At 64.5% G+C, this 54,475-nt stretch carries 61 protein-coding genes and 1 riboswitch (3 of these 62 cut by a window edge); of the genes, 35 read left to right on the forward strand and 26 right to left on the reverse strand.

All coding sequences use genetic code 11. The features are described 5' to 3' along the window. Positions 1-5, forward strand: partial view of a glycerate kinase gene (locus ACFRJ9_RS02795; RefSeq protein ID WP_377664179.1) — the 3' end only. The gene continues 1,165 nt to the left of window position 1, outside the view; 5 of the gene's 1,170 nt are visible here — the last part of the coding sequence; its start codon lies beyond the left edge, outside the window; the stop codon is at positions 3-5. Next, positions 1-1,347 carry the 3' portion of an allantoinase AllB gene (allB, locus tag ACFRJ9_RS02800; protein WP_377664181.1) on the forward strand. Its footprint begins 3 nt before the window's first position, so the window shows 1,347 of its 1,350 coding nt (coding positions 4-1,350); the start codon falls outside the window, past its left edge; the stop codon is at positions 1,345-1,347. Before ACFRJ9_RS02795 ends, allB begins: the two co-directional genes overlap by 8 nt. A gap of 10 nt (positions 1,348-1,357) precedes the next feature. Further along, on the forward strand, positions 1,358-2,098 hold the full coding sequence (locus ACFRJ9_RS02805; RefSeq protein ID WP_377664183.1) for a winged helix-turn-helix domain-containing protein: 741 nt from the start codon (positions 1,358-1,360) through the stop codon (positions 2,096-2,098). 95 nt (positions 2,099-2,193) lie between these two features. Continuing rightward, positions 2,194-2,661: a thioredoxin-dependent thiol peroxidase gene (bcp, locus tag ACFRJ9_RS02810; RefSeq protein WP_377664185.1), complete on the forward strand. Its 468-nt coding sequence runs from the start codon at positions 2,194-2,196 to the stop codon at positions 2,659-2,661. A gap of 605 nt (positions 2,662-3,266) precedes the next feature. Here bcp and ACFRJ9_RS02815 read toward each other — a convergent pair. Beyond that, positions 3,267-4,361, reverse strand: coding sequence for a pyridoxal-phosphate-dependent aminotransferase family protein (locus tag ACFRJ9_RS02815; RefSeq protein WP_377664187.1), 1,095 nt, complete (start codon positions 4,359-4,361; stop codon positions 3,267-3,269). A 26-nt stretch (positions 4,362-4,387) separates the two neighbouring features. Then, a complete protein-coding gene (locus tag ACFRJ9_RS02820) occupies positions 4,388-4,639 on the reverse strand; it encodes a hypothetical protein (RefSeq protein WP_377664190.1) in 252 nt (83 codons plus the stop codon). 47 nt (positions 4,640-4,686) lie between these two features. Here ACFRJ9_RS02820 and ACFRJ9_RS02825 point away from each other — a divergent pair, with 47 nt between their 5' ends. The 7 genes from ACFRJ9_RS02825 (at position 4,687) to purM (ending at position 10,256) form a co-directional block, all read left to right on the forward strand. Further along, complete coding sequence (locus ACFRJ9_RS02825) at positions 4,687-4,986, forward strand: winged helix-turn-helix transcriptional regulator (RefSeq protein WP_377664193.1); 300 nt, start codon at positions 4,687-4,689, stop codon at positions 4,984-4,986. Positions 4,987-5,084: 98 nt separating this feature from the next. Then, positions 5,085-5,915 carry a phosphatase PAP2 family protein gene (locus tag ACFRJ9_RS02830; protein WP_377664195.1) on the forward strand — a complete coding sequence of 277 codons (831 nt, stop codon included), beginning with the start codon at positions 5,085-5,087 and terminating at the stop codon, positions 5,913-5,915. A gap of 156 nt (positions 5,916-6,071) precedes the next feature. Beyond that, positions 6,072-6,581, forward strand: a complete 510-nt coding sequence (uraD, locus tag ACFRJ9_RS02835) for a 2-oxo-4-hydroxy-4-carboxy-5-ureidoimidazoline decarboxylase (RefSeq protein WP_377664197.1) — start codon at positions 6,072-6,074, stop codon at positions 6,579-6,581. Then, positions 6,578-6,919, forward strand: a complete 342-nt coding sequence (uraH, locus tag ACFRJ9_RS02840) for a hydroxyisourate hydrolase (protein WP_377664200.1) — start codon at positions 6,578-6,580, stop codon at positions 6,917-6,919. Before uraD ends, uraH begins: the two co-directional genes overlap by 4 nt. 94 nt (positions 6,920-7,013) lie before the next feature. Further along, positions 7,014-7,346, forward strand: coding sequence for a hypothetical protein (locus ACFRJ9_RS02845; protein ID WP_377664202.1), 333 nt, complete (start codon positions 7,014-7,016; stop codon positions 7,344-7,346). 136 nt (positions 7,347-7,482) lie between these two features. Then, entirely contained in the window at positions 7,483-9,111 is a 1,629-nt protein-coding gene (gene purF / locus ACFRJ9_RS02850; RefSeq protein WP_377664204.1) for an amidophosphoribosyltransferase, read from the forward strand. Beyond that, positions 9,108-10,256 carry a phosphoribosylformylglycinamidine cyclo-ligase gene (gene purM, locus ACFRJ9_RS02855; protein ID WP_377664206.1) on the forward strand — a complete coding sequence of 383 codons (1,149 nt, stop codon included), beginning with the start codon at positions 9,108-9,110 and terminating at the stop codon, positions 10,254-10,256. The genes purF and purM overlap by 4 nt, the downstream gene beginning before the upstream one ends. An 84-nt stretch (positions 10,257-10,340) precedes the next feature. On the opposite strand, the gene ACFRJ9_RS02860 is transcribed toward purM, so the two are convergent. From ACFRJ9_RS02860 to ACFRJ9_RS02875, 4 genes are read right to left on the reverse strand one after another with little or no spacing between them, the layout of a single operon-like run. Continuing rightward, positions 10,341-11,126, reverse strand: a complete 786-nt coding sequence (locus tag ACFRJ9_RS02860; RefSeq protein ID WP_377664208.1) for an amino acid ABC transporter ATP-binding protein — start codon at positions 11,124-11,126, stop codon at positions 10,341-10,343. Beyond that, entirely contained in the window at positions 11,123-12,049 is a 927-nt protein-coding gene (locus ACFRJ9_RS02865; protein WP_377664210.1) for an amino acid ABC transporter permease, read from the reverse strand. Before ACFRJ9_RS02865 ends, ACFRJ9_RS02860 begins: the two co-directional genes overlap by 4 nt. Before the next feature lie 8 nt (positions 12,050-12,057). Beyond that, positions 12,058-13,002 carry an ABC transporter substrate-binding protein gene (locus ACFRJ9_RS02870; protein WP_377664212.1) on the reverse strand — a complete coding sequence of 315 codons (945 nt, stop codon included), beginning with the start codon at positions 13,000-13,002 and terminating at the stop codon, positions 12,058-12,060. Then, positions 12,989-14,020 carry a succinylglutamate desuccinylase/aspartoacylase family protein gene (locus ACFRJ9_RS02875; protein WP_377664214.1) on the reverse strand — a complete coding sequence of 344 codons (1,032 nt, stop codon included), beginning with the start codon at positions 14,018-14,020 and terminating at the stop codon, positions 12,989-12,991. Before ACFRJ9_RS02875 ends, ACFRJ9_RS02870 begins: the two co-directional genes overlap by 14 nt. A gap of 111 nt (positions 14,021-14,131) precedes the next feature. Here ACFRJ9_RS02875 and ACFRJ9_RS02880 point away from each other — a divergent pair, with 111 nt between their 5' ends. Then, the gene (locus ACFRJ9_RS02880; RefSeq protein ID WP_377664216.1) at positions 14,132-14,761 is read left to right on the forward strand and encodes a GntR family transcriptional regulator; all 630 of its coding nucleotides are present in this window, start codon (positions 14,132-14,134) and stop codon (positions 14,759-14,761) included. Here the strand turns inward: ACFRJ9_RS02880 and ACFRJ9_RS02885 are convergent, their stop codons facing one another. From ACFRJ9_RS02885 to ACFRJ9_RS02895, 3 genes are all read right to left on the reverse strand, one after another. Beyond that, the gene (locus tag ACFRJ9_RS02885) at positions 14,762-15,532 is read right to left on the reverse strand and encodes a VOC family protein (RefSeq protein WP_377664218.1); all 771 of its coding nucleotides are present in this window, start codon (positions 15,530-15,532) and stop codon (positions 14,762-14,764) included. Continuing rightward, positions 15,529-16,311, reverse strand: coding sequence for a VOC family protein (locus tag ACFRJ9_RS02890; protein WP_377664220.1), 783 nt, complete (start codon positions 16,309-16,311; stop codon positions 15,529-15,531). Before ACFRJ9_RS02890 ends, ACFRJ9_RS02885 begins: the two co-directional genes overlap by 4 nt. Positions 16,312-16,495: 184 nt before the next feature. Continuing rightward, positions 16,496-16,720 carry a DUF3073 domain-containing protein gene (locus tag ACFRJ9_RS02895; protein WP_377664222.1) on the reverse strand — a complete coding sequence of 75 codons (225 nt, stop codon included), beginning with the start codon at positions 16,718-16,720 and terminating at the stop codon, positions 16,496-16,498. Positions 16,721-16,963: 243 nt separating this feature from the next. Here ACFRJ9_RS02895 and ACFRJ9_RS02900 point away from each other — a divergent pair, with 243 nt between their 5' ends. Further along, a complete protein-coding gene (locus ACFRJ9_RS02900; protein ID WP_377664224.1) occupies positions 16,964-17,749 on the forward strand; it encodes a septum formation family protein in 786 nt (261 codons plus the stop codon). Between the two features lie 8 nt (positions 17,750-17,757). On the opposite strand, the gene clpB is transcribed toward ACFRJ9_RS02900, so the two are convergent. Further along, positions 17,758-20,415: an ATP-dependent chaperone ClpB gene (gene clpB, locus ACFRJ9_RS02905; protein ID WP_377664226.1), complete on the reverse strand. Its 2,658-nt coding sequence runs from the start codon at positions 20,413-20,415 to the stop codon at positions 17,758-17,760. Between the two features lie 888 nt (positions 20,416-21,303). Between clpB and ACFRJ9_RS02910 the strand changes: the two genes are divergently transcribed. Next, positions 21,304-21,921 carry a pyridoxamine 5'-phosphate oxidase family protein gene (locus ACFRJ9_RS02910; protein ID WP_377664228.1) on the forward strand — a complete coding sequence of 206 codons (618 nt, stop codon included), beginning with the start codon at positions 21,304-21,306 and terminating at the stop codon, positions 21,919-21,921. A gap of 16 nt (positions 21,922-21,937) precedes the next feature. On the opposite strand, the gene ACFRJ9_RS02915 is transcribed toward ACFRJ9_RS02910, so the two are convergent. The 4 genes from ACFRJ9_RS02915 to ACFRJ9_RS02930 are packed head-to-tail and all read right to left on the reverse strand — an operon-like array spanning position 21,938 to position 25,074. Continuing rightward, positions 21,938-23,017, reverse strand: coding sequence for a sulfate/molybdate ABC transporter ATP-binding protein (locus tag ACFRJ9_RS02915; protein WP_377664230.1), 1,080 nt, complete (start codon positions 23,015-23,017; stop codon positions 21,938-21,940). After that, positions 23,014-23,832, reverse strand: a complete 819-nt coding sequence (locus ACFRJ9_RS02920) for an ABC transporter permease (protein ID WP_377664232.1) — start codon at positions 23,830-23,832, stop codon at positions 23,014-23,016. Before ACFRJ9_RS02920 ends, ACFRJ9_RS02915 begins: the two co-directional genes overlap by 4 nt. A gap of 31 nt (positions 23,833-23,863) precedes the next feature. Next, positions 23,864-24,667, reverse strand: a complete 804-nt coding sequence (modA, locus tag ACFRJ9_RS02925; RefSeq protein WP_377664234.1) for a molybdate ABC transporter substrate-binding protein — start codon at positions 24,665-24,667, stop codon at positions 23,864-23,866. Continuing rightward, positions 24,664-25,074: a molybdopterin-binding protein gene (locus ACFRJ9_RS02930; protein WP_377664236.1), complete on the reverse strand. Its 411-nt coding sequence runs from the start codon at positions 25,072-25,074 to the stop codon at positions 24,664-24,666. Before ACFRJ9_RS02930 ends, modA begins: the two co-directional genes overlap by 4 nt. Before the next feature lie 358 nt (positions 25,075-25,432). Here ACFRJ9_RS02930 and ACFRJ9_RS02935 point away from each other — a divergent pair, with 358 nt between their 5' ends. The 6 genes from ACFRJ9_RS02935 to ACFRJ9_RS02960 all read left to right on the forward strand — a co-directional run bounded on the left by ACFRJ9_RS02935 (position 25,433) and on the right by ACFRJ9_RS02960 (position 31,525). Continuing rightward, the gene (locus ACFRJ9_RS02935) at positions 25,433-26,608 is read left to right on the forward strand and encodes a sensor histidine kinase (RefSeq protein WP_377664238.1); all 1,176 of its coding nucleotides are present in this window, start codon (positions 25,433-25,435) and stop codon (positions 26,606-26,608) included. Next, positions 26,605-27,255 carry a response regulator gene (locus tag ACFRJ9_RS02940; RefSeq protein WP_377664240.1) on the forward strand — a complete coding sequence of 217 codons (651 nt, stop codon included), beginning with the start codon at positions 26,605-26,607 and terminating at the stop codon, positions 27,253-27,255. The genes ACFRJ9_RS02935 and ACFRJ9_RS02940 overlap by 4 nt, the downstream gene beginning before the upstream one ends. Before the next feature lie 89 nt (positions 27,256-27,344). Continuing rightward, positions 27,345-28,226: a hypothetical protein gene (locus ACFRJ9_RS02945; protein WP_377664242.1), complete on the forward strand. Its 882-nt coding sequence runs from the start codon at positions 27,345-27,347 to the stop codon at positions 28,224-28,226. A gap of 187 nt (positions 28,227-28,413) precedes the next feature. Next, positions 28,414-29,748, forward strand: a complete 1,335-nt coding sequence (locus ACFRJ9_RS02950; protein WP_377664244.1) for an FAD-binding oxidoreductase — start codon at positions 28,414-28,416, stop codon at positions 29,746-29,748. Between the two features lie 128 nt (positions 29,749-29,876). Continuing rightward, complete coding sequence (locus tag ACFRJ9_RS02955) at positions 29,877-30,746, forward strand: DUF4031 domain-containing protein (RefSeq protein ID WP_377664685.1); 870 nt, start codon at positions 29,877-29,879, stop codon at positions 30,744-30,746. Beyond that, positions 30,743-31,525: a 2-phosphosulfolactate phosphatase gene (locus ACFRJ9_RS02960; protein WP_377664246.1), complete on the forward strand. Its 783-nt coding sequence runs from the start codon at positions 30,743-30,745 to the stop codon at positions 31,523-31,525. Before ACFRJ9_RS02955 ends, ACFRJ9_RS02960 begins: the two co-directional genes overlap by 4 nt. A gap of 10 nt (positions 31,526-31,535) precedes the next feature. On the opposite strand, the gene ACFRJ9_RS02965 is transcribed toward ACFRJ9_RS02960, so the two are convergent. Next, on the reverse strand, positions 31,536-32,042 hold the full coding sequence (locus ACFRJ9_RS02965; RefSeq protein ID WP_377664248.1) for a hypothetical protein: 507 nt from the start codon (positions 32,040-32,042) through the stop codon (positions 31,536-31,538). A gap of 46 nt (positions 32,043-32,088) precedes the next feature. Here ACFRJ9_RS02965 and ACFRJ9_RS02970 point away from each other — a divergent pair, with 46 nt between their 5' ends. Continuing rightward, entirely contained in the window at positions 32,089-33,822 is a 1,734-nt protein-coding gene (locus tag ACFRJ9_RS02970; protein WP_377664250.1) for an exo-alpha-sialidase, read from the forward strand. A 13-nt stretch (positions 33,823-33,835) separates the two neighbouring features. On the opposite strand, the gene ACFRJ9_RS02975 is transcribed toward ACFRJ9_RS02970, so the two are convergent. From ACFRJ9_RS02975 to ACFRJ9_RS02985, 3 genes are all read right to left on the reverse strand, one after another. Beyond that, positions 33,836-34,237 carry a YccF domain-containing protein gene (locus tag ACFRJ9_RS02975; RefSeq protein WP_377664252.1) on the reverse strand — a complete coding sequence of 134 codons (402 nt, stop codon included), beginning with the start codon at positions 34,235-34,237 and terminating at the stop codon, positions 33,836-33,838. Between the two features lie 85 nt (positions 34,238-34,322). After that, entirely contained in the window at positions 34,323-34,772 is a 450-nt protein-coding gene (locus ACFRJ9_RS02980) for an SRPBCC domain-containing protein (protein WP_377664254.1), read from the reverse strand. A 193-nt stretch (positions 34,773-34,965) separates the two neighbouring features. Then, positions 34,966-35,562 carry a phosphoribosylanthranilate isomerase gene (locus tag ACFRJ9_RS02985; RefSeq protein ID WP_377664687.1) on the reverse strand — a complete coding sequence of 199 codons (597 nt, stop codon included), beginning with the start codon at positions 35,560-35,562 and terminating at the stop codon, positions 34,966-34,968. Between the two features lie 97 nt (positions 35,563-35,659). On the opposite strand from ACFRJ9_RS02985, the gene ACFRJ9_RS02990 reads away from it, so the two are divergent. The 5 genes from ACFRJ9_RS02990 (at position 35,660) to ACFRJ9_RS03010 (ending at position 38,866) form a co-directional block, all read left to right on the forward strand. Continuing rightward, positions 35,660-36,286, forward strand: coding sequence for a HutD family protein (locus tag ACFRJ9_RS02990; protein ID WP_377664256.1), 627 nt, complete (start codon positions 35,660-35,662; stop codon positions 36,284-36,286). Between the two features lie 57 nt (positions 36,287-36,343). Further along, positions 36,344-36,409, forward strand: a riboswitch (guanidine-III (ykkC-III) riboswitch). A 9-nt stretch (positions 36,410-36,418) separates the two neighbouring features. Beyond that, complete coding sequence (locus ACFRJ9_RS02995) at positions 36,419-36,733, forward strand: DMT family transporter (RefSeq protein WP_377664258.1); 315 nt, start codon at positions 36,419-36,421, stop codon at positions 36,731-36,733. Positions 36,734-36,735: 2 nt separating this feature from the next. Beyond that, on the forward strand, positions 36,736-37,107 hold the full coding sequence (locus ACFRJ9_RS03000; protein WP_377664260.1) for a DMT family transporter: 372 nt from the start codon (positions 36,736-36,738) through the stop codon (positions 37,105-37,107). 99 nt (positions 37,108-37,206) lie between these two features. Continuing rightward, on the forward strand, positions 37,207-38,211 hold the full coding sequence (locus ACFRJ9_RS03005; RefSeq protein WP_377664262.1) for an aldo/keto reductase: 1,005 nt from the start codon (positions 37,207-37,209) through the stop codon (positions 38,209-38,211). A 4-nt stretch (positions 38,212-38,215) separates the two neighbouring features. After that, positions 38,216-38,866 (forward strand): MBL fold metallo-hydrolase, encoded by a 651-nt coding sequence (locus ACFRJ9_RS03010; RefSeq protein ID WP_377664264.1) that lies wholly within the window; start codon positions 38,216-38,218, stop codon positions 38,864-38,866. 150 nt (positions 38,867-39,016) lie between these two features. Here ACFRJ9_RS03010 and ACFRJ9_RS03015 read toward each other — a convergent pair whose 3' ends face one another. Together ACFRJ9_RS03015 and ACFRJ9_RS03020 are read right to left on the reverse strand one after the other, a co-directional pair. Continuing rightward, positions 39,017-40,750 carry a DEAD/DEAH box helicase gene (locus ACFRJ9_RS03015; protein ID WP_377664266.1) on the reverse strand — a complete coding sequence of 578 codons (1,734 nt, stop codon included), beginning with the start codon at positions 40,748-40,750 and terminating at the stop codon, positions 39,017-39,019. A 423-nt stretch (positions 40,751-41,173) separates the two neighbouring features. Continuing rightward, positions 41,174-42,568 carry an MFS transporter gene (locus tag ACFRJ9_RS03020; RefSeq protein WP_377664268.1) on the reverse strand — a complete coding sequence of 465 codons (1,395 nt, stop codon included), beginning with the start codon at positions 42,566-42,568 and terminating at the stop codon, positions 41,174-41,176. Between the two features lie 68 nt (positions 42,569-42,636). On the opposite strand from ACFRJ9_RS03020, the gene soxR reads away from it, so the two are divergent. Together soxR and ACFRJ9_RS03030 are read left to right on the forward strand one after the other, a co-directional pair. Continuing rightward, positions 42,637-43,098, forward strand: a complete 462-nt coding sequence (gene soxR / locus ACFRJ9_RS03025; protein WP_377664270.1) for a redox-sensitive transcriptional activator SoxR — start codon at positions 42,637-42,639, stop codon at positions 43,096-43,098. Between the two features lie 45 nt (positions 43,099-43,143). After that, a complete protein-coding gene (locus ACFRJ9_RS03030) occupies positions 43,144-43,872 on the forward strand; it encodes an SAM-dependent methyltransferase (RefSeq protein ID WP_377664272.1) in 729 nt (242 codons plus the stop codon). Here the strand turns inward: ACFRJ9_RS03030 and ACFRJ9_RS03035 are convergent. Further along, positions 43,869-44,906 (reverse strand): Lrp/AsnC family transcriptional regulator, encoded by a 1,038-nt coding sequence (locus ACFRJ9_RS03035; RefSeq protein WP_377664274.1) that lies wholly within the window; start codon positions 44,904-44,906, stop codon positions 43,869-43,871. The two genes, ACFRJ9_RS03030 and ACFRJ9_RS03035, sit on opposite strands and share 4 nt — an antisense overlap. Positions 44,907-45,045: 139 nt before the next feature. Between ACFRJ9_RS03035 and ACFRJ9_RS03040 the strand changes: the two genes are divergently transcribed. Together ACFRJ9_RS03040 and ACFRJ9_RS03045 are read left to right on the forward strand one after the other, a co-directional pair. Beyond that, complete coding sequence (locus ACFRJ9_RS03040) at positions 45,046-46,263, forward strand: M20 family metallopeptidase (protein WP_377664276.1); 1,218 nt, start codon at positions 45,046-45,048, stop codon at positions 46,261-46,263. A gap of 35 nt (positions 46,264-46,298) precedes the next feature. After that, positions 46,299-47,591 carry an MFS transporter gene (locus ACFRJ9_RS03045; protein WP_377664278.1) on the forward strand — a complete coding sequence of 431 codons (1,293 nt, stop codon included), beginning with the start codon at positions 46,299-46,301 and terminating at the stop codon, positions 47,589-47,591. 76 nt (positions 47,592-47,667) lie between these two features. Here the strand turns inward: ACFRJ9_RS03045 and ACFRJ9_RS03050 are convergent, their stop codons facing one another. Beyond that, positions 47,668-48,945 (reverse strand): MFS transporter, encoded by a 1,278-nt coding sequence (locus ACFRJ9_RS03050; protein ID WP_377664280.1) that lies wholly within the window; start codon positions 48,943-48,945, stop codon positions 47,668-47,670. Between the two features lie 95 nt (positions 48,946-49,040). On the opposite strand from ACFRJ9_RS03050, the gene trmB reads away from it, so the two are divergent. The 3 genes from trmB to ACFRJ9_RS03065 are packed head-to-tail and all read left to right on the forward strand — an operon-like array spanning position 49,041 to position 50,856. Next, on the forward strand, positions 49,041-49,946 hold the full coding sequence (gene trmB / locus ACFRJ9_RS03055) for a tRNA (guanosine(46)-N7)-methyltransferase TrmB (RefSeq protein ID WP_377664282.1): 906 nt from the start codon (positions 49,041-49,043) through the stop codon (positions 49,944-49,946). A gap of 21 nt (positions 49,947-49,967) precedes the next feature. Further along, entirely contained in the window at positions 49,968-50,360 is a 393-nt protein-coding gene (locus ACFRJ9_RS03060; protein ID WP_377664285.1) for a hypothetical protein, read from the forward strand. 1 nt (position 50,361) lies between these two features. Further along, complete coding sequence (locus tag ACFRJ9_RS03065; protein WP_377664287.1) at positions 50,362-50,856, forward strand: type II toxin-antitoxin system RatA family toxin; 495 nt, start codon at positions 50,362-50,364, stop codon at positions 50,854-50,856. 9 nt (positions 50,857-50,865) lie between these two features. On the opposite strand, the gene ACFRJ9_RS03070 is transcribed toward ACFRJ9_RS03065, so the two are convergent. Further along, a complete protein-coding gene (locus ACFRJ9_RS03070; RefSeq protein WP_377664289.1) occupies positions 50,866-51,540 on the reverse strand; it encodes an anti-sigma factor family protein in 675 nt (224 codons plus the stop codon). After that, the gene (locus ACFRJ9_RS03075; protein ID WP_377664291.1) at positions 51,537-52,034 is read right to left on the reverse strand and encodes a sigma-70 family RNA polymerase sigma factor; all 498 of its coding nucleotides are present in this window, start codon (positions 52,032-52,034) and stop codon (positions 51,537-51,539) included. Before ACFRJ9_RS03075 ends, ACFRJ9_RS03070 begins: the two co-directional genes overlap by 4 nt. Before the next feature lie 152 nt (positions 52,035-52,186). Here ACFRJ9_RS03075 and ACFRJ9_RS03080 point away from each other — a divergent pair, with 152 nt between their 5' ends. Then, positions 52,187-52,711: a hypothetical protein gene (locus ACFRJ9_RS03080; RefSeq protein WP_377664293.1), complete on the forward strand. Its 525-nt coding sequence runs from the start codon at positions 52,187-52,189 to the stop codon at positions 52,709-52,711. 101 nt (positions 52,712-52,812) lie between these two features. Here the strand turns inward: ACFRJ9_RS03080 and ACFRJ9_RS03085 are convergent, their stop codons facing one another. Further along, a complete protein-coding gene (locus ACFRJ9_RS03085; protein ID WP_377664296.1) occupies positions 52,813-53,760 on the reverse strand; it encodes a hypothetical protein in 948 nt (315 codons plus the stop codon). Between the two features lie 183 nt (positions 53,761-53,943). On the opposite strand from ACFRJ9_RS03085, the gene ACFRJ9_RS03090 reads away from it, so the two are divergent. After that, the gene (locus ACFRJ9_RS03090; protein WP_377664299.1) at positions 53,944-54,150 is read left to right on the forward strand and encodes a hypothetical protein; all 207 of its coding nucleotides are present in this window, start codon (positions 53,944-53,946) and stop codon (positions 54,148-54,150) included. A 101-nt stretch (positions 54,151-54,251) separates the two neighbouring features. Here the strand turns inward: ACFRJ9_RS03090 and ACFRJ9_RS03095 are convergent, their stop codons facing one another. Further along, positions 54,252-54,475 carry the 3' portion of a hypothetical protein gene (locus ACFRJ9_RS03095; protein WP_377664302.1) on the reverse strand. Its footprint extends 625 nt past the window's final position, so the window shows 224 of its 849 coding nt (coding positions 626-849); the start codon falls outside the window, past its right edge — the gene reads right to left on this strand; it ends in the stop codon at positions 54,252-54,254.

Raw genomic sequence — 54,475 nt, forward strand, 5'->3', positions numbered from 1 at the left:
TCTGAAGCAATCGGCGCCTATGACCTCGTTATCCGGGGCCAGCGCATCCTGACCACCGCAGGCCTCGCAGCCCGCGAAGTTGGTATCCGCGATGGCATCATCGTGGCAATCGAACCCTTGGGCAACGGCCTGACGGGCAACGAGGTCATCGAACTCGCAGACGACGAAACCCTCATCCCCGGTCTGGTGGACACCCACGTCCACGTCAACGAGCCCGGCCGCACCGAGTGGGAAGGCTTCGCCTCCGCCACCCGTGCCGCAGCAGCCGGTGGCGTGACCACCATCATCGACATGCCGCTGAACAGCATCCCGCCCACCACCAGCGTGGACGGCCTGGAGCAGAAGCGCGTCGTCGCCAAGGACCAGGCGTTCGTGGACGTCGGATTCTGGGGCGGTGCCATCCCGGGCAACAAGAGCGACCTCCGCCCGCTGCACGACGAAGGCGTCTTCGGCTTCAAGTGCTTCCTCCTGCACTCCGGCGTGGACGAGTTCCCGCACCTGGACGCCGATGAGATGGAAGAGGACATGGCTGAGCTCAAGTCCTTCGACTCGCTCATGATCGTGCACGCCGAGGACTCTCACGCGATCGACCGCGCACCGCACCCCGGCGGCGACCACTACGAGACCTTCCTGGCTTCCCGCCCCCGCGGCGCCGAGAACAAGGCCATCGCCGAGGTCATCGAACGTGCCCGCTGGACCGGCGCCCGCGCCCACATCCTGCACCTCTCCTCCTCCGACGCGCTGCCGATGATCGCCTCGGCAAAGCGCGACGGCGTCAACCTCACCGTTGAGACGTGCCCGCACTACCTGACGCTCATGGCCGAAGAAATCCCCGACGGCGCCACAGCCTACAAGTGCTGCCCGCCGATCCGCGAGGCCTCCAACCGAGAGCTGCTCTGGAAGGGCCTGCAGGACGGCACCATCGACTGCATCGTCTCGGACCACTCCCCCTCCACGCTGGACCTCAAGGACCTGGAAAACGGCGACTTCGCAGTGGCCTGGGGTGGCGTTTCCTCGCTGCAGCTGGGCCTGTCCCTGATCTGGACCGAAGCCCGTCACCGCGGCATCCCGCTGGAGCAGGTCGTCTCCTGGATGGCTGAGAAACCCGCCGCCTTGGCCCGCCTGCACAACAAGGGCCAGCTCGCCCTGGGTTACGACGCCGACTTCTCCGTCTTCGCCCCGGACGAGGCCTTCGTGGTGGACGTCAGCAAGCTCAAGCACAAGAACCCGATCACGCCCTACGACGGCCGTCCGCTCGCCGGCGTCGTCCGCAAGACGTACCTGCGCGGCTCCGTGATCGACGGCCAGAACCCCAGCGGCAAGCTCCTGCGCCGCGGCAACGTTTAGGCCTACCGCCATGGCAGTCAATGCCTACGGGCCGCCGCCCTCCCGTGGATCCTCCACGGGTCGGCGGCCTGGTTTGAACGCGCGCGGCCTGGCGCTCTGGGTCAACCCGGCCGAGGGCGACGAGATCGATCCTGAGGTGTGGGAACGGGCAGCACGACTTGTGCTGGCCCGTGCCATGAAACTTGCCCCGGAGGCGGAAGTCCGCATCTGGCCCGCCACCGGGGCACAGCACTCCGGCGTCGGCGACACTTCCTGGGGCGGCACTCCGCAGGAAGCCGCCGACGCCGGTAGCACCGGTCCGCGGACAAGGACAGTAACACTCGCCGATGCCCTCGCGGACGCCCGTTTAGAAGCCCATTCCGACGTTGGAAACGGCACGGAAGCGGGCGGCAGCACCGGCGTCGAGCCCGTAACTTTGGCGAGCCGCCGCAGCCAACTTGCGGTGGACCTCGCTGCTGAAGTAGTCCTGCTGGACGGCGAGCCTGTTGCCTTTACTGGCATGGAATACAAGCTCCTCCGCTACCTCGTGGTCAACTGCTCACGGGCCATCAGTCGTGAAGAATTGCAACGTTTCCTGGAGTCATTTGACCTTCCCGGCGCGGCATTTCGCTCGATCGACGTTTATGTTGGAAGGGTGCGGCGGAAGCTCGGCTCCGCCCGACACACCGTCGCCACCGTCCGTGGTGGCGGCTACCAGTTCGTGCCTGGCCCTTATGCCACAGTGCGCGGACCTGCGGAATACAGCATCTGATTTCGCTGTTCTACTTTCATTGAGTCCGCTCTTTGAATGATCGCTGTTGTTTGAAAACACCGCCGGTGCACACCGGTTGAACGTAAAGGATCGCCATGACCCAGAAACTCCTCGTCGGAACGCAAGCACCTGACTTCGCGCTTCTCGACGCCGACGGCACCAAGGTCTCGCTGTCCGACTACCGCGGACGCAACGTCATTGTGTACTTCTACCCGAAGGCAGCCACCCCTGGCTGCACCACCGAAGCCTGCGACTTCCGCGACAACCTCGCCAGCCTCCAGGGCAAGGGCTACGACGTCATCGGGATCTCCCCGGACGGCCCCGAGGCCCTCGCCAAGTTCACGGGCGAATTCGCCCTGACCTTCCCGCTTCTCTCCGACGAAAACCACGCTGTGGCCCTCTCCTACGGTGCTTGGGGCGAGAAGCTGGTTGACGGCGAAATCGTCGAAGGCCTGGTCCGCTCCACCGTAGTGCTCGACGGCGAAGGCACCGTCAAGCTCACCCAGTACCAGGTCAGCGCCCAGGGCCACGTCCAGGCGCTCAAGGAAGAGCTGGGCGTCTAACCCTCACTCACTTCCCCACGGTCGTGACCGGACCGTCTATCACTTCCCAACGGTCGTAACCGGACCGTCTATCACTTCCCAACGGTCGTAACCGGACCGTCTCTCACTTCCCCACGGTCGTAACCGGACCCTCACTCACTTCCCCACGGTCGTAACCGGACCCTCACTCACTTCCCAACGGTCGTGACCGGACCGTCTCTCACTTCCCAACGGTCGTGACCGGACCGTCTCTCACTTCCCCACGGTCGTGACCGGACCCTCACTCACATCGTGCTTGATTTTTTGGAACGCCCGCTCACTGTTGTGAGCGGGCGTTCCCTATGTACGGGAGTATGGGTGGATCCAGGGGTGACCTGACCCGTCGGCTACGCCCGGGCAGGAACCCTGCACTGCTTTTCGGCCAAGCTCGCCAAAGATGCCATTGGAGCATCCGCGACACCATCTAACGACGCCGTTCACGTCACCGATAGTGCGTCGGCTCCAGACGATGTGAGAGAGCATCGGGAAAAACCCGACGGGACGTGAGAGAGCATCGGGAAAAACCCGACGGGACGTGAGAGAGCATCGGGGAAAACCCGGCGGGACGTGAGAGAGCGTCCGGGGGGCTACGCCTTCGCGATGGCCTCTTTCAGCGCCCCCAGCACCAGGGTTACCGAGGCACTGTTGGCGTTCGGGCCCATCATGCCGATGCGCCACACCGTATCCGCGAACTCCCCCACGCCCGAGCCGATCTCCATACTGAAGTTCTCCAGAAGGTAAGCGCGGACGGCAGCCGAGTTGACGCCGTCGGGCACTTTGACCGTGGTGAGGCTCGGCAGTCGGGCACCTTCGGCGGCGAACAGTTCCAGTCCCATGTCCAGCAGGCCATCCTGCAGGGCGGCACCAGCGGCGCGATGCCGGGCCTGCACAACGTCGAGGCCTTCAGCGAGGATCCGGTCCAAAGCGGCTTCGAGGCCGGCGATCATGGTGACCGGCGCGGTGTGGTGGTAGGTCCGGGCGCCGCTGGCCGCGCCGACGTAGCCGCCGAGGAGCCCGATATCGAGGTACCAGGAGCGCGGATCCTTGACGCGGCGCTCGAACGCGTGGTCCGACACCGTGAACGGCGAAAGTCCTGGCGGGACACCCAGGCACTTCTGCGTTCCGGCGTATCCGACGTCGATCTCCCAGTCGTCCGCCAACAGCTCCAGTCCACCGATGGACGTGACGGCGTCCGTGATGAGCAGGGCGTCTCCCTTGCCGGCACCGAGGGCAGCAATATCGGAGAGCACGCCAACGGAGGTCTCAGCGTGGACGGCGGCGATCACCTTCGGATGGGGATGCGCCGAGAGCACACGGTCGGCGTCCACGGGCTGTCCCCATTCGTGATCGACACGCACAACCGTCGCGCCGCAGCGCCGGGCGACCTCACACATCCGCGCCCCGAAAAGTCCGTTGACAGCGATGACTGCCACGTCGCCGTCGGACACGGTGTTCACGAAGGCCGCTTCCATGCCGCCGGAACCGGTGGCACTCAACGGGAGTGTGCGCGCGTTGGACGTGCCCCAGACTGTCCGGAGGCCTTCACAGGTATGGTCGAGCCGTTCAATGAACACAGGATCGAGGTGCCCGAGCACGGGGTAGGCCAGGGCGGCCATGGCTTCGGGGTAGCAGTTGCTCGGGCCCGGACCGAACAGGAACCTGGACGTCAGAATGTCTGGCATGTGCGAACTCCTTCAACTGGTTGAGGTCATTCTGCCCCAGCGCCGTGTGCGGAGCGAGCCAAACCCGCCCCGGCAGCGACCTTCCTTGAACGGAGTTGGTGAAGCCCCCAAAGCAAAAGCGCGGCCAGCGCGAGGCCCGCCCCCAGAACGCTGGCGCCCGTCCAGCCCCACGCATCGTAAACCGGGGCTACGGTTGCGGCTCCCACTGCGCTTCCCACGGAGTAGAACGCCATGTAGCTGCCAATGATGCTGCTGGCGGCCTCTTCGGCTCCGGCCACGATCATTGTTTGGCTGCTGACAGAACCAGCCCGAGGAGATACCCGGCTTGGCAGGACGCCACCATCCAGCCCACGTCCGCAACCGGGATGCGCTGGATGGCAAACGGCGTTTCTCGGAATTCGAGAAGTCCTTGGGCGTTGCGAAGAACATCTTGTCGGACCGGCTCCGGCTGCTTGTGGAAAGGGGAATCCTGATCCGGATCCCTAATGAGCGGGGTACGCGGAGCGAGTACGAGCTCTCGGAAACCGGACGCCCGGTGCCGCCATTGCGGCCCCTTGCAGAAGACGGCACCGAACTCCGCCCCGAGCACACGCTGCTGGTCAAGGCGGGGACGCCACTCCCTTGATCACCACGGCTTGGCGGATGGAGGCACCCAGCAACCTCCAAGCCCCGGCTGCTAAGGTGGCTCACCAACGCGGAGGCCGCCACGGATAGGGGACACGAGTGACGACTGAAGGAAAAGAGCCGCCGGAAGCCGGCGTCCGGGGCGAGGTTAATCAGGACCGATTTCTTGCAGGGCAGGACCTGGCGCGCTGGAAATCACCGGTCGGCCGAGCATTGGCCAGGGGCGCTGAATGGGTCACACGATTGCTCGGCCCTTATGCAGCGCTCGTCATCACCCTTGTGGTGGGACTCGCCATCGCCGCATCGCTGGCCCTTGCCTTCGGTGAAGTCTACGAATCCGTCACCGAGGCCGACGGCGTAGCAGGGCTGGACGATCCAGCGCTGGCCGCAGCCAAGTCAATCCGCTCCCCCGCACTGGATGTCGCCGTCACGGCGTACACGAACATCGGCGGAACGGTTGGCATGCCCCTTATTGCCGTCGGGATCATGATCTTCCTTGCCACCCGGCGGCGATCCTGGACACCGGTCATCCTGATGCTTGCCGCCGGGCTGGGATCGCTGCTCATCACCATCGTCGGAAAGCCGATCTTCGGGCGCAGCCGCCCGGACCTGGCCGACGCGATCCCTCCGTACGAACATTCCGCGTCATTCCCCAGCGGCCACTCCCTCAACTCGATCGTGATCGCCGGGATCGTGGCCTACCTGATCATCCTCCGGCTCGAAACCACCCGGGCGAGGGTCATCACGGTGCTGGTTGCGTCGGTCTTCGCAGCAACCATGGGACTCAGCCGGGTTTATCTGGGCCACCACTGGCTCACGGATGTGCTCGCCGCCTGGGCCATCGGCATTGCTTGGCTGGCTGTTGTCATCACCGCCCATCGCCTCTACATCACAGTGCGGACGAGGCGTCACAGCGCGGTAGTCTCTTGACACCAGCCCGACCACTGGGCTTAACTGAATTACGTATGCTGAAATAACAGTTCCATGATGCGGAAGCTTGAAGCAAAGGCTTCCTCTTGCACCAGCAAGAGTTCCGCATAGCCCACACCATGGATGCCAGCATTTTTGCACGAGGATGACACAAGCATGGAGCTTGCAGTATTCAACAGTGTTGACCGGGACGAGGCCATCAGGACCCTGACCCCTTGCCTGGATATCAGCCGCTGGGTAGAGGCCGTCGTGGACGCTCGCCCTTACACCAGCGTCGACGAACTGCTGGGGCAAGCCCAGCGTGCCGCCGAGCCCTTCACCGCGGCCGAGGTCGAGTCCGCCATGGCCCACCACCCCCGCATTGGCGAACGCCCCAAGGCGCAGACCACCGAAGCCGCGATGTCGCGTTCGGAGCAGGCGGGCGTCGACCCAGGCGACAACCAAATTACGGCCGCCCTCGCCGAGGGGAACCGCGCTTACGAGGACAAATTTGGCAGGGTCTTCCTGATCCGCGCCGCAGGTCGCAGCGCCCAGGAAATCCTCAGCACCTTGCAGGAACGCATCACCCACACCCCCGAAGAAGAAGACCGCATCGTGGCTGGCCAGCTGCGGGAGATCGCACTGCTGCGCCTCTCCGGACTGATCAGCGAAGGAGTCAACGCATGAGCGTTTCACAAGTAACCACGCACATCCTGGACACCGGTTCCGGCCGCCCGGCGGCGGGTGTCGCCGTCGTACTCTACGTCCGCGAAGGTGACGACTGGACACTGGTGGCGAAGGGTGAAACCGACGCCGACGGCCGCATCAAGACCCTGGGCCCGGAGCAGATTCCCGGCGGAGCTTACCGTTTGAACTTCGCCACGGGCGCCTACTACGAGGGCCTCGGCACGGAGACGTTCTTCCCGGAAGTGGACCTGAACTTCACAGTTTCCGACGCCGGCGAGCACTACCACGTGCCGCTCCTGCTGAGCCCGTTCGCGTTCTCGACATACCGCGGCAGCTAACTCACCCCCCCCCCGAGTTGCCAGTTAATGCCAATGTTCGCCAAGAACATTGGCATTAACTGTCACTTGGGCGAGGAACGGTAGGCTTTAACGCATGGCTTCAGAGGACACCACCCCCAATTCCGCCCGTCGCGAGATCACTGTTCGCCGGGCACCCAAGTTCGTTCCCTTCATGATTCTCGGCGCGGTGGTGGGCGCCATTGTGGCCGCGATCATCGCCTATGGCCGCCCGGCCGACCCCGCCTTTGATGCCAGCACGGTCTTCGGCTTCTTCCTGATCGTCTGCGCGGGCGGCGGCGTCATCCTCTTCTCGATCCTCGCGCTGGTCCTTGACCGCGTCAGCGTCAAGCGCTCCGAACGCGCGCTGGTGGAGGCCGTCCCGGATTCTGTTCCGGATGAAGGCCCCGAGAACGACGACGTCCGCTAACCCGGGCACCCGGCCCGCCTCTTTGGTGGGGTGCCGGATGTGAGACACACCGCATTTTTGCCGGATCAGGCCCTTTCGAGGGGTCATATAAGCGGAGCGGGAACTTACCACGGCCACAACATGAGACAATCGACCAGTGGCACGTGGCGACGGAAAACTTTCTCATGATCTTCTCCCCGGCGAAAAAGGCCCCCAGGACGCTTGTGGCGTCTTCGGGGTTTGGGCTCCCGGTGAAGAAGTAGCAAAACTCACCTATTACGGGCTGTATGCGCTGCAGCACCGCGGACAAGAATCGGCTGGTATTGCTACCAGTGACGGCAAGCGCATCAATGTCTATAAGGACATGGGCCTTGTGTCCCAGGTCTTCGATGAGACGACCCTCAATACCCTTACCGGGCACTTGGCCGTAGGCCACTGCCGGTACTCCACCACCGGTGCAAGCCACTGGGCCAACGCGCAGCCAACCCTGGGTGCGACAGCAACCGGCACGGTTGCCTTGGCCCACAACGGCAACCTGACCAACACCGCTGAACTCCGGGAAATGATCCTTGAGCGCAACGACGGCCAGCTGACCGGTGAAATGAAGCAGGGCAACACCTCGGACACCGCACTGGTGACCGCTCTCCTTGAGGGCGAAGAGGGCAAGACCCTGGAGCAGACCGCACTGGAGCTGCTGCCCAAGATCAAGGGCGGCTTCTGCTTCGTCTTCATGGATGAAGGAACCCTCTACGCGGCCCGCGATACGTATGGCATCCGCCCGTTGTGTCTGGGCCGCCTGGATCGCGGCTGGGTTGTCGCCTCCGAGCAGGCCGGCCTGGCCACCGTTGGTGCGAGCTTCATCCGCGAGATCGAGCCCGGCGAATTCATTGCCATCGACGAGGACGGCGTCCGTTCGCAGCGCTTCGCCGAGGCAACACCCGCCGGCTGCGTCTTCGAATACGTTTACCTTGCCCGTCCGGATGCTGCCATTGCCGGCCGCTCCGTGTACGAGGCCCGCGTTGAGATGGGCCGCCAGTTGGCCCGCGAAAACACGCACGAGGCTGACCTCGTGATTCCCGTTCCCGAGTCCGGTACCCCGGCGGCTGTTGGCTACGCAGAACAGTCCGGAATCCCGTTCGCGCACGGCTTCGTCAAGAACGCCTATGTGGGCCGCACGTTCATCCAGCCGTCGCAGACCCTGCGCCAGTTGGGTATCCGCCTCAAGCTCAACGCCCTGGAATCCGTGATCCGCGGCAAGCGCATTGTGGTGGTGGATGACTCGATCGTCCGCGGCAACACGCAGCGCGCCATTGTGCGGATGCTCCGCGAAGCCGGCGCCGCCGCTGTGCACGTCAAGATCTCATCCCCGCCGGTCCAGTGGCCGTGCTTCTACGGCATCGACTTCGCGTCCCGCGCGGAGCTTATCGCCAACGGCGCCACCATCGAGGAGATCTCCCAGGCCATCGGCGCTGACTCGCTGGCCTACATCTCCGAGGACGGCATGATCGGCGCTACCCAGCAGCCGCGCGAACGCCTCTGCACGGCCTGCTTCACCGGCCAGTACCCCATCGAGCTGCCGCACGCGGACAAGCTGGGCAAGAACCTGCTGGAGCGCACCGATCTTGGCGGGCTCCCGTCCGCCGAGGCTGACTCTCCGGCCGATTCCGAAGATCCGGCCGCCAAGCCGGGTGCTACGGGGTGCGATCCCGGGCCCGACGCCGAATTCGAGAACCTGCTGACCGACGCTGATCGTTTGACCGACGCCGACAAGAAAGAGTCTGTATGACCTCCGCAACCCCAGCCGCTGAGAACAACGCCGGCATCACCTACGCTTCTGCAGGTGTCGACGTCGAAGCGGGAGACCGCGCAGTCGAACTCATGAAGGGTGCCATCAAGGCGACCCACAATTCTTCGGTGATTGGCGGCGTCGGCGGTTTCGCTGGCCTCTACGACGTCTCCAAGCTGCTCACCTACAAGAAGCCGCTGCTGGCCACCTCCACTGACGGCGTGGGCACCAAGGTTGCCATTGCGCAGGCCATGGACATCCACGACACCATCGGTTTCGACCTCGTGGGCATGGTGGTCGACGACATCGTGGTGGTTGGCGCTGAGCCGCTCTACATGACCGACTACATCGCTTGCGGCAAGGTTGTCCCGGAACGCATCGCTGACATCGTCCGCGGTATCGCCGCTGCGTGCTCCGTTGCCGGCACCGCCTTGGTGGGTGGCGAAACCGCTGAGCACCCCGGCCTCCTCGGCGAGCACGAGTACGACGTCGCCGGTGCCGCAACCGGCATCGTCGAGGCCGATGCCTTGCTCGGCCCGGACCGCGTCCGCGCTGGCGACGTCGTGATCGGCATGGCCTCCTCCGGCCTGCACTCCAACGGCTACTCCCTGGTCCGCCGCGTCATCAACCACGCCGGCTGGGCCCTGGACCGCCAGGTTTCCGAACTTGGCCGCACGCTGGGCGAAGAGCTCCTGGAACCGACGCGCGTCTACGCAGCCGACTGCCTGGACCTGGCCCGCACCTTCCCCGTCACGGGCGGCGCGGCAGTTCACGGCTTCAGCCACGTCACCGGTGGTGGCTTGGCCGCCAACCTGGCACGCGTCCTTCCGCAGGGCCTCGTGGCCACGGTTGACCGCAACACCTGGGAACTGCCCGCGATCTTCAAGCTGGTCTCCGAGCTCGGCAACGTTCCGCTGGCCGACCTTGAGCGCACGTTGAACCTCGGCGTGGGCATGGTTGCCATCGTTTCCGCCGAAGCAGCCGACGCCGCCGTAGCCCGCCTGAACGACCGTGGACTGCCGTCCTGGATCATGGGTACGGTATCGGCGGACTCCGACTCCATCGACACGACCGGCCCGGATTACGTCCAGGGCGCCAAGGGCGTCGACGGCGGAGCTGTCCGTTTGGTGAACGCCTACGCGTAGGCGCCTTATCGCCTGAGTAACAGAGCGGGCGGGCAGTTGATCACTCAACTGCCCGCCCGCTCTTTTGCTACCCGGAGGGCGCTGTCACAGCACCGCGGACAGGAATCCCCGCGTCCGCTCGTGCTGCGGGTTATTGATGACCGATTCGGCCGGGCCTTCCTCGATGATGCGGCCATCGTGCATGAACACCACACGATCCGCCACGTCCCGCGCGAACCCCATCTCGTGCGTCACCACGATCATGGTCATTCCGGTCTTGGCCAGGTCCTTCATGACCCGCAGGACCTCCCCCACAAGCTCCGGGTCCAGGGCCGACGTCGGCTCATCGAACAGCATGAGCTTGGGCTCCATGCACAGCGCCCGGGCGATTGCCACGCGCTGCTGCTGCCCGCCTGAGAGGTGCCGCGGGTAGGCGTGCGCCTTCTCCTGCAGGCCCACCTTCTCAAGCAAGGCAAGCGCACGACGCCGGACGTCCACCTTGCGTTGTTTGAGCACCCGGAGCGGGGCTTCCATCAGATTCTCCAGCACCGTCATGTGCGGGAACAGGTTGAAATGTTGGAAGACCATTCCGATGTCTGTCCGGTCGGCGCAGATCTCGTTGTGCGACTGTTCGTGGAGCTTGGTGCCCTTGATCCGGTATCCGACCACCCGGTCCTCCACCCACAGCAGTCCGCCGTCGATTTTCTCCAGGTGGTTCACACACCGGAGAAAGGTGCTCTTCCCTGATCCGGAAGCACCGATCAAGCACACGACCTCCCCGCTCTTGACTTCAAGGTCGATGCCCTTGAGGACCTCGTGCGGGCCGAAGCTTTTGCGGACACCTTCGGCCCGGACCAGCGGCACCGCTGCAATAGTGGATTCGATAGTCATGATGCGTTGCCCTTTCCTGTGGCCAGCGGCGAATGGACCCTGAAGAATTTCCGCAGGCGCTCCATGGTGGTGGGTGGTACGGAACGGGACGTGCCGCGGGAAAAGCGGCGTTCCAGGTAGCCCTGCCCGATGCTGAACACCGTGGTGATGATGATGTACCAGATGCTTGCCACCAGGAGCAGCGGCACTACCTGCAGGTTCTTGGAGTAGATGATCTGCGCGGAGTAGAGCAGCTCCGGAACTGCCAGCACGCTGACCAGCGAGGTGGTCTTGAGCATGCCGATGAACTCGTTTCCGGTGGGCGGGATGATGACGCGCATGGCTTGCGGCAGCACCACACGGGTGAGGGTCTGGATCCGGGACATACCCAGCGCCCCGGCGGCTTCGCTCTGGCCTTGATCGATCGACTGGATGCCTGCCCGGACAATCTCGGACATGTACGCTGCCTCGTTCAGGCCAAGGCCAAGGATCGCGGCAGCCAAAGGAGTGATCAGCTGATTGGCATCAAGGCTGACGCCCGGAATTCCAAAGGTGATTTCCGGGTACAGCGCTGAGAGATTGAACCAGAACAGAAGCTGAACCAGCACGGGAGTGCCACGGAAAATGGTCACATAGGCGCTGGCCGAGGCCTTGACCACGGGGTTCGCGGACAACTGCATCACAGCCAGAACCACGCCGAGACCAACGCCCAGGGCCATACACACCACGGTCAGGAACAGCGTGATCCCAATACCGTTCACGATCGCGACGTCACGGAAGTACAGCGCCACCTTGTCCCAGCCGAAGCGCGGATTGGTCACTGCCGAGATCACCAGCAGGATCACGACGGCGGCCACTGCCGTCCCTGCCACCCATCGCCATGGGTGCCGGGCCGGCACTACGGTGAACCGACCGTGGCTTGCAGCGGTCTCGGTAAGACTCATGAGCCCGCTCATCGGGCATCACCGGCATCCACGGCATCGGCGCTGATGGTGACAGTCTGAGGAATTCCGTACTTGGTGTTGATCTGCTTGTAGGTATCGCTCACCACGAGTGCTTTCACCGCAGCCACGATGGACGCAGTGAGCGGAGAACCCTTGGGCATGGCTATGCCGACGGGGGTGGGATCGTAGTCCTCGTCACCGGCGAGCTCGAAAGCGCCTCCGGAGAGCTTGCTGGCGTACCCGGTGCCGATCAACCCTGACAGGACGCTGTCCACCCTGCCTGAGACGAGCGCCAGGTTCGCCTCGTTCTGGGATGGGAAGAGCTGGATGTCGATCGGTGCCTTGCCGGCGTCGACGCACTGCTGGGAGAACGAGGGAAGCGTCTCTATGCCCTGCGTGGTGCCTTTCTCGCCGCCGACCTTGGTGCCGCACAACTTCAACGGATCCAGCGTGAGCTTTTTGGGATTCCCGGCCTTAACGGCCAAGCCGGAACCGCTGCTTTGGTAGGCGGCAAAGTCCGCATTCTTCCGACGCTCAGCGGTCACATTGAAACCCGAGATGCCAACGTCATACTTGTGCGAGCTGACGCCCGGCAGGATGGTGTCGAATGTTGCCGGTGCCATGGTGACTTCCAGCCCGAGCGTCTCGCCGAGTGCCTTGGCGAAGTCCGCGTCCCAGCCGATCACTGTTTTGTTGTCATCGGCGTAGAACTCGTAGGGAGGGAACGTGGGGTCCGTGCCCACCACCAGGGTTCCCTTGGCTTTGATCGCCGCGGGCAGAAGGTCTGCCGCTGCCTGGTTGAAGGCCGCGGGCGCCACGGTGGTGGTGTTTTGCGGCCCGGATGAGGCCGCGGGCTCTTTGCCCGCATCGAGGGACGCGGTGGTACAGCCGGACAAACCGAGCGCTGCTGCCAGGAGCAGCGCGCCGGTTCCAGTGACGTTAGGACGGGACATGATGACCTTCCGGTGGGGTTGTGCCGTGGTCAACGGCGATGTTGACCAGGGTGGTGCCGACGTTGACGATTGCGGGGTGCCGCATGATGGCGACCACCCCGTTGATCGGTGCATGGAAATCTTTGGCTGGCCTGTCCAGTTCCTCTACTGAATGGACGCGCGCAACGACGTCGCCTGCAATGACTTTCTGGCCGAGTTCCACCACAGGTTCCAAAAGCCCGGCCATGGTGGAGTGGACGGCGGACTTCCCTGTTAGTTCCACCCACTGAATGGCCTCTTGTGGAACGTCCGGCTCGTCTTTGAGCACGCCCCAATGGCCCAGCAGCGAGCGAAGTCCAGTCCTGGCACGGTTCAGGATGGGCAGGGAGACTGTTCCTCGTCCACCCAGTTCAGTGGAAATCATGGGAACACCGGCACGATCGGCCGCTCCGCTGATGGACCCCGCTTTGAGCATTGGCTTGACGGCCACGGAATAGGGCGCATTGAAAGCCGCCACCGCCGCGACCTTCTCGGCCCAGAGCTCAGGAGTCGGGCCGAGGTAGACGAACGCTGAAGGCACGTACTCGGAAGCGATGCCACCGGAGTGGATGTCCATGACGTAGTCCGCCATGGGAATGAGGTCTTCGGCCACAATGGAGGCGATCTGCTGTGCCGGGCCACCGTTGGCTCGGCCCGGCATGGCACGGTTGAGGTTTACGCCATCCACGCTGGCTACGCGCCGGCCCTCTCTGACGGCGGAGATGTTGAGCGCGGGCAGGATGATCAATCGGCCGGCAACATCGTCGGCCTCAACGGAGCGGATCAGTTCCTGTAGCAGTATCTGTCCTTCGTACTCATCGCCATGCGTTCCGGCCAACAGGAGAACGGTGGGCCCGTCGCCGCCGCTGATGACGGCGATGGGCGAAGGGATGACAGCGGCGTCATTTTCATTGTCCGAATGTTCGATCTCCAGATAGCCCAGCTGCTTGCCGGCAGCGGCGAAGTCGATGCCGGGGATACGGGGTATGTGCAAGGTCATGGAGCAACTTTCGTGAGGCTTGGTGGAATTGGATTCACTGTATACAGTGAATACCGTGATGTAAACCACGTAGGATCAAATGAGTTTTATACCGATGAGGGGATGGGGCGAATGCCTGCGCAAGCTGCCAAGAAAGTGCGGCCACTGAGCGAACACGTCTACGACCGGATCAGCAATGACATCGTCAATGGCGTGATCACTCCCGGCGCAGCGCTCGTCCAGGAACAAATCGCGGAGGAGTACGGTGTTTCCCGCACGCCCGTCCGTGACGCCCTGACGCGGCTGGTCCACGACGGATTGGCTACACTCGAGCCCGGATCCGGATACTTCGCCACCACGCTGACACGCTCCGAGGTGGAGGAAGTCTACGAGGTCCGCAAGGCTCTGGAAGTGATGGCCATCAGGCAGGGCGGCGCGAAATACTCGGACCTGGAACTCGCACGGCTGGACCTGCTGATTGCCGAGGGCGCAGCCAGCACCGATGCCGAAGAGCTGTTCTCAGCAACCCGGGCCTTCCATTTGAGCCTCGCCGCACCATCGCCAAACGGTTTCCTGCTGAAGACTCTGCAAGACGTGTGGGACAACCCCGTCCAACGGCTCATCAGCCGCTCCTATCCCCTGGACCAGGACAAGCTTGATCGCGTTGCGGATGCGCATCGCAGAATTGTGGCAGCAGCCCGCGCGGGCGACCTCGATACTCTGGTGCCTCTGCTGGACCTCTGCCACGAGAAAGACCAGTAGCTACACCTGGATCAGGCTAAGCACTCCACCCTGCGGATCCTGGATGGTGGCGAGTGATCCTGCCTCCGGAATCTCTTCCGGTTCCACGAGCATCTCTCCCCCGGCAGCGACGGCTGCCTCAGCGGCCCTACGCAGGTCCGAGACCCCGTAGTAGATCTGCCAGGCGGCCTCCTCGCCCTCACCGGCAGGGACAATGCCGGCCACCTCGTCGTCTATGACCATCAGCGTGCTGTAATTTCCGCCGTCGTCCTGGGGATATTCGGTCACCTCATACCCGAACAGCTGCTGGAAGAACGCGACGGCGGCCTGCGGCTCGGGCGTCAGGAGCTCCGCCCAGGCCAACGCCCCGGGCTCGTTGAACAGGTGGCTGCCCAGGTGTGTTCCGGCCTGCCAGATACCGGTGGTTCCGCCTCCCGGTGGTTCGACGAACGCAAGGACGCCGGTATCAGCAACGGTCTCGGGGCCGAACTGAAGCTTTCCCCCGGCGTGGACGGAGTCCTCGGCGATCTCCTCGGTGTCAGTGGCGGCGATGTAGACGTTCCATTGGCCGTTGGTTCCGGCCGCCTCCTGCAGTGAGTTCTGCGGGGCGATCACCGCCACCAACTGATCCTTCACGAAGGCCTGCGCGTAGCTGCGCCCGTCCGGCGTGGGCAGGTCCTTGTAAGTCCAGCCGAACACCTTGCCGTAAAAGTCCTTGGCCGCGGCGACATCGCGTGTCTGCAGATCCGCCCAGCAAGGCTCTCCGCTGGCATAGTGCTTCCGTACCGTCATTCTGAAAGTCCCGTCATGATGCTGAATGCCGCCCCTGCCGGATCCATGAGGACGGCCATGCGCCCGATTCCCGGGACGTCGAACGCCGGTGCGATCACGTGGCTTCCCAAGTCGACAGCCTGCTCCACGGCATCATCGACGTCCTGCACATTGAAGTAAGTCATCCAAAACGGCGACAGGCCCTCGATGGGCAGTTTGAGGGCTCCGGCAATCCTCCTGCCGTCCACCAGCAAGCTGGTGTATCTCCGGAGGTCGCCGGCGGGTGAGGTCTCACTGGTGCATCCGGTCACTGCCTCGTAGAACGCCACTGCTTTGGGGACGTCGTTGGTCTGCAGTTCGTTCCAGATCATGGTGCCGGGCTCGTTCACCACACCCGATCCCGGATGGTTCCCGGCTTCCCAGAAACCGATCTGCGCGCCCGTGGGATCTGTGGCGAAAAACATGCGTCCGCTGCCGTTGGGGACGGTGTCTGGAGGGAAAAGCAGGCTTCCGCCAGCCGCGACAGCACGCTCGGCGGCTGCGTCCGCGGAATCCACCGCGATGTAGTTGGCCCAATACGATGGCATGCCCGCAGGCGCGTCGGGCGCCTGCTGCATCATTCCCGCGACGTACCGGCCATGAAGTTTGGCCATGTAATAAGTCATGCCGTTTCCTGCGTCCATGGCGTCGAGTTCCCAGCCAAACAGGTTGCTGTAGAACTTCCTGGAAACGTCGATAGCGGTGGAGGAAAGGTCCACCCAACATGGTGTCCCCTGCTTGTAGCTATCAACCTCGGGCATGGCTTTCCCTTCAAGCGTTGGAAACTCCAGACTACGCAAAAAAGAGCCCCCGGGGTACGCCAAGGAACGGCGTGCCCTGGGGGCTCTTTTCAAAAGATATTCGGCATTCGGAAATGCACGATGACCTTGAAGTACGACGGCGGTACGCAACTCAGCACCCAAAGGCACCTGATGGTTACGACAGCTATCCGATTCGGCGGGTGTCTACCTCGTCCTCGTCGTCTTCCGCGTACTTGTCCTCGTAGGCCGAGTAGTCCGGCTCCGGGGGTTCTTCGGGGAAGTGGCTCTTTACACGACTGGATGGGCCCGTGAGCTCCCGCTCAAGTGCCGAATAGTCAGTGTTCGGGGAGTAGTACTTAATGTCCCGAGCCTGCTTGGTAGCTTTTGCCTTTTGACGGCCGCGCCCCATGGCGTGACCCCCTTTTGTACTTGGACCGGAGGTGGTCACCTTGGCTATCGGTGAGGCCCCGGAATGTTTGGTCAATTTGTCGTATGTCTAGATTACATGCTTTCGGGGGTGCCTGCGTGCCACCACGGCCCCGCGTCGGGACGGAGAGTAGCCGAAACGAAGCTCCAGCACCTCCAACGCGCGCGAAAATTGGGTAGAGTCTGCCTCAATGCGGCTTCAGAGCAGGAAGGCACACCCCGGAATATGAGCCAGGACAACACTCCACCACGTGACGGTTCACCGCACGGTCAAGGCGAGGACGGGCTGCCCCCTGCGCCCAAAGTGCCACCAGCCACGCCGGAAGCCCCGGCGGCAAACCCCTCCGGCCTTCAGCCTGATCCGGCCCCGGAAATCGATCCGGATTTCGTACCGAACCCCGGAGACCAACCTGATCCCGCCGTGCCGCCGGCGGACACAGCAGCCCCGTCCTACCAGGCCACTCCACCGACCTTCGGCCAGGAAGCCCCGGCAGAGCCGCACGGGAATCCCGTCAAGCGCCAGCGACTAGTTATCGGCGGAATAGTTCTCGGCGTACTGGTTCTTATGGGCGTCGTGATCTGGGTGCTGCTCAACCTGCTCGGGACGCGCCCGGAAGCTGTGGTGGCTTCTCCGAACGCAACCGTTACCGCCGGGCCCCTCCCCCGCGACGCGGAGGCCAAGGACTTTCAGGTAGGCGACTGCTTTGCGGACTTCGACCCCAATGCGCCCAAAGCGAGGGCCGTAGCCTGCGACACAGAACATTCGGCGCAGCTAGCCGCCGTCCACACCTACGCCGCTGATGAGTCATTCCCCGGAACCAATGCCCTGCGGGACAAGGGGCGGGAAGTCTGCAAGGGCATGAAGCTCAACGACGCGGCCGACAACTACGTGCTGCTTCAGCAGAACGTGTACCCGAGTACCACCAGCTGGGACCGGGGCGACCGCCGCGTTGATTGCTTCATCGTGGTCAGTACGGGCAACACCATCAAGGAAGACCTCCTCAAGAAGTAGCCCCGAATCTACTTCCGGCGAACCGTGAGGCCCGTACCTACTGGAGCACCGCCGTCGGGACCTGCCAGCGCTTCCAACCCCTCAATGGTGAGTTCGTCCACGTCAGCTGCGGTGTCCACCAGCACGGTGTCGCCGTCGCTGATCTCGCCGGCCAGGATCTCCTTGGCCAGGCGGTCGCCGATCTCGCGCTGGACGAGCCGGCGCAGCGGCCGGGCGCCGTAGGCGGGATCGAAGCCGGACATGGCCAACCAAGCGCGTGCACCGTCGGTGACTTCGAGGCTCAGCCGGCGATCACGGAGTCGATTGCTCAGCTCGGCCACGTGCAGCTCCACGATCCGGGCAAGTTCCTCCACGGACAGCGGATCGAAGAGCACGATCTCGTCCAGGCGGTTCAGGAACTCAGGTTTGAACGATGCCTGGACCACGGCCATGACGGCCTCGCGCTTGGCCCTGGAATCCAGTGACGGGTCAACCAGGAACTGGCTTCCGGAGTTGGACGTGAGCACCAGGATGGTGTTGCGGAAGTCCACGGTGCGGCCCTGGCCATCGGTGAGGCGACCGTCGTCGAGAACCTGCAGGAGGATGTCGAAGACCTCGGGGTGGGCCTTCTCCACTTCATCGAGCAGGACCACCGAGTACGGACGGCGACGGACGGCCTCGGTCAGCTGGCCGCCTTCCTCGTAGCCGACGTATCCCGGAGGGGCACCCACCAGGCGGGCTACAGCGTGCTTCTCGCTGTACTCGGACATGTCGATCCGGATCATGGCGCGTTCGTCGTCGAAGAGGAAGTCCGCCAAGGCCTTGGCCAGCTCGGTCTTGCCGACGCCGGTGGGGCCCAGGAACAGGAACGAGCCCGTGGGCCGGTTGGGGTCGCTGATGCCGGCCCGGGCACGGCGGACAGCATCGGAGACAGCCTGGACAGCCTTGCTTTGACCGATCAGGCGCTTGCCGAGTTCCTCTTCCATATGCAGCAGCTTCTGCGACTCGCCTTGGAGCATGCGACCGGCAGGGATCCCCGTCCACGCGGAAATGACCTCGGCGATGTCGTCCGCAGTGACGTCTTCTGCGACCATCAGTTCCGGCTTTGACTCGCTCCGGGCAGACTCTTCCTCGGCAGCGGCACTCAGCTCCCGCTCCAGGGCGGGCAGCTCACCGTAAAGAATCCGCGACGCCGATTCGAGGTCGCCTTCGCGCTGGGACTTGTCCGCGGCAGAGCGCAGTTCATCGATCTTGGCCTTGAGGTCACCAACACGGTTAAGGCCGGCCTTCTCAGCTTCCCAGCGCGCATTCAACGCACTGAGTTCCTCGTTCTTGTCGGCTTTGTCCGCGCGGAGCGCAGCCAGCCGTTCCACCGACGCAGGATCCGTCTCGCCCTGGAGGGCCAGTTCCTCCATGGTCAAACGGTCGACGGCGCGGCGGAGCTGGTCGATCTCTTCCGGGGCGGAATCGATTTCCATGCGGAGCCGGGACGCGGCCTCGTCCACGAGGTCGATGGCCTTGTCCGGCAGCTGGCGTCCGGAAATGTAGCGGTTGGACAGCGTTGCGGCCGCCACCAACGCAGAGTCGGCGATGGCTACCTTGTGGTGTGCCTCGTAGCGTTCCTTCAGGCCACGAAGAATGCCTATGGTGTCCTCGACGCTGGGCTCGCCGACGTAGACCTGCTGGAAGCGGCGCTCCAAGGCGGGGTCCTTCTCGATGTTCTCGCGATACTCGTCCAGGGTGGTGGCGCCAATCAGGCGCAGCTCACCTCGGGCAAGCATGGGCTTGAGCATGTTGCCGGCATCCATGGCACTGTCGCCGGTGGCACCGGCGCCCACTACTGTGTGGATTTCGTCAATGAACGTGACGATCTGGCCGTTGGAGTTCTTGATCTCTTCAAGGACTGCCTTCAGGCGTTCCTCGAACTCGCCGCGGTATTTGGCACCGGCCACCATGGATGCGAGGTCGAGGGCGATCAGAGTCTTGCCGCGCAGGCTTTCCGGGACGTCGCCGGCCACCATGCGCTGGGCGAGTCCTTCGACGACGGCCGTCTTGCCGACGCCGGGCTCGCCGATCAGCACGGGGTTGTTCTTGGTTCGGCGGCTCAGGACCTGAATGACACGGCGGATCTCGCTGTCACGCCCAATCACGGGGTCGAGCTTGCCGGAGCGTGCCACGGCGGTGAGGTCGGTGCCGAACTTCTCCAATGCCTGGAAAGTGTTTTCGGGGTCCGGCGAGTTGACGTTCCTGTCTCCTCGGACACCCGGCAGGGCGGCGAGCAGCGCCTCATGGGAGGCACCGGCGTCGCGCATTAACTTCCCGACGGCGCCGCTTCCGGCCGAGAGGCCCAGCAGCAAGTGCTCGGTTGAGACGAAGGAATCGCCGAGTTTGTCGGCCTCGTTCTGGGCATCCTGGATGGCCTGCACGGACTGTCGGGAGAGCTGGGCCTGCTGGACCGAGCTGCCCGACGACGACGGCAGTGCCTTGATGGCGGAGCTTGCCTGCACGCTCACGGCATCCGGATCCGCACCGGTGGCACGCAGGAGTGCCACGGCCACGCCCTCGCGCTGATCCATGAGGGCTTTCAAGAGGTGCGCGGGTTCAAGCTGCGGATTGCCCGCAGTTGAAGCGTTCATGGCGGCCGCAGAAAGGGCCTCCTGGCTTTTGGTGGTGAATTTGACGTCCAAAGAGTGCTCCCTTTCTGGGTTAGGCCAATACTTTCAAAGTTGAGTCTACTACGCTCAACTTTGCATTTTGGCCCATTGTGTTCCATGTTTGCCCACGGCGAAACAGCTGTCCAGAGCCTCGCTGTTTTCGCTGCCGCTTGAGCCTGGTGCGCCCCTTTGCGGCACGGGCCGCGCCCGTTCCCGCCCAGCGCACCCCTTACGGCTTGGACCGCGCCCACTCCCGCCGGGCGCACCCGCTACAACTGGTGCGAACGGCGGGAAGTGGTGCGGCCCGAAGCTGCGGCCCTCCCCCATCACCCAGCACTCGTCACCACCGCACCACCCACGCACTCCCGCCGGGCGCACCCCTTACGGCACGGGCCGCACACACTCCCGCCGGGCGCACCCCTTACGGCACCACCCCGCACCCACTCCCGCCCAGCGCACCCCCTACAACTGGTGCGCGCGGCGGGAAGTGGTGCGGCCCGAGCTGCGGCTCTCCCCCATCACCCAGCACTCGTCACCACCGCACCACCGCGCACCGACTCCCGCCGGGCGCACCCCTTACGGCACGGGCCGCGCCCGTTCCCGCCCAGCGCACCCCTTAGGGCTTGGACCGCGCCCACTCCCGCCGGGCGCACCCGCTACAACTGGTGCGAACGGCGGGAAGTGGTGCGGCCCGAGCTGCGGCCCTCCCCCATCACCCGGCACTCGTCACCACCGCACCACCCACACACTCCCGCCAAGCGCACCCTTTCCGGCCCCACCCCGCACCCACCCGCGCCGGGCGCACCCCTTACGGCACCACCCCGCCCCCACTCGCGCCAACTGCACCCCTGACGACTGGTGCGCGCGGCGGCAAGTGCTGCGGACGCGGTAGGCCGGAAACGGGGAAAGTAGGCTGGGGCCATGGACTCAATCGACACTGTGGACGAATTGGAACAACTGCTCGGCCTGCCCCTGGAACGCGTGCGCCGGAAGGTGCGCACCTCGCTGAGCGCGTTTGATCGCCAATGGCTGGCTGCCAGTCCTTTTTGTGTCATCTCGACGTCGGACGCACAGGGCCGGGTGGATGCCTCACCGAAGGGTGATCCCCCCGGCTTCATCCATGTCCTGGACGACCACACCATCGCCATCCCGGAGCGCCCGGGGAACAAGCTGGCCTTCGGTTTCCGCAACATTCTGGAAAACCCGCAAGTGGGCATCCTGTCCGTGGTTCCCGGACGCACGGATACGCTGCGGATCAACGGCACGGCACGCATTGTCCGCGACGCCGGCTTCTTCGACCTGATGGTGGTCAAAGGCCACCGCCCCCGTGCCGCGGTTGTGATTTCCGTGGAGGAAGTGTTCACGCACTGCGGCAAGGCATTTATGCGCAGTGGCCTGTGGGAGCCCGAAACGTGGGGCGCCGATGAGTTGCCGAGCATCGCCACCCTGTCCCAGGCCTACGTTCAGCCCGAGACGCCCCTGGAGGACCTCGAAGCCTACTACGGGGCGTCTTACGCGGAACGGATGTACCGGGACTAGGCCGCCCGAAGGAACCTCAGGCCGGGTAGACCGACACCAGCGCCGACTTCACCACGAACCGCACTTCCATGCCAGGGGCCAGCCCCAGATCTGCTGAGGCCGCCGGAGTGATGTCCGCGGACAGGACTCGTTGCCCGCCCCCGGCCGGCTGGCCCGCACGGACCCGGATCTGGTCGCCGTGCGGTTCCAGATCGGTGATGGTCACCGGGAAGGAGTTGCGAGGGCTTCCGTGGACCTCGCCCAGGAAGACGGAAACGGCCGACGGCGGGAAAGCCGCCACGCCTGCCTGGCCGGGCGAAGGCGACCACCCGGAATCGTGCTGGCCCGCGAAAACCCGGCCATCCGGCGTCGTAATCCCGTCAGAGCTGGTGGTACCGGTGACGAGGTTCAGCCCCGCGAGCCCGGCAGCGAAGTGGCTTCGTGGCCGTTCAAGGACCTCGCGCGTGGGGCCTTCCTCGGCGATGCGCCCCTTTTCGACGACAATCACGCGATCCGCCAGCATGTAGGCGTCCAGGACATCGTGGGTGACGATGATGGCCTTGCGGTTCGCCAGGACCCGCTTGAGCACGCGCCGGAGCAACGGCGCCGCATGGATATCGAGCGCAGCCATGGGTTCGTCAAGGAGCAGCAGCTCGGGGTCGGCGGCCAACGCCCGGGCCACCGCGACACGCTGCGCCTGTCCACCTGAGAGTTGGGCGGGCTTCCGGTCCGAGAGCTGCAACGCGTCCACTTCAGTAAGCCATCGCCGGGCCGTTTCGCGGGCAATCGCGTTGGACGAACCCCTGCTGCGCGGCCCGAACGCCACGTTGTCCAGGACGTTCAGATGCGGAAACAGCAACGCTTCCTGGGCCAGGAGCGCCGTACCCCGGACGTGCGGCGCGGTCCAGTGCTGGCTGCCGTGGTCCAGGTTGAACAGTTCCCGGTCCCCGATCCTGGCGGACCCCGAATCCGGCCGCAACAGCCCGGCGATCACACTCAACAACGTGGACTTTCCGGCGCCGTTAGGGCCCAGGATGGCCACGGTTTCGCCGTCGTGAAGTTTGAGGGACAGATCGAAGTTCCTCAGTGGGAGGCTGGCTTGCAGTTCGAAGGTCACGGCTGGACCTCCACGGGTGCCAGCGAGCGGCGTCGCCCGTAACTGAGCCCCACCACGGCCACGGCGACTGCCACCAAGACCAAGGACAGCGCGACGGCGGCATCGGCGTCGGTCTCGCGCTGCAGGTAGATTTCCAGCGGCAGGGTCCTGGTCACTCCCTGAAGACTGCCCGCGAAGGTGAGCGTGGCGCCGAACTCACCGAGGCTGCGGGCGAAGGACAGGACGGCTCCGGAAGCGAGGCCCGGCAGAACCAGCGGGAGGGTGACGCGGCGCAGGACGGTGGTGGGCCGGGCGCCAAGGGTCGCCGCCACGGCGTCGTACTTGCTCCCCGCAGTGCGCAAGGCACCTTCCAGGCTGACCACCAGAAACGGCAGGGCCACGAACGTTTGGGCGAGGACGACGGCGGTGGTGGAGAACGCGATCTGGATACCGGCCAGCTCAAGGGACTTCCCAAGAAGGCCTTGGCGGCCGAACGTATAGAGCAGCGCAATGCCGCCGACCACCGGTGGCAGCACCAGTGGCAAAAGCACGAAAGCCCGGAGGAGCCGCTGGCCGGGGAAAGGGCTGCGCGCAAGGACCAACGCCAGCGGAATCCCCAGGCAAACGCAGAGCGCTGTGCTCGCCGCCGACGTTCTCAGGCTCAGCCCGAGCGCCGTGATGGACGATTCGGAAGTGATCAGCGGGATGAAATTCGCCCAGTTGACCTTGGCCACCATCGCCACCAACGGCAGCAGGATGAACAGTGATCCTGCTGCCGCGATGACGTAGATCCATGACGGGACGCCTGTGTATCCAGTGCCGCTGCGTCGATTCATGGGTGTGCGATGTCCTTTGGGGCGGGCGTCCTTACGGGGTGCCGAATCCGGCGTCGTTCAGGACCTTCTTGCCCTCACTGCCGGTGATCATGGCGATGAAGGCCTGGGCGAGTTCCTTGTTCTTGCTCGCGCCCACTGTAGCAATGGGGTAGGTGTTCACGGCTTTGTCGGACTCCGGGAACGGGATGCCCTTGACCTTGTCTCCGGCAGTCTTCACATCGGTGACGTAGACGAGTCCGGCGTCGGCTTCCTGCGAGGTGACTTTGCCCAGGACATCGGTCACCGAGGACTCCTCGCTGACCGGCGCCAGCGTGGTTCCCGTGGCCTTCTCAATGGTTTCAGTTGCAGAGCCGCAGGGAACCTGGGGTGCGCAGACCACAACTTTGATTCCGGGCTTGGCCAGGTCCGCGAAGGACGCGATCGACGCCGGGTTGCTGGGCGGCACTGCGATCTCAAGGACGTTGGTGGCAAAGTTGGTGGCGGTGCCGTCGAGCAGCTTGGCGTCAGCAAGCTTGGTCATGTTCTTGGTGTCGGCGGAGGCGAAGACGTCGGCCGGTGCGCCCTGCGTGATCTGTGTGACCAGATCGGAAGATCCCGCGAAGTTCAGGGTGATCTTGGTGCCCGGATTCTTTGCCTCGAAATCGCTGGCGAGCTTGGTGAAGGTGGCCTTCAGGGACGCCGCGGCAAAGACTGTCACAGTACCGGAGAGCTTGGGGCTCTCGCTGGCAGTGCCGGTGGCGGTGGGAGCTGCCGTTCCGGAAGCGCAACCAGCCAGGCTGAAGGTCAGGGCCCCTGCTGCCAAAAGCGCGGCGAAGGGCGTGCGGGCGATGCTCATATGATGCTCTTTCCTTGCGGTGTTTCGATGATGACCGTCGTCGCCTTGACGACGGCTGTAGCCACTGAGCCAAGCTCCAACCCGAGCTCCCGGACAGCTTCGCTGCTCATGAGTGACACCACACGGAACGGTCCGCACTGGAGTTCAACCTGTGCCATGACCTTGTCAGAGGTGATGCCCGTGACGAGCCCTACAAAGCGGTTGCGGGCAGAGCTCCCTGTACGGGCGGGGTCGTCGGGGAGATGAGATTGATCGCGGGCAAGCTTTGCCAGTTCCAACCCGTCCACAGCCAAGCGACCCGAGGCGTCCTTTCGGGCAGACAGGGTCCCGTTCTCGGTCCAACGCCTCACGGTGTCGTCGCTGACGCCAAGGAAGCGTGCGGCCTCGGAAATTCGTATTTGCGGCATGACAAGAGTGTAGTTCCTTAGATGCGGTTCGAGGGATGAAAATTCTCCGCAAACGAAATATGACGTCCGGCGCTCGGGGGCGTTGGGAGCGCGCCCGTTTGCGCCGTACGCACCCCTTCAGCGTTGGGAGCGCGCCCGTTTGCGCCGCACGCACCCGCAAGCTCTGGTGCGCCGGGCGCGAAGTGGTGCGGGCCGCCGTCGGTGCGGGCCGCCGTCGGTGCGGGCCGCCGTCGGTGCGGGCCGCCGTCGAGCGCGTCCTGCCGAGCGCGTCAGCACCTCGGACGAACTTGCTCCCCCTCACGGATGAACCTGCCCGGAACTGAGCCAAAGCCACGGACCGGCACCCTAGGGTTGAAGCATGTCCACGAGCATCCAGGCTTTCCGCCCCGCAGCCGCACCCTTGGCCGCTGCAGCCATGCTCATGGCTCTGATGATTCTTGAGGAACGCGGATTCAATGCGGCCAGCGCCGTCCTGTTCGCCCTCACGGCCGCGGTGGCTGCCGCCGAACTGGTTCCTGTCCCGGCTGTCATTTTCGCGTTCGCCGCGCTGGGCCTCCAGGCGTTCGGCGTTTTCCCTCCCGTGATGTTGTCCGGCGCATCCCCGTATGTTGCCCTCCCGGCACTCTTCTTCTTCGCGGCCCTTGGATGGAGGGAGCCGCAACGCTGGCCGCTCCCCATTGCCGCCGTGGGTGTGTCCGGGCTGGTCACTGTGAACTGGTTCGCCGACACCACGTGGATCAACTACATCTTCGGCAAACAGCTCGCCGAGGCAGGCGTGCTCAGGATCGCGGTCTACGCCTTCCTGGTCTTCGCATCCTTAACGGCGTTGACTCTGGCCGGATGGGCGGCTGCCGCCTCCGTCAGGCAAGCTTCCGTGAACAGGCAGGCCAAGGAGCAGGCAGAATCGCGCCTTGAATCCACGGCGGGGGCTCTGGTGATCGAGCAGGAACGCAACAGGATCGCCCGGGAACTGCACGACGTTCTGGCGCATTCGCTGGCGGTCATCACCGCGCAGGCCGAAGGGATCCGCTACGTCTGCAAGACCGAGCCCGACTCAGTGGAGGAAGCTGCAGGCATCATCGCGTCCTCGGCCAGGAGCGCGTTGCAGGAAACCCGGCGACTCGTGCAAAGCTTCGGCTCCGAACTCCACGTTCCCGCTCCCGGCGCCGCGGACCTCCCGGCCCTGGCCGAACGCCTCCGCAGCAGCGGGATGCCCGTTGTGCTGAGGACTGCCGGGCTGGAAGGGCTCTCCCCCGTGGAAGACCTGACTGTCTACCGGATCATCCAGGAGAGCCTCACCAACGCTTTCAAACATGGCGACCGCGCGGCCGGTGCGACCGTGACCGCCAATCGATCGGACAGCACTTTGCGCCTCAGCATCCGCTCGACGCTCGCCGACGGCGGTACGGACGCACCGCCGTCGGGAACCGGCCGCGGCATCCCCGGTATGCGTGAACGTGCGACGGCGGCCGGCGGGCAACTCACTACGGTCACCAATGGCCAACTCTTCGAAGTGGAGGCAATCCTGCCGTGAACGAGACAAAGATCCGCGTGGCATTGGTGGATGACCAGCCACTGTTCAGTGCCGGCTTGAAAATGATCCTTCGCAGCCAACCGGACCTGGACCTGGTGGGTGAGGCGACTGACGGTGAACTGGCGGTCGAACTGGCCGCCTCGGCTGAGCCTGACGTCATGCTGATGGATATCCGGATGCCGGTCATGGACGGGATCACGGCCACGCGACGCATCACCGAAAGCACGGGCCGGACCAAGGTAATCGTGCTCACCACCATTCAGCACGATGAGGCCGTGGTCCGTGCCATCCAAGCGGGAGCCGGCGGTTTCCTCACCAAGGACGCGACGCCGGAATTCCTGCTGGCCACCATCCGCACGGTCCACTCCGGCCATGCGGTGATGGCTCCTTCGGCCACCAACGAGTTGCTGCGGGACTACACCACGCCTTCGGCCGCCAATTCCTCGGTTCTGGAGCCCCTGTCAGCCCGTGAGCGCGATGTGTTCATGCTCGCGGCGAAGGGACTGGCGAACGGTGAGATCGCGGCGTCATTGGTGCTCAGTGACGCCACAGTGAAATCCCACATCGGTTCCATCCTGTCCAAGCTCAAGTTCAAGAACCGGATCCAGTTGGTCGCGTTCGCCTACGAAAACAGGCTGCTCGGCTAGATTCCACCCGCTCTACCCAAGCCCTGGCACCACCAGGGCTGGCCACTGCATTGCCAAAACCGACGATAATTCGTCAAGAAGGAGAAACAGTGAAGAAGAAAACTATTGGGGCACTGATTCTTGCCGCTGGCGCTGCCGCGACCTTGGCGGCAGCTGCCACACCGGGACTATCTTCCACCCTGACAAAACCCGCAGACCACCCGGAGTCGGGCATCACCTGGGCCGCAGAGCAGTTCGCGTCGGCGGACGTGACGGCCGAAAAGGGCTTGGCCGAAGCCGTGCGCCGCTGCATGGCCAAGGCGGGGTACGACTACACGCCCGCCTCTGCCGGCCAGTCCACAGTGGATCTGAAGCACCACATCGGCTTCGACACCCTCACCGTTGAGGCCGCGCGCGCTTCCGGCTACGCCTCCTCCAAGCCCAAGGGTCCGGGCGAGCCCGCCGAAGGCTCAGAGCTTGGCAAGCTGTTCGCGGACCCGGCCTTCCAGCGGGCTCTCCATGGCGGCGAACCCCAGGAACAGAACACGGTCCGTTCCTCTCAAGGTACGGGCATGCTCGCGGGAGGTTGCACCGCTGAGGGCATCACCGCTGTCTACGGCAACGCCAACGACTACATGAGGGCAACCGGACTGGCCTTCAACTCGCTGCTGGTTGCTACGAACGCTGCAGGCCAGGACTCCGATATCGAGGCAGCCGTGGTCGCATGGAAGGAATGCATGACCACCACTGCCTTCCCCTATAGCCGGCCCGGCGAGGCGGTGTCAGCAGGCCTCGAGGCCGGAGGGCAGAAGGAGCTCAAGATCGCCGTGACTGATGCAACGTGCCGGGAGAAAACCGATTTCGATGCCAAGCTCACCGCGGTGCTGGATAAGTACCTGACCACCCGCATGAAGGAACTCGAAACCGAAGTCGCTGAAGTCCGGCAGATCCGCAATGACGCTTCGGCCCGGGCGTCGGCGTTGCTGGGATAGCGTTCCGCCCGGCGCACCCGTTGCGCATCGGTGGCGCACCCGTTCGCGCCTGACGCACCCACAACCACTGGTGCGCCGGGCGCGAGGGGGTGCGGCCGCCGTCGTACTTTTGCGCTGCCCATGGTCCGCGGGAACGTGCAGTCGTACCCTGATCTAGGGGAGAGTCCACGACGCAAAGGAGCTTCCCATGGAATGGATTCGTCCGGACAGTCCGGACTATGACGAAACTCGAAAACTCTTCAACGCGATGATCGACCGCAGGCCGGCCGTCATCGCCCGATGTTCGGATCCGGGAGAGGTAGCTGAAGCCCTCCGCTACGCGAACATCCACAATTTGGACGTGGCAGTCCGTTCGGGCGGACACTCTGTGGCTGGCATGTCCACCAACGACGACGGCCTGGTCATTGACGTCCGTCCCATGAAATCCATCAGCGTCGACCCCGAAGCGAAGACCGCGACTGCCGGCGCGGGACTCAACTGGGGCGAGTTCGACCGCGCAACCCAACAGCACGGTTTGGCCGTCACGGGAGGGCGCGCTTCCACCACGGGAGTCTCCGGATTCACGTTGGGCGGCGGCTCGGGGTGGCTGGAGCGATCGTACGGTTTCGCGTGCGACAACCTGCTCTCCGTGGACCTGGTCACGGCCTCCGGGGAAAGGGTCACGGCCAGCGCCTCCGAAAACCCCGAACTGTTCTGGGCCTTGCACGGAGGCGGCGGCAACTTTGGCGTGGCCACATCACTCACCTTCCAGCTCCACGATGTGGGCCCCACGGTCATGGCCGGGCTCATGCTGTTCCCCGGTGCGGATGCCAGGGAACTCTCCCGCGCCTTCCGCGGTGTGGCCCTTGAAGCTCCCGACGCCGTAGGCACAGCCCTCGTGTACCTCACCGCCCCGCCGGAAGAGTTCGTCCCCGAAGACATGGTGGGCAAGCTCGCCGTCGGAATGGCCTACCTTCACGCGGGCGACCTTGAGGCCGGCGAAGAGCATGCCAAGCCGTTCCGCGATCTCGGGCCAACCGTGGACCTGGTGTCGCCCATGGGGTACGCGGATTTCCAGTGCATGATCGACGACCCGCCGGACCACTACAACTATTGGAGCGCCGACTACCACGACGAACTCAGCGACGACGCCCTGGACCTTCTGGTCGACTCGGCACACCGCCTTCCGGGAGCGCACTCGCAACAGCTTGTAGCGCGCTGGGGCGGAGCCGTTTCCGGGCCCGCTGCGGCGAACACTCCGTTGCAGAACCGCGGCGCGGCCTGGGTCAGCCACCCGTTCGGGCTGTCCGAGACGCGCGAAGGCGGGCAGGAAGCCAAAGCCTGGGTCAAGCAGTTCCGGCAGGACATCGCCCCGCACACCACGGGCGGCGTTTGGCTGAACTTCATCGGCGACGAGGGACAGGACCGCATCATGGCCGCGTACGGAGAACAGAATTACAGGCGGCTGTCCTTGGTGAAGCGGGAGTTCGATCCGGACAATGTGTTCAGGGGCAACCAGAACATCCTGCCGGCGGAGCACTGACCCCTGCACTCCTTCCCAGTTGCCGTGAACCGCATGGGCGTTGATGCCCGTGATTCCGGGACGGAAGATCGGCGGTAGGAGTCCTGATGACCGGCAGCTGGGAAGGAACGCTTGGGTACACTTTGGCCATGGCCATCTACGTGGACCCGCCCTTGTGGCCGGCACATGGGACTGTGTTTTCGCACCTTGTGTCGGACACGTCCCTCGATGAACTCCATGCGTTCGCTGCGGCCGCGGGAGTTCCGGAACGGGCGTTCGACGGCGACCACTACGACGTCCCCGAACGGCGCTACGACGATCTGGTTCTTGCCGGCGCCATCCCGGTTGAGGCCCGTGTCCTGGTCCGTAAACTCATCGCGAGCGGCCTTCGCATCCCGGCCCGCGAGAGGAGCAAGGCTTTGACGGTGCCGCTGATGGAGCGTTGGAACAGCACCTACCCCGGCCACGAGGAACTTGGCCTAGAGTTGCTTGAACGGTGGGGCGAGGACGGCCGGAAGTACCACAGCCGAACCCATCTCCTGGCTGTCCTTGAAGCCCTGGACATCCTGACGGAACCGGCTTTGCCCGCGCGAACTGTTGCCTTGGCTGCGTGGTTTCACGATGCCGTCTATGAAGGAGTCGCCGGACAGGACGAAGAGGAATCGGCCCGCCTTGCCGAAGACCGGCTGGCCGCGACGGGCCTGGCTGCGGGCGACGTCGCCGAGGTAGCCCGGCTGGTCCGGCTCACCTCCACCCACAGTCCGGAAGCCGGCGACCACGCCGGAGCGCTCCTCTGCGACGCCGACCTCTCGGTGCTCGGTGGCGACGAACAGTCCTACGCACGCTATCTGGCCGCCGTCCGCGAAGACTACGCCCGCGTGAGCGACGCCGACTTCGCCAAGGGGCGCGCCGCCGTCGTGCGTCACTTGCTGGAACTGGACCCGCTGTTCCACGGCGAGCGGGCCAAAACCCTCTGGCTTGACGCCGCGCGCCGGAACCTCGCCGGCGAACTTTCGTGAGCAGTTTGCTCAGCGAACCCGGGGCACCGCAGCGGCAGCTTCCGTACTCGGTGCGGTTCGAATGGGGGCTCGACGGCGCCCGCGCGATTGTGCCGCGGGCGGACCTCGCCGTAGTGGTTGACGTCCTGTCGTTCACCACCTGCGTGAGCGTTGCCGCTGATCGTGGCGCGCTGGTCTTTCCCTATCCGTGGCGGGATACGACGGCCAGCGAATTCGCGGCACACCATGGAGCCGTTTTGGCTGGTCCGCGGGACTCGGAAGGGGTGAGCTTATCGCCGTCGAGCCTTAGGCGTGCTGCCGCGTTGGAGCGCGTGGTCCTGCCGTCCCCCAACGGATCCGCGATTAGCCACGAACTCGCTGCGTCCGCCCGGCACGTGGTGGCCGTTTGCCTGCGCAATGCGGCCGCCACCGCGGACTGGGTCCACGCCACCTTGCCGCCCGATGCTGTGATTGCCGTGGTGGCAGCCGGCGAGAAGTGGGCTTACGGGACTCTAAGGCCGGCCCTGGAGGACGAGCTGGGGGCCGGCGCGTTCATCGCGGGACTGGCAGCGGCAGGGCGCCGCAACTTCTCCCCGGAGTCTGAAGCTGCCGCTGCCGCGTTCGACGCCGCAGAGCCGCGGCTGGCCTCCGTTCTGCGGGGCTGCTCAAGCGGGCGGGAACTGTTGGAGGGCGGTTTCGCGGACGACGTGGACATCGCCGCTGAGCTGGATGGAAGTTCCGTAGTGGCTGTGTTGCGGGACGGGGCTTTCGGGGGTGCCGCGTCCGCCGGGCGTTTGTGACTTCGCCGCCTCAGCCGTGCGCGAGGAGTTCGAGGCCTACCACAGCCAGGCCCAGGGCAAACTCCGCACCCAGCGCTATCAGTTTCTTCCACCAGGACATTTCAACCCTGCGTACGGCGAGATAGCCGATGAGGACCAAAGCCGTGATCAGCGCAATGGTTGACGCGCGGAGTGCCGTTTCAATGCTCCAACGGTCCACGGCAGCTACAGCGATGAAGATGAGCGGAAGAACGATCGCTCCAAATGCGCCGAAACTGGTGCGCGCCATGTGCGACAGCTCTGACCGGGTTGGCAGCTGTGCATGCACGGCCAGGTGGGAGACGAGGTCCGCCACGAAGACTGCCAGCAACGTTCCGACAACCGTGATGGCCAGCGTCGAAGCGGCCTCCCCCGCGGTGAGCGTTTCAGCGTGGGACTGCAAGGCAAGGACAACCGCCAATCCCGTAAAGGTTACGTAGACCCGTTCTTTCAGGGCCTCGGCGCGTTGGTGGGCGTTGGCTTGCGCAGTGGTAGTCACTCGCCAAGGTTATCGGCGGTGACAAGGTCCGGGCTAGCATGGAGGTGTGACCTCCTACCTCTGTAGTTCCTCCGGCCCTGAATTGCCCCTGGCCAAACCCGATGTAGAGCATGTCCTGGCCGTCCGCGGCGTCGGCGGATACCGGCAATACCGCATCCCGGCCCTTGCCGTCAGCACGCGCGGCACCGTGTTGGCAGCCTACGACGGCAGGCCGAACCTGGATGACCTCCCCAATCCCATCGATCTCCTCCTGCGCCGCAGCTGGGACAACGGGGTCACCTGGGGCGGGCAGCAGATAGTACGCACGGGTTCGGGGCTTCGCGGTTTCGGTGATCCGAGCCTCCTAGTCGATGCAGAGACGGGCCGGATCTTCATGTTCCACGCGGCCGGAACGCATGCGGGCTTCTTCGAAGCCATCGAGGAGCTGGAGCCCGACGACGACGTGCAGCACGCGGACGTCAGCTACTCCGACGACGACGGCGACACCTGGCAACACCGTCGCCTCACCGCCCAGCTCAAATCGGCTCAGCCCGGAATCACCGGCCTTTTCGCTGCCGCCGGCCAAGGAATCCAAATACACGTGGGCCCTTTCAAAGGCCGGTTGGTGCAGCAATACGTGTTGTTGATGAACGGCGCCATCATGGCCGCATCGGCGTTCAGCGACGATCACGGCGAGACGTGGACCCTCGGAGAGCTCATCGGGGCAGGGGTGGAAGGAACCGGCCCCAACGAGAACAAAGTGGTGTGCTTGGACGATGGCAGGCTGTTGCTGCATTCGAGGGCCACGCCCTGCCGATTGTCCGCAGTCTCCGGGGACGGCGGTCGGACGTGGAGCCCGCTGCAGCCTGTTCCCGAGCTGCCCGATCCCAGCGATAACGGATCTTTGGCGCGGTTCGAACCTTGGGCGCGGTTCGAACCTTGGGCGCGGTTCGAACCTTGGGCGCGGTTCGACGGCGTGCCCGTGGGCTCTGCGTTCGGGGACCCTTCCCAATGGCTGATCGCGAGTAACAACCAGGACCCGCACCTGCGGCGGAACACAGTCTTGAGCCTCTCCCCGGACAACGGCGCCACATGGCCGGCCAAGCTGCTGCTGTGCCCGGGAAGTTCCGCGTACTCAACCGCCACACGGCTGCCGAACGGGAACATAGGAGTTCTCTACGAGCGGCAGGGGTACAGGGAAATAGTGTTTGCCTCTGTCCCGGCGGAGCAATTGACGGCACAGCTCGCCGTGGATTCAGCGCCAGCTTCTTTCACTCCCGACGCGGAACTGGGCGGTCTGGCGTTCCATATGGAACTTCGCTCCATCACTCCCGGCCGGCCCGCTGCCTGGCAGAACGCCGGGGAATTCCACGTCATTCCGTCCAACAGCGACGGTGCATGGGACGTCCAGACGTGGAAGGAAATCGGGCAGGGCTACGCCGATCAGGACCAAGTCCTCGGAACCCGCGAAGCCCAGGACCTCAACTACGGCCCCATCATTCCGGGCTACAAAGCCGGGGACATCCTGGCGTTCACCGGACGGGTCCGCAACGAAGGCACTGAGCCGGCAACCGGCGTCGTACTTCATGGACCGCACAGCAACCCGGCAGACTTTCCGCCAGCGGACCTCCTGCCGGGTGAGCAGGCCCTGTACTTCACGCCCACCTACACGATCACGGAATCCGACCTGCTTTCGGACACGCTTGAACTCCTGTTCACGGCGGCGTCCGACGGCGGGACGGCGCGTTTGGAGCGCAGGTTCCGCTTCGACCTGCGCTCCGGAGCCGTGGCCGCGTGGTGACGCGGCCCGCAATCTAGCGGTAGCTGTTGACGAACGGCTGGTTGGTGGGGACTATCTGTTTGCCGAGCGGCATCAGCGAGACCGGGATCAACTTCAGGTTGGCGATGGCCAGCGGGATTCCGATGATGGTGATGGCCATGGCCACGGCAGTGACCACGTGGCCGATCGCAATCCAGATGCCCGCCACCAACAACCAGATCACGTTGCCAAGAAGCGCGAATACCCCGGTGCCGCCCGGCTTCTCAACCACCATCCGGCCGAACGGCCACAGGCAATAGGCGCCAATCCGGAACGAAGCGATGCCCCAAGGGATGGTCACGATGAGCACGCAGCAGATGATGCCTGCCGCGAAGTAGCCCAAAGCCAACCAGAACCCACCGAAGACAAGCCAGATGACGTTAAGGAGCGTTTTCATGTCTTCATTCTCCCTTGCGGGTCCGGCAAAAAGCCTAAGGGTCTGCCCTGAATCGTCCCTGACTTATTGCCCGTTCATTGCCCGCTTAGGCGAGCAGGGCGTCCAGTTTGTCGAACGAAGTACCCCAACCATCGCGGGTCATTTCCACCCAGTCCTCCGAGGCAAACGGGCTCTGGGTCAGGTGCATGCGCGTACGGCCGTTGAGGTCCTCGAACTCGAGCCGCATTTCCTCGAACTCGTGATCGGCGTCCGGTGCTGCCTTGGCCGTGGAAACAAGCAGCGCAGGGGTGTCCAATTCCTTGATAACAGCTTCGATGGGGGCCTCCTGCCGGCCGTTCTCATCAGTCCACCCCATCACCACCTGCCAAATTCCGCCCACGCGTGGCTCGATGATGATCTTGTCGCGGGGAGCATCAACGTCAGCGGGCCCAAACCACTGGGTCAGCAGATCCGGGTTCATCCAAGCTTCGAAGACCTTCTCCCGGGGAGCGTCGAATTCCCGGGTCATGGTCAGGGTGAAGTGCTCAGTGGTCATTCCGTGGCTCCTGGCTTCATTGTGTTTCGGGTGAATCGTGCTGTTGGGAGCGAGTCTAGAGGGTACCCCGGACAACTCCGACCCTCTCTCACGTAATCCCCCGATTTTCCCCACCCTCTCTCACGTACTCCCCCGGACAGCCGACCGGAGGTGAAAGAGGATCGACGGAAAACCGACCGGAGGTGAGAGAGGGTCAGGCTTTGGCGGCTTGGACGAAGGCGCGGATCTTGGCCAGGTCCTTCACTCCACGGGAAGCCTCGACCCCCGAGGAAACGTCAACGCCCCATGCACCTGCAACTTCGGCCGCGAAGGCCACGTTGCCGGGCTCGAGACCGCCGGCGAGCAGCCACTGACGGCCGTCGAGGCCCTTCTCCCGAACCGACGCGTAGTCCCATGACTCCCCCGACCCCGGCACCGCGGCGTCAATAAGGAATACTTCCTCGCCCAGATCGGCGAACTCGTCCTGGGAGGCGCCCATGGTGACGGCCCGGATGAGCCGCATCCCGGCGTCGTGCACTGTTGTGACGTCGTCGGCAGTCCGGTGGCCGTGCAGTTGGACCCACTCAAGTCCGGCGGCGCGCGCAACAGCAATGGCATCGGCCGCTGTCTCGTGCCGGAAGACGCCCACTGCATGAACCCCGGCAGGCACCAGCGGCAGCAGAATCCGAGCCTGCTCCGGGCTGACCTCTCGCGGGCTGGTGGTGAGGACGAAACCGACGGCGTCCGCACCGGCGTCGACGGCTTCGCGCACAGATTCAGGCGTGCTCAGACCGCACACTTTGACGAACATCCCTGCGCCTCCAGCCGTACCCACAACGTTTTCCACATATGACGTTAGCAAGCCGCATTGCCAACGCAGAACCGGTGTCCACCACTAGGCTGTTCGGATGGAGATCATCCGCTTTGCCGACATCCATCCCGAACCGTGGCGCAACGGAGGCGGGGTGACACGCGAACTCGCCAGCCACCCGAAGGCCGCCTCGGCTCAGGACGGCGCATGGGATTGGCGTGTCAGCATCGCCGACGTCTCCAAAGCCGGTGAGTTTTCCACGTTCCCGGGCATGGAGCGGGTCATCACCATCATCGACGGCGAGCTGCTGCTCCTCACGGTGGACGGCTCCGAGCATCCGCTGGAAAAGTACCGTCCCTTCCGTTTCTCGGGCGAGGCGGCATCATCAGCCACACTTCCCACGGGCGACATCCGCGACTTGAACGTCATCGCGCGGGCCGGAGCATTCAAGGGCTACACGTCCATTGTTGAGATCTCCAAGAAGCGCGCACACCCCGTTTTCGAAGGCCAGCTCGCCATCCTGTTGGAGGGAAAAGCGACAGTGGCGCCCGGCGCGGCTGTGGAGGAAGAGTCCGACGGCGGTGACCCGGCGAGCGGTGCTGGCGAAGCCGTGGAGTTGGCACGCTACGACGCCGTAGTGGGTTCAGACGCACGCAGTCCGGAGATCTCCGGCCGCGGTTTTGTTGCAGTGATCTCCATCGACCATGTGGAGCCCAACGCCTGAGCTGGTGACATTAACCACCGGAAGTGGCCACCCTGCCAAAGAGTTGCTAGCCTGAAATGAAGGTCCTCCTCTTGGACCTCCGGACGACGGTTCAGTACCCGGCACGCGACAAGACTGGCCAAAGGATCTGTCATGTCGTGGTTAATTCTCATTCTCTCCGGAGCGCTCGAGGCCGTCTGGGCCGCAGCACTCCACCGTTCCAAGGGCTTCCGCAAACCCGTCCCCACTGTCGTGTTCCTGGTGACCGTGGTTGCCAGCACCGGCGGACTCGCGATCGCCATGCAATCCATCCCCACCGGCACTGCGTACGCGGTGTGGGTTGGTGTGGGAGTGGTACTCACGTCGGCTTATGCGATGGTCACCAAGGTTGAACGCGCGACGACGGCCCGGCTGCTGTTGCTCGCCGGCATCGGTGCGTGCGTGGTCGGCCTGAAGGTGGTGGCGTAGCCATGACTACGAACACTAAGAACAACACCGGTATCTTCTGGATCATCCTCCTGGCCTCGGCCGTCCTCGAAGCCGTGTGGGCAACAGCCCTGGGGCTCTCCAACGGCTTTACCCAACTGGTGCCCACGGTAGTCTTCGCCATCACTGCAACATTGAGCATGCTCGGACTGGGCATCGCCGTGAAACGCATTCCCTTGGGTACGGCCTACGCCGTATGGGTGGGAATCGGTGCCGCGTTGACCGTTGGCTGGGCCATGGTCACAGGCGTGGAACCCGCCAGCCCACTGAAATTGCTGTTCATCGCCGGAATCGTGGGCTGTGCGGCCGGCTTGAAGGCGTTGCCTGCAGAGAAGCCCGTGGCCAAGGCCGAGTAGTTCCCAGGCACCAGGCCACCAGCAGGAATACCCACGGCATCCACGGGGTTCACGCCTCCAAAGGGAACTCTGGAACACCTACGTGCATGGGAGAAGTTCATGACTGCAGTTCAACTCGGCGACGGCCTCAGGGTAAGCCCCCTCGGCTTCGGCGGAATGGCCCTCACCCCGGTCTATGGCGGGATCGACCCCGAGGAGGGCCTGCAAACACTCCGACATGCCGTGGATGCAGGTGTCACGTTCATCGACACGGCAGATGTGTACGGTGCGGGAAGCAACGAGGAACTCGTGGGCAGGCTGTTGAAAGAGCGCCGCGACGAGATCCAGGTGGCCACGAAGTTTGGAATTGAGGGCAACCCCGCGGACGGGTACACGGGAGTCCGCGGGGATGCGCCCTACGTCAGGCAGGCGGCAGAAGCGAGCCTCCGCCGCCTGGGCACTGACGTGATTGACCTCTACTACCTGCACCGCCGTGACCTCCGCGTTCCGATAGTGGAAACCGTGGAGGCCATGGCGGAGCTGGTCCGTGAGGGCAAGGTCCGGCACCTCGGACTGTCCGAAGTGACAGCCGAGGAACTCAGGCAGGCCAACGCCGTCCATCCCATTGCCGCGGTCCAGAGTGAATGGTCAATCTGGAGCAGGGATGTTGAGCTCAACGTTGTTCCTGCAGCCAAGGAGCTTGGCGTGGGGTTCGTGCCGTATTCGCCGCTGGGCCGCGGGTTCCTCACAGGAACCGTCAGCGCGAGCGACCTTGGCGAGAATGACTTCCGGCATAAGATCCCCCGCTTTGGCGACGAGGCACTCGATGCAAACCAGGCCGTTGTGGCCGCGGTTCGCGAGGTAGCCAGCGGGCTGGATGCAACTCCTGCCCAAGTAGCCCTGGCTTGGCTGTTCACCCAAGGTCAGCGCCTTGGGATTTCTGTGGTTCCCATCCCCGGCACGCGCAAGACGCACCGGATCGACGAGAACTTGGGGGCGCTGTCCCTGCAACTGGGAACAGCACAACTTGAGGTGCTCGACCAAGCCGCGGACGCCGTCGTGGGTTCACGGTCCGCTGACCCCAACTGGGTGTCCCAGGGCCGCGAAGCCAAGAACGTAGGCTGAAGCAATGGATTCGCTTATTCACTCATCGCGTGACGTCACCATTCGGAGCATCTCAGTCAGCGAGATGAACAACAACGTGTACCTGCTGACATCGAAGTCCTCGGGTGCGCAGCTGTTGATCGACGCCGCCGACGACCTTCCCGCTATCCAGCAGATGCTGGAAGACAGTGCCGCGGATTCGCCTGAGCCCACCAAGCTGGTCAGGATCGCTACCACTCACCAGCACTGGGACCACGTCCGTGCGCTGGAGGAGCTGGTTGCAGCAAACGGCGCCACCACCTCAGCAGGAGCGGACGACGCCGATGCGTTGCCGGTTCCGGTGGATGTCCGGCTTGGTCACGGCGACGTCGAGAGGTTCGACGACTTCGAGGTCACGGCCGTCCACCTGCGCGGACACACACCCGGTTCGATCGCGTTCGTCTATCAGGATCCGGACGGACCGGCCCACATTTTCAGTGGAGATTCGTTGTTTCCTGGTGGCGTCGGCAACACACAGAACGATCCTGCACGCTTCACTTCACTGTTGAACGACGTGTCGGAACGACTGTTCGACGCTTATCCGGACGAGACCGTGGTGCACCCGGGCCATGGATTGCCCACGACACTCGGAGCCGAGCGGCCACACCTTGAGGAGTGGCGCGCCCGGGGCTGGTAGCGCATTCGTTGCGGGGCCTGCTCTGCGTGCCAAACCTAGGGAATAGCGCGCAAAGCGGGCCTCACAACGCGGGCTCCCAACTTGCGGGGCCTGCTCTGCGTGCCAAACCTAGGGAATAGCGCGCAAAGCGGGCCTCACAACGCTGGGAATCTAGCGGCCGCGACGCTCGTTCGAGGCCGGAGCCGAAGCGCGACGCGGGCCGCTGCGGGCCGGACGACCGGCACCGGAGCCACCGCGACCGGAGTTGCCCGAGCCAGCGTTGCCCGAACCATAGGATCCGCCGGACGTAGCGCCCGTCGCGGAAGACCATACGGCCTTGTTTCCGCCGGTGCGGGTGCTCGTGGTGGACGCCGTGCGCGGAGCCGAAGCTGAGCGCTGGCCGGTAGCGGGACGGCCACTGCGGCCGCCCTGACCCTGCGAGCCGGGAACGTCGTTGCGGTGAGTGGCGCCGGCCTTGCCGCGGCCACGCGAGCTGCGGGCGACGTCGTCGTTCATTGCTGCGCGGCGGTCAGCGCGGTTGATGTCCGTGCGAACCGGCTCAGCGCCGACCTTTCCACGCCCGCCACGACCACCGCGGCCACCCGCGGTGGGAGCAGCCTGGCCACCACCGGTGCGGCGGGTGCGCTTGCGCTGGGCGTTGGCGCCAGTGGAGGTGCCGCCACCCTGCGGGGCTTTCGCCGCGAGGAGGGCTGCACGGGTGCGGGGATCAACTTTGTCGGCAATCTCGCCTACGAGCTCGGCGACCAGCGGGGAGCTGGCGGTGACGCGCTCGAAGTTGACGTCAACTCCGGCGGCCTTCATGAGCTTCTTGACGTCGCTCTGCTGCTCCGGGAGTGTCAGCGTGACCACGGTGCCGTCGGAACCTGCGCGGGCCGTACGGCCGGAGCGGTGCAGGTACGCCTTGTGCTCTGTGGGCGGGTCCACGTGGATGACGAGTTCGACGTCGTCAACGTGCACGCCGCGGGCTGCGACGTCGGTGGCCACCAGGACGCGAACGTCACCGTTGGAGAACTCGGCAAGGTTGCGGTCGCGGGCGTTCTGCGACAGGTTGCCGTGAAGATCGACGGCGGGAATGCCGGCGTCGGTGAGGGTCTTGGCAAGCTTGCGGGCGTGGTGCTTGGTCCGCATGAAGAGTACGCGGCGGCCGGCGCCGGAGGCCAGTTCAACAATGAGCTGCTTCTTGACGGTCTGGTCGTTGACCACCAGGACGTGGTGTTCCATGGTGGTGACAGCGGCCTGGGGATCGTCCACGGAGTGCGTCAGCGGGTTGGACAGGTAACGGTTGACCAGCTTGTCAACACCGTTGTCCAGCGTCGCGGAGAAGAGCAGGCGCTGACCCTGGGTGGGGGTCATGTCCATGAGCTTCTTGACCACCGGGAGGAAGCCGAGGTCTGCCATATGGTCGGCCTCGTCCAGCACGGTGACCTCAACGGCCTCGAGGGTCAGGATGCGCTGGCGGATCAGGTCTTCGAGGCGGCCCGGGCAGGCGATGACGATGTCGACGCCGGCGCGCAGCGCCTTTTCCTGGCGTGCCTGGGAGATGCCGCCGTAGATGACCGTGGTGTTCAGGCCCATGGCCTTGGCCAACGGCTCGATGGTGGCGTTGATCTGGGTTGCCAGTTCACGCGTCGGTGCAAGGACGAGGCCCATGGGGCGGCCCGGCTTGCGGAAGTGCTTGGCTTCGCGCTCGGCCAAGCGGGCCACGAGCGGGATGGCGAAAGCGATGGTCTTGCCGGAGCCGGTGCGGCCACGGCCCAGGACGTCGCGGCCTGCGAGGGTGTCCGGGAGGGTCTTCACCTGGATGGGGAATGCCTCTTCGATGCCGTCTGCGGCGAGGGAATCAGCAATGGCCTTGGGCGTGCCAAGGGCAGCAAAAGTAGTCATAAACTTCATGTCTTTCGGGCGGTGTCCAGTTGCGGACATCGGCCCCCGACGCCGGTTGGGCCAGGGGTTCGCCGAGGAAAAGTCAGGTGGTCTACCGGTTCGCAGCTAGTGCGTTGGCCGGGACCAAATGGAACGCGTTCATCGACGCAGGATGTGCCTCTCACATGAAAAATGCCCCTCAGCCCGGTCTTCCGACCGCACGCTTTAGGGCGTCACCGCACATCAAGTGTTTCCAGTCTAGCAGTGATCCGGGCAGAGCCTTGCATCGGGGCTGGTCAGGCACGCGTTGCGGGGCCCGCTGTGCGCGTCTCCGGACTCGCGAAGCACGCAGAGCAGGCCCCACAACTCACCCACCACGCGTTGCGGGGCCCGCTGTGCGCGTCTCCGGACTCGCGAAGCACGTAGAGCGGGCCCCACAACGGTTCAGGCGTGGTGCGTGAGCTCGGGTTGCGCGTCCGCGGCGCCGGTGGCTGGGGCGCGGGCGGCGACCCTCGGCGCAATAAGGACCCCGACGACGGCGATGACCGCCGTCAGTGCGAAGACCCCCGCAAACGAGTTCGTCGTCGTAAATGCCGCGAAGACCAGGCCTGTCGCGGCGAGGGACAGTGCACCGCCCAGGGAGTCCGAGATGGACATGGCCGCGCTGTTGAAGCCTTGGTTCTCCGGGCTGGACAGGGCAAGGGTCATGACGCTCAAGCGTGGGTACATGAGGCCCATACCGCCACCGGCAAGGATCCAGCCGCCGATAGCCACAGCCGCGGGCAGGGCGAACGCGGCCGTCACCAGGGTGAAGGCAATCGCAATCAATACCAGGGTTGCGCCGATCTTCACGGCGAGGTCGTCGGCCAACTTGGCGCCCAGCTTCCCCTGGATCGCCGAAGCCCCGGCCCATGCGAGCGCAGCGCCGGTGAGGGTGAGCCCCGCGAACGTCGGCGTGAAGGCATAGCGCTCAGTCAACAGGTACGGCAGGTACACCTCCGCTCCGAAGAACGCGGCCGATGCCAAGCCGCGGACCAGGATCACGCTGGGCAGGCCGCGGCGGGCAGTGAGGGTCCCCCGCGGCACGAGCGGACGCACGGCCACCAAGGCAACGACAAGTGCGACGACGGCAATCACCCCGCCCACGCCCGGTACCTCCGCGGACAGGTTCAGGCCGAGGACGGCAACGGCCGCGAGTGCCGCCCAGCCCATGCGGCCAAAAGCCCACGGGACAGGCTCGGCCACGGGTTCGGACGCCATACCCCGAACCGCTGGCACCACCATCAGCAAAGCCGGAACAACCAACCCCACAACCCCGAGGAACACCCAGTGCCAACTGCTCAGCTGGGCCACCACGCCCGCGGCAAAGGGACCAACCAGGGAAGGGACCACCCAGGAGGCAGCGAACGCGGCAAAGATTTTCGGGTGCAGCACCGGCGGGTAGACCCGGGCCACCAGGACATACAGAGCAACAGTCATCGCGCCGCCGCCGAGCCCCTGGACCAGCCTGCCGAGCACGAGCACTTCCATGGTCCCTGCAGTACCGGCGATCAGGAGACCTGCCACGAACAGTGCCACGGAGGCGTACAACGGCGCCGCAGGACCACGACGATCGGACCAGTTGCCGGCCGCCACCATGCCCATCACGCCCGTAGCCAGCGGACCGGCGAACGCCAGCGCGTAGAGGCTGGCTCCGTCCAGGTCGCGGCTCACGAGCGGCATGATGGTGGTCACCGCGAGGGATTCGAACGCGCTCAGGAAGACGAGCGCGCAAGCCCCCACGGTGGCAAGCAGGTACGGACGGCGCAGTATCCCGGCCGTTGAAGTGTCTGTGGTCATGGACGCTACCCTAGAACCTCAACTAATGTTGAGGTCAATCCGACCCGCCTGCCCTTGGAGGAGACCCCATGCCCCAAGTACCCGGCACCGCACACCGGCCGCTCAGCATCGGCGAGCTTTCGGAGCGCAGTGGAGTGTCGCCGTCGGCCCTTCATTTCTATGAACGCAACGGGCTCATCGAGGCGGAACGCACTGCGGGCAACCAGCGCCGGTACCGGAGGGACACGCTGCGGCGGGTCGCGTTCATCAAGACCTCGCAAAGGGTTGGCCTGCCCCTGAAGGACATCCGGGAGGCGTTGGACTCCCTGCCGAACGGACGGACCCCCACCAAGCGGGATTGGACCCGGCTTTCCATCCGGTGGCGCAAGGAGCTCGATGAACGGATCGCCGCCTTGGAGCACCTACGCAACGACCTGGACGGGTGCATCGGCTGTGGCTGCTTGAGCCTGAAGTCGTGCACTCTCCAGAATCCGGCCGACGAGCTCGGGGCTTCCGGCGCGGGCGCCCAGCGTTGGAATTTGCCGAAATAGCAATAGGCATTGCTTTGCACGAGCGGCCCACTGCACGCTTGGTTCATGACTGAACACACGCACGACGGCGATACTCACCAGCACGGGCACCACCCCGACGGCGGCACCCACCAAGGCGGACCGCGGCCGGGCGGGCTCAACCTCCATGAGGACGCAGACAATGCCGTGGACATGTGGGACGGGATGTACCGGGAGCGGCCCAAGGTGTGGAGCGGGAACCCGAATCCGCAGTTGGTGGCCGAGGCCGCGGGCTTGAAACCAGGAACGGCACTGGACCTGGGCTGCGGGGAGGGCGCCGACGCTATCTGGCTCGCCGCGCAAGGCTGGACGGTCACCGCCATGGATGTGTCCGCCGTCGCGCTTGAACGGGCAGCTGCGCATGCGGCGGAAACCAGCCACGCGAGCAGGATCAGCTGGCAGCAGCAAGACCTTGCCGCCTGGACCCCTGAGCCGGTGTTCGATCTGGTTTCTGCCCAGTTCCTGCACTCTCCCCTCCTGCCGTGGCGCGACTCTGTGGCATCAGCTGCCGCGGCTGTGGCACCGGGCGGTACGTTGCTGGTGGTGGGGCATCACCCGCATGGCCTCCCGTCGTGGAGCCACCACCACGACACCGGGATGTTCTTCAGCCCGGAGCAACTCGCGGGCGCCCTCCGCCTGGATCGCGAGCCGTGGTTCGTCAATGTCTTGACCGACCGGGAGCGGACCGTGACGGGACCTGACGGTGAGCAGGCCAAGATCCTGGATACCGTTCTGAGGGCAACAAAGCACGCCTAGACAGCGTCAGGCAGCAGCTCCCCATAGGGCGGCACCACTGTTCCCGTTGCGGTGGAGTCCGGGTTCAGCATCCAGCCGACGCGCTTGGCCGTGTTGAGCATGACCACGCTTTCCACGAGCTCGATTCCGGGGATGCGCTGCTGGATGGTGAGCTCCATTTCCATGACGTCGGCCAGCGATCTCAGCCACATGATCATGGTGAAGTTGGTGCGTCCGGTAGTGGACGCGGAGAAGCGGACGTTCCGGATGGCTCGCAACTCCGTGGCGGCGGCCTCGTGCTGGCCGGCGGGAACGTTGGCGAACCATTGCACGGTGATGGGGAAGCCGGAGCATTGTTGCGCGATCTCGCAACGGAAGGACAACATGCGACTGTTCAGGACCCGTCCCAACTGACGCTGGACCGTGGCCGGATTCCTCCCCAAAGCGCGGGCAATTTCCGCGGCGGTGGCACGTCCGTCGCGGGCGAGGAACGGGATGAGGGCCAAGTGGCTTTCCGGGAGGGGAAGCACTACGGCATCCGGCGCTGACGGGTTGGCCGACTCCGGCCCGGCGAGCGCCCGCAGTGCGTGCTGTTCCGCCCGCGTGAGCACGTTCAACCGCCACGCATAGCCGCTGGTATGAATCCGGGTGCAGAGGGACGTGTGGTACTTGGTGAGTCCCCGGATTTCCTTGAGCCGCGGAAGCAGGCTGGTGCTGAACTGCTCCAGGTCCAAGGTGATGACGGTGAGTGTGAGGTCCCGGTTGCTGGCGGCTTCTTCCACAGTGATGACTTCCGGAAGCTCGGCAACGGCGGAGGTGACTTGTGGCCTGAGGTGCATTTCGCAGTCGATGTCCACCATGGCCAGGCACATGTTCTTCGGATCGCCCATGAGGTGGGCTGTGGTCCACGCTGCCCCGGCTGCCCTGAGCCGGTCCCATCGGGCCGCCAGTGTGGTGGCATGCACGCCCAGGACTTCCCCGGCGTCGGACCAGCTGATCCGCGGCGAAATCTGCAGGGCGTTGACCAGGCGTAAATCTTCTTCGCTGAGCTCCATGAGTCGATTGTCTCAAGGATGTGCATGAATCATGCGTCTGAGAACAAGAAATGCATATTTCCAGATGTTTCACGGCATGTGAAGCACGTCACCCCAGAATGGCATAAGGAACCCGTCCCCGAGCACCACAGGAGAACACATGACCATCACCGCCGACGCCAAGGAACTGCGCGAAGACATCGTCCGTCTCCGCCACGACCTCCACCGCGAACCGGAGATCGGCCTGCAGCTCCCCCGCACCCAGGAAAAGGTGTTGAAGGCGCTGGACGGACTCCCGTACGAGATCACGCTCGGCGAGGACACGACGTCGGTCACCGCGGTCCTGCGCGGCGGTGCCGCTTACGCTTCGGCGGAGAAGCCCGTGGTCCTGCTTCGTGCGGACATGGATGGCCTGCCCGTGCAGGAAACCACCGGCGTCGACTACACGTCCCGCCTGGACGGTGCCATGCACGCTTGCGGCCACGACCTCCACACGTCCATGCTGGCCGGAGCCGCGACGCTCCTGGCCGAGCGTCGCGACCAACTGGCCGGCGACGTCGTCCTCATGTTCCAGCCCGGCGAAGAAGGCTTCGACGGTGCCAGCTACATGATCAAGGAAGGCGTCCTGGATGCCGCCGGTCGCCGTGCCGACACCGCCTACGGAATGCACGTATTCTCCTCGCTGGAACCGCATGGGCAGTTCGTCACCAAGCCCGGGGTCATGCTCAGCTCCTCGGACGGGATCGTCGTGACCGTCCTCGGCGCGGGCGGCCACGGCTCAGCTCCCCACTCAGCCAAGGATCCGGTGACCACCGCCGCCGAGATGGTCACGGCCCTCCAGGTCATGGTGACCCGCCAGTTCAACATGTTCGATCCCGTGGTTCTCACCGTCGGCGTCCTGCACGCGGGAACCAAGCGGAACGTCATCCCCGAAACCGCCCGCATCGAAGCCACCATCAGGACCTTCTCCGAAGAATCGCGACAGAAGATGATGGAAGCAGTACCCCGGCTGCTCAAGGGCATCGCTGCAGCGCACGGCTTGGAGGTTGATGTGGACTACCAGCAGGAATACCCCCTCACCATCAACGACGAGGACGAGACGAACACGGCGGAAAAGGTCATCGCCGGCCTGTTCGGAGAGACCCGGCACACCCGGATGGCCACTCCCCTGAGTGGTTCCGAAGACTTCTCCCGGGTCCTCGCCGAAGTTCCCGGCACGTTCGTGGGCCTCAGCGCCGTGGCCCCCGGCGCCAACCACGCGACGTCGCCGTTCAACCACTCACCGTACGCAACGTTCGACGACGGCGTCCTCACCGACGGCGCTGCGCTGTATGCAGAACTCGCCGTGTCCCGCATCTCCGCCCTCGCCGGCAACTAACCCGCTCCCAGCCCAGCCCCACCTTGGAGAATCTCATGACCGCCACCGTAGGAACGTCCCCCGACGTCAAGGTCCACAAGTCCCACGTGCGAACGCTCGTCGGAACCGGCATCGGCAACGCCGTTGAATGGTACGACTGGGCCATCTACGCAACATTCTCGCCGTTCATCGCGAGCGCCCTGTTCAGCCAGGCCGACCCCACGTCAGCTGTGCTGTCCACGTTGGCGATTTTCGCCGTCGGGTTTGTGGCCCGGCCGTTTGGCGGGTTCGTGTTCGGCTGGATCGGTGACCGGATCGGCCGCAAGACGTCCATGACTGTGGCCGTTGCCCTTGGCGCGATCGGCAGCCTCCTCATCGGCATAGCACCCACGTTCCAGGCTGTGGGCGCTTTCGCATCGGTAATGCTGCTGATCGCCAGGCTCATCCAGGGCCTCGCGCACGGTGGTGAGCTGCCGTCGTCGCAAACGTACTTGTCCGAGATGGCACCCAAGGAACACCGCGGCTTCTGGGCCACCCTCATCTACACCTCCGGCACCGCCGGGATCCTCGCCGGCACGCTGCTGGGCGCCATCCTCACCGGAGTCCTGAGCAAGGACGAAATGAGCGCCTGGGGCTGGCGCATCCCGTTCCTGATCGGCGGCGCGCTGGGCATCTACGCCCTGTTCATGCGGGCCAAGATGAAGGAAACAGAAGCGTTCGAGGCCGAGGCTCCCCAGGAAAAGCGTTTGCCGATGTGGCCGCAGATCGTCAAGTACCGCAAGCAGGCCCTGCAGGTCATCGGCCTCACCGTAGGCCTCACGGTGGTCTACTACATCTGGGGCGTAGTGGCACCGAGCTACGCAGCCACCGCACTGAAGATGGACCGCGGGGCAGCGCTCTGGGCGGGCGTGATCGCCAACATCGTCTTCATCGCCGCCCTGCCGTTCTGGGGCAAGCTCTCCGACCGCATCGGCCGCAAGCCTGTCATCATCGCTTCCTCCATTGGCGCCGCTTTGCTGCACTTCCCCATGACGTGGCTGCTCAAGGACTCACCGTGGCAACTGGCCGTGTCCATGTCCGTGATGTTGTTCTTCATCGCAGGCAGCGCGGCAATCGTCCCCGCCGTGTACGCCGAACTGTTCCCGACCCACATCCGCACCATCGGCGTCGGCGTTCCGTACTCCATTTGCGTTGCGGTCTTTGGTGGGACGGCCCCGTACCTGCAGACCTGGCTCGGGAGCATCGGGCAGGGCTACCTGTTCAACGTCTACGCCGTGATCCTGCTGCTGGTGGGCATCGGGTTCGCCTTCTCCATCCCTGAGACGAAGGGCAAGGACCTGACCGTCTAACATCTCCGGCTTTAGTTGCGAGGCCCGCTCTGCGTTCTTCCCTGGGTTTTTGGGACGCAGAGCGGGCCTCACAACGTTAGACGAAGCGGTTGCGGCCAGCCCGGTATCCGAAGAACGCCGCGAGTGAGCCGACCACCAGGAACAAGAATCCCGCCGCCGCGAATCCGCCGGTGGCCTGGTGCAACTGCCCCACCAGCAAGGTTCCTGCCGAACCCACCCCGTAGCCGACGCCCTGCATCATCCCGGACAAATGCGCGGCCGTGTGGGCGTCACGGGTTCGAACCATGATCATGGTGAGGGCAACGGCAGTGAGTGAGCCCTGTCCCAGCCCGAGCAGACCCGTCCAGATCCAGATCAGCTCGCTGGGACCAAAGATACTGAGCGCAAAACCACCACCGGTCATCAGGGCCACCACTGCGTTGATGACCCGTTGGTCCTTGAAGCGCGTGGCCAGCGCGGGGGCAAACAACGAGCCCAGCATCTGCAGCACAATCGAGACCGACACAATCAGCCCCGCCGTTCCGCCGTCCACGCCGCGGTCGCGCAGGATCGGCGCCAACCACGCGAACACACTGAACGACATCATCGCCTGCAGCACCATGAACATGGTTACCTGCCACGCCACCGCCGAACGCCACACCTTCACGCCGCCGTGGATGGCTTGGTGCTTTACCGATGGCTGGCGGATTGCCAGCGGCAGGAAAAGCAAAAGTACGACGGCGGCAGGCACCGCCCAGAACCACAGCGCCGAAGTCCAGTGGCCGGTTGCCGTGAAGACCGGATACGTGAAGCCCGCACCCAACGCCGCGGATGCGCAGATCGCGGTGGTGTAGAGGCCGCCCATCAAGCCAAGCCGGTGCGGGAAGTCCCTTTTGACGACGCCCGGAAGGAGCACGTTGCACAAGGCGATGGCCGCTCCACAGGCTGCCGTTCCGGCGAGAAGCGCGGGAAGGTGTCCCGCTGCCGGGACGTCTACCGGCCGCAGCAGCAAACCCGCCGTCAGGACCGCCATTGCCCCCAGCAGCACCCGTTCTGCGCCGAATCTCCGGGCAAGGACCGGGGCGAGCGGTGCGAAAACGCCCAACAAAGTGACCGGCACGGTGGTGAGGACCACCACCGCCCAACCCGGCAGGCCGGCGTCGGACGTTATTTCCGGGAGGACGGCCGAGAAGCTGGAGAAGACTGTCCGCAAGTTCAGTCCGATAAGGACCAGGCAAATGGCGAGGTAGGCCAGGCCCCTCTTGCCCCTGAGCTGCGTGGGGCCGGCGGCCGGTTCTTCGTCGATTTCGGCGTCCACCGCGATGTCGGGGAGGACTGTTTTCCCTGTGTGGCCGGAATTCTTAGAGGACGTCACACGTCCTATTCTGTCAGTCAGGCTCTGGAAGCCCATCCGGGCAGGAATATGACCCCCGCCGAACGACCCCGCCGGACCCAAGTATTCTGGAAGGGATGAGCGAAACCCCAGATTCCCCGCGACCCGTCACCCCTGGCAGCCAGGCGTCCTTCGGCACCTATGGCGGCCGGCCGGTCAGCTTTGTGCGCCGCGGCACCCGTCTGCAGGGCCGCAGGCAGGCTGCGTGGGAAGAACACGCCGAACGCTGGGCCATCCAGGTGCCGCGCCACGTCGCCAACACCTCCGTGCACCCGGATTACACGTTCGACGCCGAGGCCGTGTTCGGGCGCAAGGCACCGCTGATCGTGGAGATCGGTTCAGGGTTGGGCGACGCCGTTGTCCACGCAGCTGAGCAAAACCCGGACAAGGACTTCCTTGCCGTGGAGGTCTACACCCCCGGCCTGGCCAACACCATCATCAAGATCAACAGCCGCGGCCTGACCAACGTTCGCGTGGTGGAAGCGAACGCCCCCGAGGTCCTGGAGTCGATGCTTCCAAAGGGATCCGTCAGCGAACTCTGGGTATTCTTCCCGGATCCCTGGCACAAAGCACGGCACCACAAACGCCGTCTCATCCAGCCGGCCTTCGCTTCGGTTGCTGCCAAGGCCCTGCAAAACGGCGGCTACTGGCGAATCGCCACGGACTGGTCCAACTACGCCGTGCATGTCCGGGAAGTCCTGGCCGATTCCACGGAGTTCGAAAACATGCACGATGGCGAGCGCAGCGGCGAGGAGAGCCCGCTGACGCAAGTCTGGCAATCCGGCGTCGAATCCGTAGTGGGAGGTGCGCCGGTCAGGGAAGGCCGGGCACCCGTCAGCACTGAACACACGGGCCCCAACGAGGGCGTGGACCAGGAAGGCGGCTGGGCTCCCCGCTTCGAGGGCCGCATCCGGACGAGCTTTGAAAACAAGGCGCACGAGGCCGGGCGCATGATCTTCGACCTCACCTACCGCAAGATCTAGCGAACGGACTCCGGGGGAAACATGAGCTACCAGCCACCGATCCACTACTACCAGCAACCTCAACGGTCCGGTACGCGTGGATTGGGAGCGGGCATCACCAGCATCGTCTCCGCTGTCCTCTCTCCGGTCGCCGCGATTGTCAGCATCCCCTTGGGCATTGCTGCTGTCGCCTCACAGATCAGCCGCTACAACCAAGGAAACGACGCCTGGTGGGTGGGTGCACTGGCGTTCGCCGGACTCGCGGTCCTCCTGGCCGTGGTGGCTGTGGTCAGTGGACTATTCGCCGTGTTCCGGGCCGGGCGCATGAATGCCGGACGTATCACGGGCATCATCGGGCTGGCCATCATGGCCGTCAATGTTTTCGGCGTGGCGTTCATGGTGGTCCTGGTGCTCGGTTCCGGGCAGGGGGTCTGACGTGCCGCAGGTCCGCGCGGAGCGCCTCATCCAGTTGGATCCCGACACCGCGTTCGCGCTCTCCCAGACCACGGGCGAGTTCAGGCTCAAATGGGACCCGTTCATTTCCGCACAGGGCTTCCTGGACGGCGCCCAAGCCGCCGGGAAAGGGGTTCGCACCCGAACGGTCTCGCGCATGGGACTGAAGATGGTCAGCGAATATGTCTCCTACACGCCTCCCCGCAATGTGGGCATGACCATGGTTGCCGGGCCGTGGTTCTTCGAGAACTTTGGCGGCGGGTGGCGCTTCACCCCTGACGACGGCGGTACGCGGGCGGTCTGGAAGTACACCTTTTCGTGCCGTCCGGCGTTGCTGAAACCGCTGGCCGAGAGAATCGGCAGCTGGCTTCTGGGCCGTGAGATCGAACGACGGATCGAGGCATTCGCCCGGGCCTGCGAGGATCCCGCACTGCTGGCAGAGCTGCGGGCACAAGGCACTGGCATCACTGAGCGCTGAAGGGTGGAGCTACGGCACCGAGATCGACGCCACCGTCTTCTCGGCTTCGTCGCGGAGCTCGACGCCGGAGATTCCAGCCAACTGCACCGGCGTCGCACCGGTGATCTTGATCCGGCCGCTCGGCGTAGCCGTCCACCCGCAAGTACGTTCCTCAGCACCATCGCGGCCCTTGACCCACAGGTAGAGCGTGCCTTCGAGAGGCATGCTGCGGCCCTCCACCTCTAGTTCGGTACCCCAGGTCTTCTTCACCAGACCCACCGTCAGCTGCAAGCCGCTGTCCGACTGCACAGAGTAGCTCGCGTCCGGCTTCGGCGGCTGGTTCAGCAACGGGCCGCCAAAGAACCCTGCTGCCAGGCACGCCGCCGCCACCGCACCAACAAAAGCTGCCCACCGGCGTCGTGATTTCCTCCTACGGGCCGACAAGTCCACCAAGACCTTTTCCGGGAGCAGTTCAGGGATCGGTTCCAACGGTGAGAGCGCGTTGGCACCGCCCGCCACGGTGAGGGCAACAGCGTCAGCCGCCGGAACGGCGTCAAGCAATGCCGGCAGGCTCTCCAGCCCTTCGAGTTCGTGGCGGCATTCGGCGCACGAGGAAAGGTGGTCCCTGAAGGCGCTCTCCTCTTGGGGATCGAGCCCGCCCAGAAGGTAGGCGCCCAGCAAGTGGTGGACGGAGTTCTCGTTCATCGTTCCACCCCCATTTCGTCAAGGATTGTTCGGAGGGCTTTCACAGCATAGAAAGCCCGGGATTTTACGGTTCCCGCAGGAATGTTCAGTTGCAGTGCTGCCTCGCTGACGGTGAACCGTTGGTAGTGCAGGGCGACGAGGACCTGGCGGTGTTCGTGGCTAAGCCTCAATAACGCCTCCTCCATCAGGACACGGTTCAAAAGTTCGTCAACCCGTTCGGTGGCCGCGTGATCCGGAAGCTCGTGCTCACCGCTTTCCTTCGGCCGGCGCTGGGCTTTCCGGTAGTTGTCGATAATGACGTTGCGGGCTGTACGGAAGAGGTAGCTGCGGAGGCTTCCCGTGATCTGCGGGGCGTGCTGCCACACCTTCAGGATGGTCTCCTGCACAACGTCGTCGGCCTGATGGGCATCTGGCGTGCAACTGAGTACGAACCGTTTCAGGGCCGTGCCGTGGTCCCGGTAGATCGCTGCCACCACGTCTTCATCCAACGGCATAGCCACCTCCCTGCACTGTTTTTCCGTTGCCCGTCGCCATTACGACGCTGCCCGCCGGAAAAAGGTTCAGCGCCCGTGAACCATTCTTACTCCGTTGGCGTCATACGGGTTAGCGCCGGCCCCTCCCGGCTGGCTCGTCAAAGGAGCTAGAGATGAAAAAGCAACTCAACCTCGGTTTCGGTGCACTGGTTCTGGCCGCCGCCCTCGCGGGATGTGGCGGGAGCCCTGGAACCAGCACTACCTCGTCTGCGGCGCCAAGCAGGGCTACTTCCTCCGCCGCACCTTCCTCCGCGTCGCCAAGCTCGGCTTCCAGTCCTGCGGCTGCCGGAGCTGAAATGAAAGTTGCCTCATCAAGCGCCGGGCAGATCGTGGTGGACAGCAAGGGCATGAGCCTCTACTTCTTCACCAAGGACGTCAAGGACTCCGGAACCAGCGCCTGCACTGACGCTTGCCTGGCCGCCTGGCCCGTTTTGACCACGACGTCGGACAGCCCGTCAGTGGAGGGCGTCACCGGAACGGTGGGAACCATCGCGACGCCGGACGGCAAGAAGCAGGTCACACTCAACGGCATGCCGCTCTACTTCTACGCCAAGGACAAGGCCCCCGGCGATGTCGCTGGCCAGGGCGTTGGCGGCGTCTGGTACCTGGTGAGCCCGGCCGGGGAGATGGTTAAGTAACCCCGCTCGTCCGTTCCGCCGAGTTCGCGGGAAGCCTGCCGCATCGCCGAAAGGTTGCGTGCGAGCACGCAGGGTTCCCGCGAACTCGCGATCCGGCGCCATCACCTGAGCGCGCGAAGGATGCGCTCCTTGAAGATGCGCTCCTGAAACAGGTCCTTCCACTCGACCCTGATAAACCGCCAGCCCTCCTCAACGAGCGCCTTTTCTCTCCGGCGTTCTTGAAAGATGACCTCGTCCGTAGGGCTGAAATCGAAGTATTTTGTTCGCCCGTCGAACTCCAGAGCGAGTTTCTCCTCTTCCCACGCGAAATCCATGCGATGGCGCCCCAACCGGGACTGCACCTCGAATTGTGGCCTTGGGGGCTTAATGCGCAGTCTCTGCATCAATTCACGAGTCAGCGTCTCGCCGGCTGACTCGGAGCTGGGATCAGTGTTCTCCAAGGCTTTGCGCGACGTGCGGATCCCCCGCTTTCCGGCGGAGGCTGCCGCCAAGTCAGCAATGGTGCTGATGTCGGCGCCGACCCGCAAACCATGGTCCATGACCACCAGCGCTTTCGGATAACTAAGCATCCTGGCGCAGTCAAATACAGTGCGCTCAAGCGTGGTCACCCGCAGCCCCCGAACCACCACCACATCGTCCTCAGTAAAACTTTCCGTGTGTCCCCGGACGTCCTTACCCCAACGGTCAGAGGAAGGCCTCACCGAGTGGAGGAAATGTACCTTGTCATCAACACCCCACACGAACAGACCATGGATCCGTGCGGCCGACAAATGGCTATAGACGAAACCACCCGTTGACGTTGTCAGCGTCCCATGAGCGTGCGCCACAATCCGTTCCATGGCCTGCCGTCTCGGGCCCATGCCGTTCCACTTGCTGGCCCTGATGTAGCAGCCATATCTCAAGCGATGCAGTTCACCGGATTCCACTAGCGCCCTGATGCCTCGACTGTTGAGCCCGAACCGGAGCAACTCGTCAGTTCTCCACATATACCCGCGCAAAGGTAGTGCTGGGGCCGCTGTGCTGTTCTTGTGCGTTGACGGTGTGTTCATCGGTTCAGCTTGGCCACCATGAACCGAGTGCCGGAACGGGCATTTCCGGCTATGTGGATAGTGCAGCGCCGAGAACCCGGGAATGTTGCGAATTCGCCGGATTCTTGCCTACGCCGCCGCAGCTTTGGGGCGAATTCGAAGGTCCGTGCCGCTAGACTGCAGGCTACTCAGTGGGGAGAGGACATGGCAGAACAGAAGAACACCGTCCAGCGCCCGAGCAAGGCGGCCATCATCACGCAGGAAATTGCCTGGCTCTTGGGACTCCTGGCAATGATTCTCCATTCCGCCGGGCGTGGCCCTGACTGGATTTGGATCGGATTGTTGACTCTGTGGCAGGCCCTGATCGTCTGGCAGCTGGTCAAGCATCGGAGAGCCAACGTGCCGTCCTAGCGCCCAAATCGCCGGAAGCTGCCGAGATCGCCGGAGCTATCCGGCGATCTGGCAACGTTCCGGCGATCTCGGCGAGGAGACGCGGGGAGAGGAGAGGAGGCTTAGGCGTCGGCGAATTCCTCGGACTCTTCGAACTCCACGGCCGCGATGATTTCCTTGGTCTCCGGGTGGATCATGAAGGCTTCGTCGTCGTCCTCCACCATGATGTAGTCGCCGTGGTCGGTGGAGAAGTGCCAGGCGAGGGTCTTCACGCCGTCGCGCTCGTAGTTGGGATCGCCCATGGTGATCTTCTCCAGGGCGTACCCGGCCACATCGCACAGTTCCC

It is taken from the genome of Paenarthrobacter sp. NPDC056912 (assembly GCF_042786555.1).
Taxonomy (GTDB): domain Bacteria; phylum Actinomycetota; class Actinomycetes; order Actinomycetales; family Micrococcaceae; genus Arthrobacter.

Bases quoted from the DNA above. Each gene is read 5' to 3' on its own strand.
- ACFRJ9_RS02980 (WP_377664254.1), bottom strand. From the start codon at position 34,772: ATGACCACTGAGCACTTCACCCTGACCATGACCCGGGAATTCGACGCT.
- trmB (WP_377664282.1), top strand. From the start codon at position 49,041: ATGAGCGAAACCCCAGATTCCCCGCGACCCGTCACCCCTGGCAGCCAG.
- ACFRJ9_RS02895 (WP_377664222.1), bottom strand. From the start codon at position 16,720: ATGGGGCGCGGCCGTCAAAAGGCAAAAGCTACCAAGCAGGCTCGGGAC.
- ACFRJ9_RS03030 (WP_377664272.1), top strand. From the start codon at position 43,144: ATGACTGAACACACGCACGACGGCGATACTCACCAGCACGGGCACCAC.
- ACFRJ9_RS02845 (WP_377664202.1), top strand. From the start codon at position 7,014: ATGGCTTCAGAGGACACCACCCCCAATTCCGCCCGTCGCGAGATCACT.
- ACFRJ9_RS02920 (WP_377664232.1), bottom strand. From the start codon at position 23,832: ATGAATCGACGCAGCGGCACTGGATACACAGGCGTCCCGTCATGGATC.
- ACFRJ9_RS02880 (WP_377664216.1), top strand. From the start codon at position 14,132: ATGCCTGCGCAAGCTGCCAAGAAAGTGCGGCCACTGAGCGAACACGTC.
- ACFRJ9_RS02955 (WP_377664685.1), top strand. From the start codon at position 29,877: ATGGCCATCTACGTGGACCCGCCCTTGTGGCCGGCACATGGGACTGTG.
- ACFRJ9_RS02900 (WP_377664224.1), top strand. From the start codon at position 16,964: ATGAGCCAGGACAACACTCCACCACGTGACGGTTCACCGCACGGTCAA.
- ACFRJ9_RS03045 (WP_377664278.1), top strand. From the start codon at position 46,299: ATGACCGCCACCGTAGGAACGTCCCCCGACGTCAAGGTCCACAAGTCC.
- ACFRJ9_RS02890 (WP_377664220.1), bottom strand. From the start codon at position 16,311: ATGCCCGAGGTTGATAGCTACAAGCAGGGGACACCATGTTGGGTGGAC.
- ACFRJ9_RS03020 (WP_377664268.1), bottom strand. From the start codon at position 42,568: ATGACCACAGACACTTCAACGGCCGGGATACTGCGCCGTCCGTACCTG.
- uraD (WP_377664197.1), top strand. From the start codon at position 6,072: ATGGAGCTTGCAGTATTCAACAGTGTTGACCGGGACGAGGCCATCAGG.
- ACFRJ9_RS03005 (WP_377664262.1), top strand. From the start codon at position 37,207: ATGACTGCAGTTCAACTCGGCGACGGCCTCAGGGTAAGCCCCCTCGGC.
- ACFRJ9_RS03080 (WP_377664293.1), top strand. From the start codon at position 52,187: ATGAAAAAGCAACTCAACCTCGGTTTCGGTGCACTGGTTCTGGCCGCC.
- ACFRJ9_RS02865 (WP_377664210.1), bottom strand. From the start codon at position 12,049: ATGAGTCTTACCGAGACCGCTGCAAGCCACGGTCGGTTCACCGTAGTG.
- ACFRJ9_RS02815 (WP_377664187.1), bottom strand. From the start codon at position 4,361: ATGCCAGACATTCTGACGTCCAGGTTCCTGTTCGGTCCGGGCCCGAGC.
- ACFRJ9_RS03035 (WP_377664274.1), bottom strand. From the start codon at position 44,906: ATGGAGCTCAGCGAAGAAGATTTACGCCTGGTCAACGCCCTGCAGATT.
- ACFRJ9_RS02870 (WP_377664212.1), bottom strand. From the start codon at position 13,002: ATGTCCCGTCCTAACGTCACTGGAACCGGCGCGCTGCTCCTGGCAGCA.
- ACFRJ9_RS03090 (WP_377664299.1), top strand. From the start codon at position 53,944: ATGGCAGAACAGAAGAACACCGTCCAGCGCCCGAGCAAGGCGGCCATC.
- bcp (WP_377664185.1), top strand. From the start codon at position 2,194: ATGACCCAGAAACTCCTCGTCGGAACGCAAGCACCTGACTTCGCGCTT.
- ACFRJ9_RS02950 (WP_377664244.1), top strand. From the start codon at position 28,414: ATGGAATGGATTCGTCCGGACAGTCCGGACTATGACGAAACTCGAAAA.
- ACFRJ9_RS02990 (WP_377664256.1), top strand. From the start codon at position 35,660: ATGGAGATCATCCGCTTTGCCGACATCCATCCCGAACCGTGGCGCAAC.
- ACFRJ9_RS02985 (WP_377664687.1), bottom strand. From the start codon at position 35,562: ATGTTCGTCAAAGTGTGCGGTCTGAGCACGCCTGAATCTGTGCGCGAA.
- ACFRJ9_RS03070 (WP_377664289.1), bottom strand. From the start codon at position 51,540: ATGAACGAGAACTCCGTCCACCACTTGCTGGGCGCCTACCTTCTGGGC.
- uraH (WP_377664200.1), top strand. From the start codon at position 6,578: ATGAGCGTTTCACAAGTAACCACGCACATCCTGGACACCGGTTCCGGC.
- ACFRJ9_RS02995 (WP_377664258.1), top strand. From the start codon at position 36,419: ATGTCGTGGTTAATTCTCATTCTCTCCGGAGCGCTCGAGGCCGTCTGG.
- ACFRJ9_RS03000 (WP_377664260.1), top strand. From the start codon at position 36,736: ATGACTACGAACACTAAGAACAACACCGGTATCTTCTGGATCATCCTC.
- ACFRJ9_RS02975 (WP_377664252.1), bottom strand. From the start codon at position 34,237: ATGAAAACGCTCCTTAACGTCATCTGGCTTGTCTTCGGTGGGTTCTGG.
- ACFRJ9_RS03075 (WP_377664291.1), bottom strand. From the start codon at position 52,034: ATGCCGTTGGATGAAGACGTGGTGGCAGCGATCTACCGGGACCACGGC.
- soxR (WP_377664270.1), top strand. From the start codon at position 42,637: ATGCCCCAAGTACCCGGCACCGCACACCGGCCGCTCAGCATCGGCGAG.
- ACFRJ9_RS03060 (WP_377664285.1), top strand. From the start codon at position 49,968: ATGAGCTACCAGCCACCGATCCACTACTACCAGCAACCTCAACGGTCC.
- ACFRJ9_RS03040 (WP_377664276.1), top strand. From the start codon at position 45,046: ATGACCATCACCGCCGACGCCAAGGAACTGCGCGAAGACATCGTCCGT.
- ACFRJ9_RS02885 (WP_377664218.1), bottom strand. From the start codon at position 15,532: ATGACGGTACGGAAGCACTATGCCAGCGGAGAGCCTTGCTGGGCGGAT.
- ACFRJ9_RS02875 (WP_377664214.1), bottom strand. From the start codon at position 14,020: ATGACCTTGCACATACCCCGTATCCCCGGCATCGACTTCGCCGCTGCC.
- ACFRJ9_RS02930 (WP_377664236.1), bottom strand. From the start codon at position 25,074: ATGCCGCAAATACGAATTTCCGAGGCCGCACGCTTCCTTGGCGTCAGC.
- ACFRJ9_RS02935 (WP_377664238.1), top strand. From the start codon at position 25,433: ATGTCCACGAGCATCCAGGCTTTCCGCCCCGCAGCCGCACCCTTGGCC.
- ACFRJ9_RS02860 (WP_377664208.1), bottom strand. From the start codon at position 11,126: ATGACTATCGAATCCACTATTGCAGCGGTGCCGCTGGTCCGGGCCGAA.
- modA (WP_377664234.1), bottom strand. From the start codon at position 24,667: ATGAGCATCGCCCGCACGCCCTTCGCCGCGCTTTTGGCAGCAGGGGCC.
- purM (WP_377664206.1), top strand. From the start codon at position 9,108: ATGACCTCCGCAACCCCAGCCGCTGAGAACAACGCCGGCATCACCTAC.
- ACFRJ9_RS03085 (WP_377664296.1), bottom strand. From the start codon at position 53,760: ATGAACACACCGTCAACGCACAAGAACAGCACAGCGGCCCCAGCACTA.
- ACFRJ9_RS02910 (WP_377664228.1), top strand. From the start codon at position 21,304: ATGGACTCAATCGACACTGTGGACGAATTGGAACAACTGCTCGGCCTG.
- ACFRJ9_RS03015 (WP_377664266.1), bottom strand. From the start codon at position 40,750: ATGACTACTTTTGCTGCCCTTGGCACGCCCAAGGCCATTGCTGATTCC.
- ACFRJ9_RS02805 (WP_377664183.1), top strand. From the start codon at position 1,358: ATGGCAGTCAATGCCTACGGGCCGCCGCCCTCCCGTGGATCCTCCACG.
- ACFRJ9_RS03010 (WP_377664264.1), top strand. From the start codon at position 38,216: ATGGATTCGCTTATTCACTCATCGCGTGACGTCACCATTCGGAGCATC.